Below are 57133 nucleotides of genomic sequence, written 5' to 3'. Positions count from 1 at the left end.
CGCCAACGGTGATGAACCAATTGAAGGACGCGGGGCTGGATATCATTGCAGTGGGCAAAATCAATGACATTTATTCCGGCGAAGGGGTTACCCGCGCCATGTCCACCACATCTAATGCAGACGGAATGGCGAAGACGAAGGCGGCCTTGGCAGAGGACTTCCGCGGATTGCTTTTTACAAATTTGGTTGACTTCGATTCCTTGTACGGGCACCGCCGCGATCCGCAAGGGTACGGTCAGGCGCTGGAGCAATTCGATGCCTGGCTGCCTGAGCTGATGGAGTCGATGCGCAGCGATGATTTGCTGCTATTGACCGCTGATCACGGCAATGACCCGTATCATAGCGGAACGGATCATACGCGTGAATATGTCCCGCTGCTGGCCTGGAGCCCTTCGATGAAGAGCGGGCGTTCTCTTGGCATTCGTGATACCTTTGCCGATGCGGGGGCGACGGTCGCTCATAATTTCGGGCTGCAGGCGGAATATGGCACGAGCTTTTTGAATGAGCTTGACAATTAAGTAAGGATGCCGAGATTGGGGAGGAAGCCGAATGATACGACAGGAACTGAGTTTGACGGACCGAATTAACCAGGCGAAGCAATTTATTGAAGAGGAAATCCCGTTCATGCCCCAAATCGGGCTTATTCTCGGATCGGGCCTTGGCGTGCTTGCGGAATCGGTGCAGAATGTTACGGTGATACATTACGAGGAAATTCCGCATTTTCCGGTCTCCACTGTGGAGGGACATGCGGGAGAACTGATAGTCGGCGAGCTGCAGGGGAAAAAGGTATTGCTGATGAAGGGCCGCTTCCATCTGTATGAGGGCTACTCGGCACAGCAGGTTGCGTTTCCGATCCAGGTGATGAAAGCGCTCGGGATTCATACCGTGCTGATTACGAACGCCGCCGGAGGCGTGAATGAACAGTTCGAGGCCGGAGACTTGATGCTGATTACCGATCACCTCAATTTGATGTACCGGAATCCGCTTATTGGTCCTAACGATTCCGAGGTTGGCGTGCGCTTTCCTGATTTGTCCGAAGCGTACAGCAGCAGGCTGCGGTCGGTGGCAATCGAATCGGCAGAGGAGCAGGGGGTTTCGCTCCGTCAGGGCGTGTACGCGGGACTGCTTGGCCCGTCCTACGAGACGCCGGCCGAGATTCGCATGCTGCGCAAGCTGGGGGCGGACAGCGTCGGGATGTCTACTGTTCCGGAGGTCATTGCGGCAAGGCATAGCGGTCTGGAGGTGCTGGGCATCTCCTGCATCACCAACATGGCGGCAGGCATACTCCCTCAGCCGCTGTCCCATGATGAAGTAATGGAAACGGCTCGTCGTGTACGCAAGCAATTCGCCGGGCTCATTCATGGCATCCTGGCCAAACTGTAGGAGGCATGGAGAAGACGATGACAATGAATCTGCAATCCGAACTGCTTGGCGCAGTAAAACAGGCTGCGGAATACATCCAATCCCGTATAACCGCTGCGGGCGCAGCGCTTCCGGAGTGGGGGCTGATTCTTGGATCCGGCCTGGGGGAGCTGGCTGATCAGGTTGAAGAGGGAGTCCAGATTGCCTATGGGGACATACCGGGCTTTCCGGTGTCCACCGTGGAAGGACATGCGGGACAGCTGGTCATCGGCCGGCTGGAGGGACGTCCGGTGGCCGTCATGCAGGGCCGGTTTCATTATTACGAGGGCTACAGCATGCGCCAGGTTGTGCTTCCGGTGTACGTGCTGCGCCGGCTGGGTGTACGTGTACTTGTGATTACGAACGCCGCCGGAGGCATGAACCGTTCCTTCCAGCCGGGGGATCTGATGCTTATCGAGGATCATTTGAATATGACGGGCGACAATCCCCTTATCGGACGCAACGACGCCGATCTGGGCGTTCGTTTCCCCGATATGTCCACCGCCTATGATCCGGAATACCGCTCGCTTGCCCGAACGCTGGCGGGCCGGATTCAGGGGGAAGACGGAGAAGCGCTTCGGCTTGTGGCGGGAGTTTACTGCGGGATCAGCGGTCCGGCGTACATGACTCCAGCGGAGCTGACGATGCTGGCTGAGCTGGGCGGCGATGCAGTAGGCATGTCCACTGTTCCAGAGGTGATTGCCGCCCGTCATGCGGGACTGCGTGTGCTGGGCATCTCCTGCATAACCGATATGGCAATCGGCGAGGAGCTTGAGCCGCTCACTCACGAGCAGGTGGTTGCTGTGGCCAACCGAACGAAGCCGAAGTTTACGCAGCTTATCCGGTTGTTTGTGCAAGAAGCGGCCGTGTAGCGGCGCAGGGCTTCCAAGACGCGGGGCCTGCGCGGAGAAACTGGTTTTACATTTCAAAACCGTCTTTGCTGCTTTTGTCCATGCAACCAGCGGCTGCAGCCTGCCAATAGATGCTATCGGCGGAGTGCGGCCGCTTTTGCCGTCAATGGCTCCCGCGGATTTTCCCATATTCAATAGCATCACTCCGTTTGCCGCATTCCCGATCCCATAACCGCCAAGCCTCCTTCTTTCGACAAGGTTTTGCACCATTTGCTAAGGAAGGAAATGCCAATGTATAATGAGTTTATACAACAATTGGGAGAGGGATGTGGCAGTGATGAAGAAATATGTCGCGGGTGTTTTGACTGGAGTGCTGTTAACCTGCTCAGTAACGGCTTTTGCGGATGATGCCCGGCAAATTATCGGCAAAGCGGTGGATGGTACCTTATCGTTAGTCATTGACGGCAAGGCATCGCCGAAGGATGTTATCGTCATTGAAGGCGACAGCTATTTTCCGGTCCGGGCGGCAGGGGAAATATTCGGCTATGAGGTAGGCTATGACGATGCGGCGAAGCAGGTGAAATTAACGAAGCCGAACAAAGGCGCAACGGGTACCGGTGGAACGAATGCGGACAAGCCTTTGGCTGTGAAATCCAGCGATCTGGCCTTGAATTCGACCAAGGTGTACCTGGTTGTCCAGGAGAACGGAGACCAGTATTTGCCGGTTATGGTATTTGAGAAATATGTCAGCAATGACGGGCAATACCTGACGGTAAATCTTGGACCGGGCAAAATCATCAGCTTTGCGAACAATCAGCCGTACGAAGCGGGCATTGCAGGCTATGTTTCGGACCAGATTTACGTAAAATTGTCTGCTCTGGGTCTAAAGGCTTCTGTAAGGGGCAACAATATTATATTGGATCGATTGCAATAAGTGCGGGGGCCAGTACGCGGCCTGTAGTTATAATGGGGAGTGAACGGACATGCGGACCGTGGATCTTATTCAAAAAAAACGGGATGGCGGGGAGCTGACCGCTGAGGAAATCAGCTTTCTGATTCAGGGCTACGCGGAAGGCCGCATCCCGGATTATCAAATCGCTGCATGGTCGATGGCTGTGTTTTTTCAAGGAATGACAGCCCGCGAGACCGCTGAGCTGACGCTGGCGATGGCCCGATCGGGCGACCAGATGGATCTCGGATCGATTCGGGGAGTGAAAGTGGATAAGCACAGCACCGGCGGCGTGGGAGATACGACGACACTGATCCTTGCCCCTCTTGTAGCCGCCGCCGGGGTTCCTGTGGCCAAAATGTCGGGTCGCGGGCTCGGCCATACCGGGGGCACGATCGATAAGCTGGAGTCGATTACCGGCTTTCAGGTGGAGCAGAATCGGGAAGACTTTATTGATTTGGTGAACAAGCATGGCGTGGCTGTGATCAGCCAGTCCGGCAACATTACGCCTGCGGACAAGCAGCTGTATGCCCTGCGGGATGTGACGGCGACTGTGAATTCAATCCCGCTCATTGCCAGCTCTGTCATGAGCAAGAAGATTGCTTCCGGTGCGGATGCCATTGTACTGGATGTGAAAATCGGCAGCGGCGCCTTCATGAAAACAATCGAGGATGCGATTCGGCTTGCGCAAGCCATGGTCGATATCGGAACGGAGGTTGGCCGGGAAACCGTAGCTGTTATTACCGGAATGGAGCAGCCGCTTGGCCGGGCCATCGGCAATGCGCTGGAGATCCGAGAGGCCATGGATACCTTGCGCGGACAGGGTCCTGCCGATTTGACCGAGCTGTGCCTGCTGCTGGGAGCTCATATGCTTGTGCTCGGACAGGCGGCTTTAACTGTCGAGGAGGGCTATGAGGAGCTGCAGCGTCTCATTGAAAACGGCTATGCCTTGAAAAAATTCAAGGAATTTGTTGCCGCCCAGGGCGGAACGCCGTCGTTCATTGATCAGCCGGGCCTGCTGCCGTCCGCAGGCCACAGCTTCACCGTGACCGCTCCGGCAAGCGGATTCGTCCACCGGCTGGAGGCGGAAGAAATCGGTATCTGTGCCATGATGCTCGGTGCCGGGCGAGAAACGAAGCAGTCAGCCATTGATCTCGGTGCCGGAATTGTCCTGCTCGCCAAAATCGGAGACGTGGTCGAAGCCGGACAGCCGATCGCCGAGCTGCATACGAGCCTGACCGACAGCAGTGTGCTGGAACGAATCCGCGAACGTCTGCTTGCCGCGGTGACGATTGCTCCGGAGCCTGCCTCTGCTCCGCCGCTAATCTATGCCATTGTAACGAAGGATGGCGTGAAAAGGGTCTGATTTTGGCCCAGGCGCAGGAGAAGTAAAAACAAGCTTCGAAGCTAGCCTATAACCGAAAGCCCCTGAATGTTCAGAGCTTATCTCTGAACATTCAGGGGCTTTTTGACTGGAGGAATAAATTCCCATCATTACGTCCAAACTAGAAAGCATCTGCATGCACGCCGAAGACCACTATCAGGAGGGGTAAGCATCGTGTTCAAAAAAGCATGGATCGTGTTCATTTGTTTGGGAATGCTGAGTAGTTGGCCGCTGACGGTTATGGCAGCCAAAGAGGAAAGCAAAGCGCAGGCGCCGGATCTCGCGCCAAACGCCAAGTCAGCAATTTTGATTGATGCTGATACCGGTACAGTCATTTATGAGAAAAGCAGCAATGAGAAGCTGCCGCCCGCCAGTATTACAAAGGTGATGACGATGCTGCTCATTATGGAGGCTCTGGATGACGGCAAGCTTAAAATGGGCGATAAGGTCAGTACAAGCGAACATGCCGCCTCTATGGGAGGATCGCAAATTTTTCTGGAGCCGGGCGAGGAAATGACGGTCGAAGAAATGCTGAAGGGCATTGCCATGGCCTCTGGAAATGACGCTTCCGTAGCGATGGCGGAGAAGATTGCCGGGACAGAGCAGGGCTTCGTGGACATGATGAATGAAAAAGCGAAGCAGCTCGGGCTGAAGAACACACATTTCGCGAACGTCAACGGCCTGCCTGCGGACAATCATTACACCTCGGCGGCCGATATTGCCGCCATGAGCCGCGAGCTGCTAAAGCACGAGGAGGTTACAAAGTTTACGGGCCAGTATCAGGATTACTTGCGCAAAGAGTCCGCGAAGCCGTTCTGGCTTGTAAACACGAATAAGCTGGTCCGTTTCTACAGCGGGGCGGACGGGCTCAAAACAGGCTATACCAGCGAAGCTAAATATTGCCTGTCAGCAACCGCTAAGCGCGACAATTTCCGGATTATCGCGGTGGTCATGGGAGAGCCGGATACAAAAACCCGCAATAACGAAGTCACACATATGTTTGATTACGCCTTCTCCCAGTATACGAATTACCCGATTGTGAAGTCCGGCGATGCGATTGGCACGCTGGAGGTCGAAAAGGGTGAGCAGGCGCTGGTTCCGCTTGTTGCGTCACGGCATTACAGCGTTCTCCTGCGTAAAGGCGAGCCGACGGATCAGATCCGTCATGAGCTGCAGCTGGATCCGAAGCTCAAAGCGCCGATTGAGGCCGGACAGCAGGTCGGAAAGCTGGTTGTGTTTAAGGGAGAGCAGACCATTGCCGAGTTTGCTATCGAATCGCCGGTGAAGGTGGAAAAGGCAGGCTGGTGGACCCTGTTCAAGCGGACCGGCAAAAAGCTGATGCTGCTCGATTAAACAACGCGCAGGTCTGCCGGATTCCGACACGTTTGTCGGACAGCCACTTCTTTTAGCGGAACGCTTCTAGTTTTGTCAGCTGGCAGGAACTGGCTCCTGGATTGTAGAAATGATTGAACATGCGAATCACATTCTGATTCTGCACTGAATCGGCTTGGCTTCGCCAAAGCCCGGCCCAAAGGAGTGAGCATGTTCATGAGTTTGCAGATCGAGATGGAGCATCACCGTAAAACCCTGATTGTCCGCTTAAAGGGAGAGCTTGACCATCATACGGCCGATACCGTCAAAGCACAGCTGGAGCGGGAGATTCTAAAAGGGAATGTGACTCACATTGTACTTAGCATGAAGGAGCTGACCTTCATGGACAGCTCCGGGATTGGCGTTGTGCTGGGCCGTTACAAGCAAATCACAAGCCGGGGCGGCAAAATGGTTGTCTGTGATGTCAGTCCCGCAGTGTACCGTTTGTTTGAAATGTCCGGGCTCTTTAAGATACTTCACTTCCAGGACAATGAGCATGAGGCCTTGTCCAGTCTGGAGGTCGTATCATAATGTATACCAACCATATGAGCCTGCAATTTGCCAGCAAGTCGGAAAATGAGTCGTTTGCTCGTGTTGCCGTCGCTGCTTTTATCTCTCAGCTGGACCCGACGCTGGATGAGCTGACCGATCTGAAAACGGTTGTCTCCGAAGCGGTGACCAATGCGATTATTCACGGGTATAACAACCGCGAGGACGGGATTATCCGGATCGAGGCCCGGATCGAGGGGGATGTCATTCTCTTGTCCATTGAGGACTTCGGGAGCGGGATTGAAGATGTGGAGGAAGCCCGCCAGCCGCTGTTCACATCCAAGCCTGAGCTGGAGCGGTCGGGAATGGGCTTTACCATTATGGAAAACTTCATGGATGAGCTGGAAATCGTAACCGCACCCGGACAAGGCACAACAGTGAGAATGGTGAAGCGAATCGAATCTAAAAAAGCGCTAGTGAACTAGGGGTTGGAGCTATGGACGTGGACTTGAAGCATGCCTCTCACAACTATCTTGACGACCAGGAAGTGAAACGTTTAATCGCGATGAGCCAAGCCGGAGACACAGTGGCCAGAGAAACCTTGGTACACTGCAATATCCGTCTCGTATGGTCTGTCGTGCAGCGTTTTTTGGGTAGAGGCTATGAGCCGGAGGATTTATTCCAAATTGGCTGCATTGGGCTGCTCAAATCGGTGGATAAATTTGATTTATCCTATGATGTAAAGTTTTCCACGTATGCGGTGCCGATGATCATCGGCGAGATTCAGCGTTTTTTACGTGATGACGGTACGGTCAAGGTCAGTCGTTCACTCAAGGAGCTAGCGAATAAAGTCAGGAAGACGAAGGACGAGCTGTCCAAGCGCATCGGCCGTTTGCCGACCATTAAGGAAGTGGCGGAGGAGCTGGGTCTGACCCCGGAGGAGGTCGTCTTTGCTCAGGAAGCAAACAAGCCTCCCACCTCGATACACGAAACGGTTTTCGAGAATGAAGGAGACCCGATTACACTGATGGATCAGATCGCGGATGAATCGCAGGACCGCTGGTTTGATAAGCTCGCCTTAAACGAGGCGATTAGCGCTCTATCCGAGCGGGAACGGCTGATTGTTTATCTGCGGTATTATCGGGACCAGACACAGTCGGAGGTGGCCGGTCGGCTGGGGATTTCCCAGGTGCAGGTGTCCCGGCTGGAAAAGAAAATTTTGCAATCGATCAAGGACCAGATCGCTCAATGAGCATCTGGTCTTTTTTTGCGTACGCCCAGCTAGTGAAGGAAGTGGAACGATGGCCTTCGGCGCAAGCAGGGCACGCCCGCTCCACCTCGCCGTCCGCGCATATTTATGGCTGATCTGGTAATTCTATAGCCATCAGCTGCAGGGCGGTGAGAAGCATGGATTCCAGGAACAGGAAGAGAGATCCGGAGCGCAAGCAGGACCGGAACAGCTTGTTTGACCGTCTGGTCATTGAAGACTACAAATCCACGCCGATTTCTTCTTCACTGGAAGAGAACAGGCGGCTGTTAATGGCTATTTATAAGGATTGCTCTGATATGGTGCTGCGGGAATTTCACATTGAAGATGGTCCGGCGGCAATCATGTTTTACATTGACGGTATTGCCAAAACGGACGCTGTGGATATGGCGATGAAAGCGCTAATGATTCTAGAGGGCGGAGAGCATTTTATTGAACAGCTCCAAAAAAATACGCTGCCCGTCACACAAATGGCGACACTGGACAATTTCGGCGATTTGTTTATGAATGTGCTGTCGGGAGATACGGGGCTTCTTGTAGAGGGCAACCGGGTGGCGGCATCACTTGGTCTAAGGGGAGCGGAGCACCGCGGAGTTTCGGAGCCGGAAACCGAATCGGTCATCCGCGGGCCGCGTGAAGGCTTCACGGAGCATTTGCGGACCAACACGGCGCTCATCCGTCAAAAAATTAAATCTCCGCGTTTGAAAATGAAGCCGCTCATTGTCGGCCGGGAGACGAATACGAGTTTAGTTGTTACGTATATACAGGGGCTGGCTGATCCGAAGCTCATTGACGAGGTCGTTGCCCGCATTGAACAAATTAAAATCGACGGTGTCCTGGAGAGCGGTTATATAGAAGAACTCATCCAGGACAACGGTTATTCGCCATTTCCGCAGCTGCAGATTACGGAGCGTCCCGACACGGTTGCCGCTTCCCTGCTGGAAGGCCGGGTCGCCATCCTGGTAGACGGAACCCCGTTTGTCATGCTGGCTCCAATTGTGTTCTGGCAGTGGCTTCAGGCCAGTGAGGATTATTACGAACGATTTTATCTCGGTACGTTTCTGAGATTTCTGCGTCTGCTCTGCCTGTTTCTGGCCCTGCTTACACCGGCGATTTATATCGCTTTATCCACCTATCATCAGGAAATGATTCCGACGAACCTGCTCCTGAGCATTGCCGCTTCCCGGGAGCCGATACCCTTTCCGGCCGTGGTAGAAGCGATGATTATGGAGCTTGCGTTTGAGGCGCTTCGCGAGGCAGGCATTCGGCTGCCGAAGACAGTCGGGCAAGCGGTCAGTATATTGGGCGCGCTGGTAGTAGGGCAGGCGGCGGTTCAAGCCGGCATCGTATCGGCGGCCATGGTCATTGTCGTCTCCATTACAGGGATAGCGTCCTTTACCCTGCCGCGCTACAACGCCGCCATTTCGGTCCGTCTGCTGCGCTTTCCGCTGATGCTGGCCGCCTCCTTGGTCGGGCTGCTCGGCATTGTCATCGGGGTCATGCTCATTATCGGCCATATGGCCCGGCTTCGTTCATTCGGTGTTTCGTACTTGTCTCCTGTCGCTCCGCTGTCCGTGACAGACTTCAAGGATGTTGCTATTCGCGCTCCCTGGTGGCAAATGAAAACCAGGCCGGCTTTTATGGACGCTGCTGATGCCGATAGGCTGGGACAGCAAACAGAGAAATTGGGTCAGAATGGAGATGCTGCCGAGAATGGAACCCGGAATAATTCCAATTCGGATTAAACAAGCTGTCTTGGTGCTGCTGATCGGCCTGCTGCTTACCGGCTGCTGGGACCGCCGGGAAATCAATGACGTGGCCTTTGTGCTCGGTACGGCCATTGACAAGGAGGAAGACGGGTACCGGGTCAGTATTTTGATCCCCTTGCCGGGGAACATGGGCGGCACTTCGGGCGGGGGAGGCGGGAGCGGAGGGAAAAACCCCTACACCGTGAAGTCCGAGGTGGCCAAAACACCGCGTGAAGCAATCATGAAGCTGCAGCTGGGACTGTCACGCAATCTTTTTTTTGCTCACCGCCGTGTCATGCTGCTGAGTGAAGAGGTGGTGAAGGAAGGCATTGAGCCGCTGATGGATAGCGTGACCCGCATTCCGGAGAACCGGCTGACGACGTTGATGGCGGTCACCAAAGGAAAGGCGCACGATTTTTTAAGTGCGGATATTAAGCTGGAACGGTTTGCGACGGAGCAGATCAGGGAGCTGCTCATTTCGGAGTCGACCCTGAAAGCATCTGTTAAGGACGTGGTTTCGGAAATCAATCAGGTAGGGAAGGATATTTTATTCCCGTATCTGGAAATCATCAAGCTAAAGACGGAGAAGGACAAATCCGAAGAGATTCGGGCTACAGGCTTCGCTATAACCAAGAACGGGGTTCAAGTTGGCTTACTGCAGAACGAGCAGGCGCTTAGTGTGCGACTGCTGAGGAGCCCTTTCAAGAGCTATACGGAAACGTGCGCCACGGAGCAGGGGGTTTTCTCAATCGACATCAGTCATGCGACATCGCAAATCAAGCCCGTCATGGAAGGGGACCGCATCCGGTTTGAAGTGAAGGTACATGCGGAAGGAAACATTTATGAGGATATAAGTAATGGGAATACATTTGACAGCATCACCGAGGTGGAGGATGCTCTGGCGCAAAAGATGACCGCGAATCTGGAGCAAACCCTGGACCTGCTAAAATCGAAAAAAAGCGATGTCATCGGCCTGGGCCAGACGTTAGCCATAACGTATCCACAGCAGTGGATGGGCGGGTGGAAGCAGCGGTGGGATGAACTCTATAGTAATTGCGCTATTCAGGTGGCTGTCGATGTGAACGTATACCGTGTCGGCATGACCCGGGAAAATTTGACCGCAGGAGAAAAAGGCGTATGAGAACCAGCTTTATCATCGTTTTTTTTGTCATTTTGTTCAGTACGGTCGGTGTGTATTGGCGGACCCTGAAAATCCCCAGCAGCAAGGTGCTGTTTATTGTTCTGGCGCTCGCTAACGTCACCCTTTACATGATGTATGCCTATAAGCAAGCATTGACCTTTCCCACCGACTGGGTTGTCAATCAACTGGTTCCCTTAATGAACGGGATACTGAAGGGGTAGATGAGGATGCAGCATAAAAACATCTATATCGGGAACTACCATATCATGATCCTGGTCTGTTCTCTGCTCTCGATTTCGAATATGCTTAGCATTCCGATGGCCTTAACCGAGATCTCCCGTCAGGATGCGTGGCTGGCCTTTTTTTTGCCGGTGCCTTACGGCTTTTTGATTACTTTTGCGCTGTATACGCTGATGCGGCGGATGCCGGGGGAAAATATTTTCGAAATCGCGAAGCAGGCTTGCGGCAAATGGCTGGGGGGATTCCTGAATCTGCTCCTGATTGTGTATCTCTTCTACGACCTGGTTGTAAACCTGCGGATGTATGCGGATTACTTTAACTCCTCCATCCTGCTGCGCACGCCCGTCGAATTTATTTTGCTGCTGACGGTGGGACTGCTCATTTTTTTCGGCAACGGGTCCATTGAGGAGCTGGCCAGAACGGGTGCGCTGTTTTTCCCTGTTTTTTTTATTTTGTTTTTGTTTATCCCCTGGATGCTGTCCAATGAGATCGAGCTGAGCAACATCAAGCCGGTTTTTTCTCATGGGGCCATGCTGCCCCTGAAGGGCGGCGTGCTCGGAGCGGGCGCGTTCGGGGACATCATTGCTTTCGGCGCTTTCCTGAATAATGTGAAGCAGCCAAAGGGGCTATATGTCTCAATGAAATGCGGAATTGTCGTGTCCAGCTTCATCTTGACCATTTGGACGCTGCTTGTTGTGGCTACGATTGGAGAAAATACAGCCTCCAAAATTATTTACCTCGGCTGGATACTGGTGCAGCAAATTCATATTACGGACTTTCTGGACCGTGTCGATTTGTTCATTATGTCCTTGTGGCTGCCGAATTTGTTTTTAAAATATACGATTTTGTATCTCTCGATTCTGGTGGGCCTCGGTTCGTTTACGAAGGATAAAAGCTACAAAATGTTTAACGTGCTGACCGGTGGACTGGTGACGATCGTTACGCTGCTTTCGTTTAAAAATGTCAGTCAGGTCATCATGTTCATTGATTTCGGGCTGGTCCCGATCACCTTTACGATTCAGATTATTTATTTGGGCGTTCTGTTTGTTGTTCTGTTTTTTCGCAAAAATAAACCTAGCGCAGCGGGCCGTCAGGAAGGCCTGAAGGGCGGCAAGCTGACGTGGCTTGCGCTGCTGGGCTGTGCTGCGGCAATAGCGATTCCAAGCTTTATCGGGCAGTCGCGCGGGTATTATGGCAGCATCTGCGCGTGCTTGTACGGATTGTGCTTTGTATTGCTGCTTTTCTTTTCGTTCCGGGAATTTAAAAAATCAATCCATCCATACTAAACATAACCAACTTCACGGAAGGGAGTGAGAGGGATGACGTCCCGTTTTCCCCCTGTCCTGTATTTGCGGCTTCGCCGCCGGGTGCTGCTGGAGCAGGGCAAGCCGGTGCTGCTTGGCCGGATAGCCCAGCTGATTGTCGATCCGGAGCTGGAGCCGGCCTTGTCGTCGCTGTTTATTTATGAGCCCAAGGAACAGGACGGTCCGATGATTCTCATTGATATGATGCGAATCGTGGAGCAGGTGAAGCGCCGCTTTCCGGAGCTGCAAATTGAGCATTATGGTGAGCCGCATACCCTGATTGAAATTAAAACCACGCCAGCCAAGCCCAATATGCCGCTTATGGTATTGGTCTGGCTGCTGCTGTTTGTCGGCAGCGGTCTGGCAATTATGAATTTCCATGCGGATGTGAGCATGAGAGAGGTTCATGTCCGGCTTCATGAGCTTGTAACCGGTCAGGAGCCCAAGCATTTGCTCTGGCTGCAAATTCCTTACTCCATTGGGCTTGGGGGAGGCATGGTGATTTTCTTTAACCAGCTGTTTCAGAAGAAAATCAGCGAAGAACCGAGCCCGCTGGAGGTGGAGATGTTCATGTACCAGGAAAATTTGAACCACTATGTGGTCACCTGCGAGTACGAGAAGTCTAATCCGTCCGCCCAGGAAGGCGAGAAGCCGTCATGATGACGGCTTTGCTGCAAAACGCGGTCTTGGCGTTCATCGGCATCGCGGGAGGCGTTGCTGTCGGCGGCGGTCTGGTTGCTTTTCTCGTGGTGCTGGATATCATCCCGAGACTGGCCCAAATGACGAAGGGCTTCAAGCAGGTTTCCTGGTTTGAAAGTGCTATTATTGTCGGCACCTTGTACTGGACAGCAGCTGATTTCCTGGATTGGAAGTGGCGTCTGCCGGTGCTGGTGACATGCTTTTTCGGATTGCTCACCGGAATGTTTACCGGTATGCTCGCCGGAGCGCTGACCGAGGTGCTCAATGTGCTGCCGATTATGGCCAAAAGGCTGCATTTGGGCGGCTGGATTGGCTGGCTGCTGATGGCGATGGCGCTCGGTAAGGTTGTCGGGTCGTTGTTTGAATGGTATGTGTTTGGCGAGCTGTAATGAAACTAGACCTTGAGAGGTGAACGGCATGAGTACAACAGACGGTTTTCATCATAATCATCCGCCTGACGGTGAAATGCCGCCGGATGGCGTTTTGGCCGGACAGGCCGGACAGGCCGGGGAGAAGGAGAAGGCTGACAGCGCGACCGATCAGACGCTGAGCCCGGAGGAGAAGCGCTACAAGGAGCAGCAGGCGATCCCGAAGACGCTTCCCGAGCTGAAGCGGGTGCTGGAAGAGCAAATCGGTCTTGGCACCAGCTTCGATATCGTAAAGCACGAGATGGTGTTCGCAGGAAAGCCGAGCGCATTTGTCTATGTTAACGGTATGGTGAAGGACGACATCCTGACTGACATTATTATGAGGCTCAGTTATTTGGCTGACGGGGCGCTGAGGCATCAACCGGTGCAAACGATGATAGAACAATATATTCCCCATATTCAGGTATCCAAGGCTTCGTCTATGAATGACGTAATATCCCGGGTGCTTGTCGGCAATGCCGCGCTATTCGTAGAGAACGAGGATACGGCAATCACGCTGGATGTTCGCACGTATCCGATTCGTTCGATCACCGAGCCGGATACGGAGCGGGTCGTACGCGGCGCCAAGGACGGGTTCGTGGAGACACTGCTGACCAATATTATGCTCATACGCCGCAGACTGAAGGACCCCCGGATGAAATTCGAGCTGGTCGAGGTCGGTAAGCGGAGCAAAACAAATGTATGCATCGCCTATGTGAACGACATCGCCGATATGGATCTGGTGGAGTCGGTAAGAGACAAGGTCAAGGGCGTAACGATAGACGGAATCCCCCTTGCTGACAAGCAGCTGGAAGAAATTATTTTGGGGAAAAATTGGAATCCGTACCCGCTCGTGCGCTACTCGGAGCGACCGGATGTCGTAGCTGCGCATATGCTGGAGGGTCACGTGGTTTTGATGGTCGATACATCGCCGACGGCCATTATTTTGCCGGCGACCTTTTTCCATCACTGCCAGCATGCGGAGGAGTATCGTCATACTCCATTTATCGGTACCTACCTGCGCTGGGTGAGGTATATCGGGATTTGGGCGTCGCTTTTTCTGCTGCCGCTCTGGTTTCTCATGGTGATGAATCCGGAGTTAAAGCCCGCCGGACTGGAGTTTCTCGGCCCGCAGGAGGAAGGGAAGCTTCCGCTCCTGCTGCAATTTGTCATTGTGGAAATCGGCGTGGACATGATGCGGATGGCTGCTGTTCATACGCCGCAGCCGATAGCGGTGGCGATGGGGCTGGTCGCGGCGATTCTGATTGGGGATATTGCAGTTAAAACGGGCTTGTTCGTCAATGAGGTCATTCTGTATATGGCCGTAGCCTCGATCGGAATGTTTGCGACGCCGAGCTATGAGCTGGGTCTGGCCAACCGCATCGTACGGCTGGCGCTGCTTGTCCTTGCCGCCGCATTCAAGGTGCCGGGCCTTATCATCGGCGCTACGCTGTGGGTAATCATGCTTGCTCTGCAGCGCTCTTACAACTCTCCGTTTTTGTGGCCATTCATTCCATTCCACTTGAAAGGCTTGATATCGCTTATTATCCGCAAGCCGGTCCAATGGGACATTGAACGGCCGAGCATTACCAAAGCCTACGACAGCACCCGCCAGCCGCGAAAAAGCAATTGAACATGCGAATGTGGTCGGCCGACCGCCGGCATGCAGCGAAACACCGCGCGCTGGGAGCTGCGCGCGGTGCGGGAAAGGGCGATGTCCCGGCTGCGCCTGCTCTTCATGTCTCCTGGAGCAGGGTGTCGTGTCCGTACCCGGCCGAATAACGGCTAATTGTTCGGTTTCGGACGTTTAACGGCTATCGCTTTTGGTGCATAGCTGTAAAAAAGTGCAAAAAAAGTCGCCAGAAATCCATTGGCTTTTCGGCGAGGCTATGATAAGTTATTGTTATTGTATGGCGAGAACAATTACAGCCATAGGTCGAGAAAGTGAAATTTTCGTGATGAAGAGGAGACAAACCGATGTATTTGCATGGGACAAGCAAAATTAACGATAAAGGCCATTTGACAATCGGCGGCTGCGATTCCACTCAGCTGGTGGAGCAGTTCGGCACGCCGCTTTATGTTTTTGATGAAGCGTTGATTCGCCAGCGCTGCAAAGAATATGTGGACGCATTCAAGGCGTCCGGCTTGAAGTTCCAGGTAGCCTACGCTTCCAAGGCGTTCTGCGTGCAGGCGATGTGCCGCGTTGCCGAGCAGGAAGGCATGTCGCTGGACATTGTTTCCGACGGCGAGCTGTATACTGCATTGCAGGCCGGATTCCCGGTGGATCGCATTCACTTCCACGGCAACAATAAAACCGTAGAAGAAATCGAAATGGCAATTGATGCCAAAATCGGCTGCTTCGTTGTGGATAACTTCGTTGAGCTGGATATGCTGAACCACATTGCTGGAGAAAAAGGCCAACAGGTCAAAATTTTGCTCCGCATTACGCCTGGGGTTGAAGCTCATACGCACGAGTACATTTCCACAGGCCAAACCGATTCCAAATTCGGCTTTGACCTGGGCAACGGCTCGGCTTACAAAGCGGTTGAAGAGGCTTCCAAGCGTCCGAACCTGCAGCTGCTGGGCGTTCACTCCCACATCGGGTCGCAAATTTTCGAGGTTGAAGGCTTCCGCATGGCGGCTGACAAAGTATCCAAATTCGCAGCCAAAGTGCGCGACGAGCTGAATGTGACCTTCCAGGTCATCAATCTGGGCGGCGGCTTCGGCATCCGCTATGTAGATGGAGATACTCCGCTTCCGGTTGCACAGTATGTACAAGCGATCACAGACGCCATCAAGGATAACTTCGACAACTACAGCTACCCGACGCCTGAGATCTGGGTTGAGCCGGGCCGCAGCATCGTAGGGGATGCCGGTACGACCTTGTACACGGTCGGTACATCCAAAGAAATTCCTGGCGTGCGTAAATACGTCGCTGTAGACGGCGGCATGACAGATAACCCTCGTCCGGCCTTGTATGAATCCAAGTATGAAGCAATCCTCGCTAACCGTGCGAATGAGGCAAATGAGGAAGTCGTATCGGTTGCGGGCAAATGCTGCGAGAGCGGCGACATGCTTATCTGGGATTTGAATCTGCCGAAGGTACAAAGCGGCGATGTGCTGGCGGTTTCTTGCACAGGCGCTTACAACTACGCGATGGCAAGCAACTACAACCGTCTGCGTAAGCCAGCTGTGGTGTTCGTTAAGGACGGCCAGGCAGATCTCGTGGTAAAACGTGAATCGTACCAAGATGTTGCCGGCAATGACGTCATTCCGGAGCGTTTGACGAAGCAAGCTGTATCCAACTAATCCGTTTTCCGGATAAAAGCATATTCGAAGGAGTGATTATCGTGGCAAAACAAGCAAAAATTACATTGGCTAACGGTGGAGAGGTTGTTATCGATCTGTTTGATCAAGATGCTCCTAACACAGTGGCAAACTTTGAAAAGCTGGCTAACAGCGGTTTCTATAATGGACTCGTATTCCATCGCGTCATTCCGGGCTTCGTAGCGCAAGGCGGCTGCCCGAACGGTACTGGCATGGGCGGTCCAGGCTACCAAATCAACTGCGAAATCAACCCGAACAAGCATGAGCGCGGGTCGCTGGCCATGGCGCATGCCGGCCGCAACACTGGCGGCAGCCAGTTCTACATCGCTTACCAGCCGCAGCCGCATCTGGACGGCGTTCATACCGTTTTTGGCAAAGTGTCCAAAGGTATGGAGCATGTGGATGCCTTCCAAGGCCGTGACCGTATGGAGAAGGTTGAAGTCGTGGAGGTTTAATTACCCAACACGGTTTTATAACAAAAAGAGCAGTCTGCATTTCATGCGGGCTGCTTTTTTGTGTTCCCTAAAGCCTAGTCTTTAAGAAACAATTGAAATATTTTCCGGTCTTGACTATGCTGGTAGGTATTAGCTTGTATAGGGGGCGGGGGACATTAGCATTTATATAACAGGAGATATACACGGGAGTATAAACGTTTATCGACTGGGCGTGCGGAAATTCCCTGCCCAGAAGCAGCTGGACCGGTCCTTTTGACATCGATCGTATCATGTCGGAATTTTTGGTGTAAGCAACCTTGACGTGAAAGGTTTAAAATGACGGTTTTTGTTGATTCATGCGGTGAAGCTGTCTTGCTTTATTTTTTTATTGGTGTTATTATGCATGTAACCAGAACTAGAAACTTCATATTTGTTTTGCGTAACTTCGGGGCCGGGTGTAATTCCCGACCGGCGGTGTTTTTCTCCCGGATAGGGGAGGAATGAGTCCGTGAACCGAACAGCATGAGCTTTCGTAATGAAGGCGCATGCCGTGAGGCCGACCTGGTGCGAATCCGGGACCGACAGTATAGTCTGGATGGGAGAAGGGACGCGGGTCGCGAACGGACTGCCTTTGCAAGAAAATGGGAGCTCCCGGACAGGCGAAGCTTGTTTGGTGTGTTTTTATTTGAATTACAAGGCGGAAGGACCGTCTATTTATGGACGGCTGAAGAGCAGCCTCAACCGGTTGTTAGCTTCAGCCATCTTGTGAATACAGCGACTTATTTTGCGCATATCCCACGCCCCTTTGCGATGCAAAGCGGGCTTTTTTAGGTTTGGGAAGAAGCTGTCTGAAGAAGCCATAGGAAGATACCTGATATCAGTCGTGCGGGATCTGCAGGATAACTGTAGGAGGAGGGGAAGGGCTATTCATCCGGAAGTTTTGAACGATGAATTTTATATGCGGCTGGCGCTGCAAATGGCGGAAGCGTGCACCGGCCAAACCGGGATTAATCCGGTAGTAGGCTGCGTGCTTGTCAAGAACGGCAAAATTATCGGCATGGGCGCGCATTTGCAGCGCGGGTCCCATCATGCGGAAATTAACGCCCTGCAAATGGCGGGGCAAGAGGCGCAGGGCAGCACAGCTTATGTCACTCTGGAGCCATGCAGCCATCATGGGCGTACGCCGCCGTGCAGTGACCGTTTGATTGTGGAGAAGGTCGCCCGGGTGGTTGTGGCTTGCACCGATCCTAATCCGCAGGTAGCCGGAAAGGGAATTGCCCGTTTACGCAGCAACGGAATTGAAGTGAAGGTTGGGGTGCTGGAGCAGGAGGCGCTGCGCCTCAACGAACGGTTCTTCAAATTTATTCAAAATAACATGCCGTTTGTAACACTCAAAACGGCCTGCACGCTTGATGGCAAGATTGCGTCCCGGACAGGGGACAGCAAATGGATTACCGGTGAAGCCTCCCGCGCCTACGTACATACGCTGCGCCATCAGCATCAAGCGATTATGGTCGGAGTCGATACGATATTGGCGGATGACCCGCAATTGACTACGAGAACACCGGCTGAGGGCCAGCATCCGCTGCGCGTCATTGTCGATTCCAGGCTGCGCCTGCCGCTGGACTCCAGGGTCGTTCAGGATACGACGGCCAAGACGCTGCTTCTTACGACGAAGCAGGCGTCCATTGAGCAGATTATGAGGCTCAACGCGCATGGTGTGGAAGTGCTGAAGTGCGGGGATGGGCCTCAGGTTGATCTGAAGCTGGCCATGAAGCTGCTGGGCGAGAGGGAAATCGGATCGATACTCCTGGAGGGCGGGGGACGTCTGAACGGGGCGATGCTCGAGGCACGGCTCATTGACAAAATCCTGTTGTTTTATGCCCCGAAAATTATCGGCGGGCTGCAGGCTCCCTCCAACTTCACTTTGGGCGGGGCGGAGCTGATGGCTGACGCTTTGGAGCTTGACCGCGTTGACGTAGCCCGGTTCGGCGATGATGTGTGCATTAGCGGTTATCCCCGTTACCCTGAGCCGGAGGCTGAAGCAAGCGAAAGCGAAGAGGAGTGAGGGCGCATGTTTACCGGACTAATTGAAGAAATCGGTACGCTGCGGCGGGTGCACCGTCGAGGCCAGTCGTTGATTCTGACGCTGGAGGCACGCAAAATACTTGAGGATGTTCAACTGGGGGACAGTATTGCAGTCAATGGGGTTTGCCTGACGGTCATTGAATTTGACCGCCAGCAATTCTCCGTGGATGTCATGCCGGAGACATTCCGGCAAACGACACTGCGGGAGCTGTCCCCCGGGAGCCGGGTAAACCTGGAGCGGGCCATGACGATGGGCCGGCGCTTCGGCGGTCATCATGTGCAGGGCCACGTGGATACCGTTGGACGCATTCTGAACCGAAGCCGCGAAGAGAATGCGGTTGTGTTCCGGATTGAACCGGAGGACCGCCAGGTGATGAAATATGTTGTCCCCCGCGGCTCGATAACGCTTGACGGAATCAGCCTGACCGTGGTGGAGGCGGGAACGCAGCATTTTACCGTTTCGGTGATTCCCCATACGCTGGTGGAGACGGTGCTTCTGCAACGTGAAGCGGGGGATTCGGTCAATATAGAATGTGATGTACTCGGTAAATATGTCGAGCGGCTGCTTGCTTTCGGCGCAGGAGGCCCGCTCGTCGAGCATATGGAGCAGGAAAAGGGCGCAGGCCGTCCGAACGGAGGACTGAGCGCCCAGTTTCTGGCGGATAATGGTTTTATGTGACGGTGTGCAGTGAAAAGGAGGAGAACCATATGGAAGCATCTATTCGATTCGACAGCATCGAGGCGGCTCTGGAGGATTTGAAGCAGGGCAAGGTCATCATCGTGGTAGACGATGAGGATCGGGAGAATGAAGGCGACTTTATCGTTCTGGCGGATCAGGCTACCCCGGAGGCCATTAACTTCATGATTAAGGAAGGCCGCGGTCTCGTCTGCGTGCCGATTACGGAGGAGCGGGCACATGAGCTGGATTTGCCGCCCATGGTCGCCCATAACACGGATTATCACGGAACAGCGTTTACCGTCTCCGTAGACTACAACGCCACAACTACAGGCATATCCGCCCATGAGCGCTCCCAAACCGTGTACGCCCTGATTCATGGGGAGACGAAGCCTGAGGATTTCCGGCGTCCGGGGCATATTTTTCCGCTGATTGCCAAAAAAGGCGGCGTTCTTCGCAGGGCGGGCCATACGGAAGCGGCCGTAGATCTTGCGAGAATGTGCGGCTCGTACCCGGCTGCTGTCATCTGCGAGGTGATCAAGGAAGACGGGACGATGGCACGCGTGCCGGACCTTGCCGAAATCGCCGGTAAGCATAGCCTGAAGCTGATTACGATTCAAGAGCTAATCCGTTACCGGAATGAGAAAGAAATGCTGGTGAAGCGGGAGGTTGAAGCTTCGCTTCCGACCGACTTCGGGACGTTCCAGGTCATTGCATATAGCAATGAGGTCGATCAGAAGGAGCACGTGGCGCTTGTAAAAGGAACCATCGACCCGGACACGCCGGCACTCGTGCGGATGCACTCGGAATGCCTGACCGGGGACGTGTTTCATTCCGAACGCTGCGACTGCGGACAGCAGCTGGCTGCTGCACTTCAGCAGATTAATGAGGCAGGCAGCGGCGTGCTCGTTTATTTGCGTCAGGAAGGCCGGGGCATCGGCCTGATTAACAAGCTCAAAGCGTACGTGCTGCAGGACCAGGGGCTGGACACGGTTGACGCCAACCTGAAGCTTGGCTTTGCTCCCGATTTGCGCGATTATGGCATCGGGGCCCAAATTTTGAGGGATGTGGGTGTACGCCAAATCCGGCTGCTTACCAACAACCCGCGCAAAATCGTTGCTCTGGACGGCTACGGGCTGAAGGTGACCGAGCGGGTGCCGCTGCAAATGGAGCTTAAAGACGGCAATTCGAATTATTTACGCGCCAAGAAGCTGAAGCTCGGCCATATGCTGAACCTGGAGTAAGGCGCTTTTTCAACTAAATTTTAATAAAAAGAAGGAAGGTAGCTATCCTATGTCGAACATCACTATATTTGAAGGCCATTTAATTTCGAACAATCTCAGATACGGCATCGTTGTTGGTCGGTTTAATGAATTTATTTCCACGAAGCTGCTCGGAGGCGCATTGGACGCCTTGAAGCGCCATGGTGTGCAGGAAGAAGAGATTGCGGTTGCTTGGGTTCCGGGTGCATTTGAAATTCCGTTCATCGCTCAAAAAATGGCGGAGAGCGGCAAATATGATGCGGTGATCACACTTGGAGCGGTTATCCGCGGATCGACCCCGCATTTTGACTATGTGTGCAACGAAGCGGCCAAAGGTGTTGCGGCGATTGGACTGAAAACCGGCGTGCCGACGATCTTTGGCGTATTGACCGTAGATTCCATCGAGCAGGCCGTAGAGCGTGCCGGCACGAAAGCGGGGAACAAAGGCTGGGAAGCTGCCGTAACCGCTATTGAAATGGTGAACCTGAGCAAACAGCTGTAGCCAAATAAATTAAGAACAGGAGGGCGCCAGGCTTGACCAAGGTATTATATAAACTGGATACGTTTGAGGGCCCCCTGGATTTGCTGCTTCATTTAATTGAGAAGAACGAAGTGGATATTTACGATATTCCGGTCAGCACCATAACGGATCAATATATGGAGTATTTGGGGACGATGCAGGAGCTGGAGCTGGAGATTACGAGCGAATTTCTGGTTATGGCGGCGACATTGCTGTCCATCAAGAGCAAGATGCTCTTGCCCAAGCCGCCGATTATTGAGCTGGATATGGGCGACTACGAGGATGAGGACCTCGACCCGAGGGCCGAGCTGGTTCAGAAGCTGATCGAATACCGCAAATTTAAAAGCATTGCCGAAGAGCTGCGGGAGAAAGAAGTGGAGCGCAGCCTCATTTACACCCGCGAACCGGAGGATTTGTCAGCGTTCATCCCTGAACTGGAGGACAACCCGGTACGCGGGCTTCGGCTTGCCGATTTGGTGATAGCTTTTCAAAAAGCGATGAAGCGCGCCCAGAGCCGCAATTCAGTCGCGCGTATTCAACGCGACGAAATCTCAGTCAGGGACCGGATGCGACAGCTGGTGGATCTGCTGGATGAGAAGGGCGGCACACTGCTTTTTCTGAAGCTGTTCGATGAGAACACGACCCGTGACGACATTGTCGTTACGTTTATGGCCTTGCTGGAGCTGATGAAGGTGAAAGAAATCAGCTGCTATCAGCATGAGTTGTTTGGGGATATTGTCATTACGGCTAGAGAGGATCGGGAACACCATGGAATACCGGGAACTGAAATCCGTCATTGAGGGCTTACTGTTTGTTGCCGGTGACGAAGGGCTGGACGCCCGGCAAATGGCCGAGGTCGTTCAGCAGGAACCGCTGCTGGTAACAGAGCTTGTCCGCGACTTACAGCAGGAGTATGCAAATTCAGCACGCGGCCTTCAAATTGTCGAGATCGCCGGTACTTATCAGCTTGCCACACTGCCGGAGCATGCACCGTTTTTTGAACGGCTTGCATTTTCTCCCGGCAGGTCCTCTTTGTCGCAGGCTGCGTTGGAGACCCTGGCTATTATTGCCTACAAGCAGCCGATTACCAGAATTGATATTGAAGAAATCCGGGGCGTCAAGTCGGAGCGGGCGCTTCAGACGCTTACCGCCAAGGATTTAATCGAGGAAAAAGGACGGGCGGAAGCGGTCGGCCGTCCTATTTTGTACGGCACGACCAAGGCGTTCCTGGATTATTTCGGCTTATCGGGTCTGGAGAGTCTGCCGGCGGCGCAAGGCTTTGAATCTCTGGACGATTTGGAAGAAGAAACACGTCTGCTATTCGAGAAGCTGGATGCCAAACAGCTGTCGATTGAAGATGTATAGCAAAAAACAAACAAGTTTGGGCATACTAAACTCCATTGACAGGCGCACAGCCGGCTTTGGAGTTTTTTGCTGCTTTGCGGGAAGAAAGGCTGCCTCCATGGTCAGGCGTTACTCGGGTTTTCGGCCTGATACCGGGTCTGAACCCGTTTCGAAGCAGCGGGCGGGCTGCCGGATAGAATACATAGCCATCGAAGTGCCCTCGGAGCAGGCAGCGCTTGGCGGCCAAATCGGTCCTGCTGCCGATGAGAGGAACCGGCTGCGGGGCATCGCCGGATAGTGTACCAGCAAGCCGGCGTCAACCGCTTGCCTGATTAGCTTCGGCGCAGACGGGGGGAGGGAGTATGATGTATGTTTGGTGGGTCATTGCAGGCGGAGTAGCACTACTGCTGTGGATTGTGCTGGAGAGCAATGTGGAGTCCCGCATATATTATCGGCGCCGGCAAACCAATGACCATGTGGTGGTTCAGGTGAAGGCATTGATGGGACTCATCCGATACAAAACAGAAATTCCCGTCATTCGTTTTGAGGGCTGGTCACAAGGGATTTTAGTGGAACGCAAAAAGGCGAACCAGGCATTCGCGCTCAGCCAAGGCTCCGAAAGGCATGAGCAGGTGACCTTGGAAAAAATAAAGGACTACTACGACAAGGCACAGCTTTTTCTGAAGCAATTTGTGGGCTTTTCGGAGTGGTTTACACGCACACTGAAGCATATTCACTGCACATCGTGCTCCTGGTCGACCCGGATTGGCCTTGGGGACACAGTGGGCACAGCCATAAGCACAGGAGCGGTATGGGCAATGAAAAGCTCTCTGCTGGGCTTTTTGTCCCGGTACATCCGGCTTTCAACGATTCCCAAGCTGGATGTTCAGCCGGACTATAACCGTCTGCATTTTTCCACGGAAGGCGATGTTGCCTTGACTATGCGCTTCGGGTACTTGGTGCTTGCTTCGTTTTTGTTTTGGCTTCGTTTTCGTAAAAGACACCGTCATCCGGCAGCGGATCTCAACGCGCGGTAACCGGCAGGATGGCCGGCCTGGTCCGGCCGCCGTGTATAGGCTGGATTTTAATCGGGAAACGAAGGCGATCCCTCATTTTAGGATAAAAAATAAGATGGAGAGCGTAGAAATCGGACTAGAGGCTGTGGCCAATCCAGCGGGTGATTTTTTACAAGGAATAACAGCAGTACGATTGAAAAATACCTCGAACCAGCGTGCGCAGCAGGTAGGCGCCGGCTGGTTTTTCTATGTTTTTCTTATGAAAAACAGATCCGGCTTGGACCCGAATAAGCAGAGAAAAATTTACATTCGAAGGAATGCCATGGCAAGCGATCCTTATAACGGAACATTATACGAAAGTCAATGAAATTTCCCTGAGAGAAATCTTAGGAAATTTTAATCAAAACAGGCAAAGCCTTGTCAGGCTTAAGGTTCCCCGGTTTCTAGCAAATCATGGTATATTGTCCTGTGATATAGTGGATTTAGGTGATTAACACCTAGATTTTGATGAGCTAGAAGGAGGAACTCATGTACATCACGAGAAAACACCGCTTCGTTAAAACAATCGCAGGAACGGTCCTGAGCGCATCATTGCTGGTACCCGCAACATTAGGATGGACAGCTTCCACAGCCCAAGCTGCAACGGAAGCACCGTCCTACTCGGTACAAGACGATTACGATCGGGGCCCTGTTGCCTATACAGCAGAAGAAGAGGCTGAATTGGCTGCGTTAGCTGCGGAAGAAAGCGGTTCCGTTGATTTTGATGTTGCTGAAGCCACTTCGGTTTCCACAATGTCCAAAGCCAGCAATATCATTAGCTACGGCAAAAGATTTTTGGGGGTTCGTTATCAATTTGGAGCAAAGACAGGCAGCACTTCTTCGTTTGATTGCTCGTCTTTTACACAATATGTGTACAAGCAGTATGGCATTAACCTGCCGCGTTCATCCAAGGCCCAGTCCAAAGTGGGCAAATACGTGTCCCGAAGCAATCTGAAACCGGGAGATCTGGTGTTCTTCTACTCCCCGATTCATCATGTAGGCATTTATATCGGCAACGGCAAAATGCTGAACACTTACGGGAGCCCGGGAGTTACGATTTCGAACATCAATTCTTCGTTCTGGAGCAAGCACTATACGACAGCGCGCCGCGTGCTGTAGCAGACTCAGAAACAATAAAATAAAATCACGATGAACAAAATCAAGTCCCGGGAAACCGGGGCTTTTGTGCATGGAAGCGGGGCTTGAAACGGTAGAGGCTGAGACCGGCCGGGCGCTTTAAGCCTGCCTGGTTCGGAGCATCGGAAGAAATGAAGGGTCCCTCCATCTGCTTGCCGTTATCGCATAGTTTCGAGTCGCGAGGCTGATTCTATAAGCACGACACATTTGGAGGGCAGCCCGGTGAAGAAGGCAAGCATACTGGTTATTGAAGATGAGGATCAAATTGCAAAAATATTGCAGCTGGAGCTCACACACGAAGGGTATGAAGCTCAGGTGGCCAGCACCGGCCGTGAGGGCTTGGACCTGTTCTTGTCCGGCCGCTGGGATTTGGTGCTTCTGGATATTATGCTGCCGGAGCTCAACGGACTGGAGGTACTGAGAAGAATCAGACAGGCCAACCGCTTCATCCCGGTGATTCTTCTTACAGCGCGTGATGCTACCCCGGACAAGGTGAGCGGCCTCGATTCCGGGGCCAATGACTATATTACGAAGCCGTTTGAGATCGAAGAGGTGCTTGCCCGGATTCGCGTCTGCCTGCGGGCCAAGCAGCGCAATAGCGGGATTCCGGTACAGGAAGAACCGGGGCCTACGGTGCTGAACGTTGCGGATTTGCGTGTAGATTTGCTGTCGCGCCAGGTTTTGCGCGGCGGCAAGCTCATTGATTTGACGCCCAAGGAATTCGATTTGCTGGTTCATCTCATGGAGCATCGCAATGAAGTGCTGAGCCGGGAAACGATCATCAATCAAGTATGGGGATTCGATTTTGTAGGAGATACGAACGTTGTGGATGTGTACATCCGGTATTTGCGCAAAAAAATAGACTACCCGTTCAAGGTTCCGCTGATTCATACGTACCGGGGGGTCGGCTACAGCATTAAAGAAAGCACCTGAAATGGGGTTGTGAACGGGTGGGGTACAGATTTGGATTCGGGCTGCTTCCCAAGCTCCGCATTAAATGGAGACTGGTGCTTTGGTCGGCTCTTATGCTCATCGTGCTGTATACAATCTGCACCTTCATTCAGTATATGGTGATCCATCAATGGATCATGAAGCAGGAAGAGACCGGAATGCGCAAGGATGTTGTAGAGCTGCTGCAATACTTTCAAGATAAAAACGAGGAGCTGGATGAGGCCGGAATTCGGCGCAGCCATAATTTTTTGGCCCAATTTATTCAGAAATCACAGCTTATCCGAATTTTGGATTCTCAGGGTAACCCGATTCTTACCGTATCCAACGATTTGCCGGAGAACTGTATTCACCCGGAGGTAAGCAGCGGAATGCAGCTTTACAGCACCTGGTATGAGGACGAGCATATTATGGTTGCCCGGAGTCCGTTAATAACATCCCATTATCAGGGGACGCTCGAAATCGTTCATAGTCTTGAAGCGTTCGATGAGCTGAATGGAATTATTGTCTTGATGATGACGGCCGGGGGAATGGTAGCTATCGTGCTCAGCCTGGCGGGGGGCTTCGTAATTACAAATCAGCTGCTGAAGCCGCTTCAGGCGCTGGCGGAAACGATTAAGAACGTCAAACAAAAAGGGCTGCATGAGCGGGTCGCAGTTGCGGGCGAGCGGGATGAACTCTCGCATCTGGCGAATTTATTTAATGACATGATGACACAGCTTGAGGCTTCTTTTGTAAGCCAAAAGCAGTTTGTGGAGAACGCATCCCATGAGCTGAGGACCCCGCTATCCATCATTCAGGGCCACTTATCTTTGCTTCATCGCTGGGGCAAGCGGGACCCGGCTATATTGGAGCAGTCATTAACGGCTTCTCTTCATGAAATTCACCGGCTTAAAACGATTGTGGATGAGCTGCTGCAGCTGACTCGCGCGGAATCCGAGCATGATCCGCAGAATATGAAGCCGGAGCTGCTGCGCCCGATTGTGGAGCAGACGGTCGAACAATTCGCATTTTTGCATCATAAGTTTGAATTTAAGCTGGATTTGGATGCTTTGACCGATGTCGAGGTTTGCATTGCTGCCAATCATTTGAAGCAGATATTGCTGATTTTACTGGACAATGCGGTGAAATATTCTGCTCAGGACAAGGTTGTTTTTGTAAACGGGCGGGTGCTGGAGGATGAAAATAAGGTTCAAGTGGAGGTCAAGGATACCGGCATCGGCATTCCTGAAGAAGATCTTCCTTATGTATTTGACCGCTTCTATCGGGTTGATAAAGCAAGAAGCCGGGAGCGCGGCGGCAGCGGGCTGGGATTATCCATAGCGAAGCAGCTGGTTCAGCGCTACGAGGGCAGCATTTATATGATGAGCGCAGAAAACAAGGGGACCACGGTAGCCTTCGTATTCCGTATGGCCCGGGAGGAGGCAAAGCGGGCCGGGCAGGAATAAAAACGCGGTCTGCAAAACGCACATACTCCCTCCCGGCTTAGGACAATCTAAATAGTGAACTACATTGGCGTTTCAGTACGCTTCTAAGGGAGGAACAGCTTATGACCGAGCATCCGATTCAAGGGCTAATGAAAACATCCATGGAAAATATTAAAGCCATGGTTGATGTAAACACCATTGTGGGAGACGCGGTTGAAACCCCGGATGGCAGTGTGATTATGCCGATTTCCAAGGTTTCCTTCGGCTTTGCCGCGGGCGGCAGTGATTTTTCAACAGATCAGGAAGCGGATTCCCATCGTTCACACCATTTGGACACGGGCCTTAATGCCAAGGTGGCGTTACCCTTCGGTGGCGGCAGCGGGGGCGGGGTTTCCATTACGCCAATTGCCTTTTTGGTCGTAGGCAAGCAAGGGGTCAAAGTGGTGCCGCTGGACAATCAAACGCATCTCCTTGAACGTATCATCGACTCTGCGCCATACATGGCGGACAGAATTCAAGCCATGTTCCGGAGTAAAAGCGGCGGAGAATTAGCGGGGACGAAAACGGCGACCACCACCATTCATGCCGATGAAGCAACAATTACGATGTAATGGCCATCGTAGCAAAAATGGCTGCCCTCCGGCAGCCATTTTTTTGCTGTCTTGCAATTCTGTTTCATTTGATGATTTTTTGCAGGGTCATTTCGGACAAGGGCTCATACGCGCTCCATTTTAGCATATACATAGTGACATGAGCCATCACGGACAAGGATGGGGGACCATATGAACAAGTGCGTATCACCGTTTGTATTCATCATGCTAGCTGTGCTTCTTGCCTTTACGTCGGTGCTTTCTCCTGCTGCCGGCGCTGCAGCCCCGGGCAGTGAGCCGAATTCCGCGCCTGCGGCAGCGGAGAAGCCTTCGGCCAAGGCGAAGCAGAAGGAGCCGCCTGAGGCTGGACCCGGAACGCCGCCCCGGATTAGCGCTCAGTCTGCGGCACTAATCGATGTGGAATCGGGCCGGATTCTGTACGCGAAGAACAGTAAGCAGCCGATGCGGATTGCCAGTCTGACCAAGATTATGACAGCTATCGTCGCCATTGAGCAGGGCAAGCTGTCTGATATGGTCAAGGTCAGCCGGAATGCCGCCGGAAAGGAAGGCTCCTCGATTTATTTGAAGGTGGATGAGGAGATGAGCCTCCAGAATCTGCTGTTCGGGCTCATGCTTCGTTCCGGCAATGACGCGGCGACGGCGATTGCAGAGCATGTGGGTGGCTCTGTTGAAGGCTTTGCAGTGCTTATGAATCAGAAGGCACAGTTCATAGGAATGAAAAACAGTGAATTTCAAAATCCGCACGGTCTCGACCAGGACGGCCACTTGTCTACGGCGGAGGATATGGCGCTTCTGACAGCGTATGCCCTGAAAAATCCGGTCTTTCTGGATATTGTGAAAACAAAGGAAAAGCGCGTTCCGAATCCGGGCGGTCAGTGGGACCACGTATGGAAAAACAAAAATAAAATGCTGTCCCTGTACGACGGAGCCAATGGGGTAAAAACAGGCTACACCAAAACGGCGGGCAGATGCCTGGTTTCCTCGGCCGCCCGTGACGGTAGAGAGCTGGCTGTCGTTACACTTGGCGATCCTGACGATTGGCTTGATCACAGCCAACTGCTTGATTATGGCTTCCAAACCTTCCAGCGCACCGAGATGATTCAAAAAGGGGATTCCGTTCTTGTTGACCGGACTGCATATGCGCAGCTCCTGGAGCCGGCTGATACTCATGCTTCTCCGGGCCAACCGCCGAAGCTGGCTGCCGTGCGCGGATTTGCTTATCCGCTGTTGCCCGGGGAACAGGAGAAGATTACCCGCCGAATTCTGCTTACCCCGCCCGGCAGTCCCGCCTACAGGCTTGAGGAGCGCGGCCTGCTTGAGCTGGAGCTGGACGGAGTGCAAATCGGCACGGTACCGCTGGCAGAGCCGGGAAGCTGGCGAATGCAATGGAAGCCGCGCAGCGTATTCAGCTTTCAAGCCTCGCAGAGCGCACAGACGTGGCGCGAACGGTATGCCGGAGTCGTGGAGCAGGTGCTGCGGGTGCTCTTTACAGTAATCTACAATCCGCTCGGCCGGGACCAAACCTAGACCCGGCAAAAGGAGGCTGGAGCATGGTTAACTGGATTTGGCTGTTTTTTATCGTATCCGGCTTTGTGGTCGCCGCTTGGAAGGGCGAGGTTGATACGGTGACGGAAGCCGCGTTTGAGGGCGCCAAGACAGGGGTTACGGTTTGCTTCGGTTTGATTAGCGTGCTCGTATTCTGGCTCGGCATTATGCGGATTGCCGAAGATGCCGGTCTGCTGAGCAAGCTCGCAAGGCTTTTGTACCCGGCGGTCCGCTATTTGTTCCCGAGTGTGCCCCGCAATCACCCTGCTATGGGATACATTATGTCCAACATGAGCGCCAACATGCTGGGGCTCGGCAATGCCGCGACGCCGCTGGGCATCAAAGCAATGGAGGAGCTGCAGAAGCTGAATCCGAATAAGGATACGGCGAGTCCTGCCATGTGCACCCTTCTGGCTATTAATACAGCAAGCATCACGATTATTCCGACAACGCTGATCGCGATTCGGATGAATTTTAATTCTAGTAATCCGGTTGAAATTGTAGGCACGACGCTTATGGCGACAGCAATTTCAACGACAGCCGCCATTTTGATCGACCGCTGGTACCGTTTGCGCAGCAAGCGGATTCCGATTCCGCCCGGGGCCTCCAGCACCGTCAAGAAAGGATGAGGCGATTTGTATTCATTGATTAATATCATTTCCGCCTGGGCGGTTCCGCTGTTTATCGTGTTCATTCCGCTGTATGCGGCTTACCGCAAAGTGCCTGTATACGAGTCGTTTGTGGAAGGGGCCAAAGGGGGCTTCGAGACCGCCATCAAAATTATTCCGAGCCTGGTCGGCATGATGGTAGCCATCAGTGTATTCCGGGCTTCGGGCGCGCTCGATATGTTCATCGGCTGGCTGAAGCCGCTCTGCGAATATGCGGGCATCCCCAGTGAAGTGCTGCCCCTGGCTCTGCTGCGCCCGATTACCGGGGCGGGCTCATTGGCCTTCACGACGGATTTAATGAAGCAGTTCGGGCCCGATTCCTTAATCGGCCGCATGGCATCGACCATTCAGGGCAGCACGGATACGACGCTGTATGTCATCACGGTCTATTTCGGCGCTATCGGCATCCGGAAAGCAAGTTATGCGCTGAAAGTCGGGCTGCTCTCCGACCTGGTCGGATTCATTGCCGCTATCGCGGTCTGCTACCTTGTCTTCGTGTGAGCGGTTGTGCCGGAAGAACGTTTCCCGTTAGCCCGGCATACGCTGTACAAAATCGCAAGGAAGCGGACCCGAGGTGAGCGGCATGCCCGTACAAGGCGTCATTCTTCATCAATCCGTCTGCCCTTCCATTAACGGGAAAGGGTTTGATTTTTTTGTTACCCAAACCGGGATTGTCATTCCCGGAGCCGAGCAGACAGACCCCGGATATGTGCATATTTGTATAGAAGGCGATTTCGATGCCCCGACGGACGCGCTGTCCCCCGCGCTGCACGAGCAGCTGTTTCTCGCCCATAAGCTCATTCAGCGGCTTGCCGCCGCATTGGAATTTTCCCCTTCGCAGGTTATCCCTCATTCTTCGACATGCCCCGGCCGTTTTTTTCCATGGTCTATGCTTGTGATTTCCGATCAGGATCGGTATCATTAGCATGAGGTGAAAATTGCATATGGAACGATTACAAAAGGTGCTTGCCCAGGCTGGTGTAGCCTCCCGGCGCAAGTGCGAGGAAATTATTACTGCAGGAAGGGTGCAAGTCAACGGGGAGACGGTCAAGGAGCTTGGCGTCAAGGTTGACCCGAAGACGGACGTCATTCTTGTAGATGGACAAGCGATCAACCGGGAAAAGCATGTGTACGTGCTGTTCAATAAGCCGAAAGGCGTCATTTCCAGCGTGACCGATCCCGGCGGACGCCAAGTGGTAACCGATTATATGAAAGGGATTCCCGAGCGTGTGTATCCGGTCGGCCGGCTCGATTATGAGACCGAAGGGCTGCTGCTGCTGACCAATGACGGAGAATTCGCCAATCTGCTGACGCATCCGAAGCATCACGTCCCGCGGACGTACCATGCAACCGTTAAAGGGGTGCCGCATGGCAGTATCCTGGAGAAGCTTCAGAGCGGAGTCAAGCTTGAAGACGGAATGACGGCTCCGGCTGAAGCGGATTATCATGATGTGAGTCCGGACAACAGCAGCGCTGTCATTTCCATAACGATTTATGAGGGCCGCAACCGGCAGGTACGCCGGATGTTTGAAGCGGTGCATTATCCGGTTGAACGGCTGAAGCGGGTCCGGTTCGGACAGTTGACGCTCGGCGGCTTGCCTCGGGGCAAGCACCGTTTTCTGACGCCGGATGAGGTTGCCGAGCTTCGCGATCTTGCTTTGCGGTCACATAATATTCAAAAAAACGGCAAGTAACGGCCGTTTTTTTCGCCTATAATGAAGATGGCGACAAGCGGTCTGAACAGGCGCTAGGTCCGGTTTTTAACAGTAAACGGTTTGAAGGTGATGAAGCATGGGCAAAAATAGAAGATGGATTCAAATCGCAATTCTTCTGGTCGTCGTGGTCATTGGCGGGTACACGATTACACAAAGTCTATGGGCAGAAAACGATAAGCCCCGTGAGGGCGGGAAAGCGCCCGCATTTTCCCTTCAAGGCACGGATGGTCAAATTCATGAGTTAAGCGATTACAAGGGAAAAGCGCTGCTTATTAATTTCTGGGGGACTTGGTGTGAGCCGTGTGTGCGGGAAATGCCCGCAATCGAGCGCCAGTACGGCAAATGGAAGGACAAGGGCTTTGAAGTGGTCGGCATCAATTTGAATGAGTCCAGTGTTAACGTTCAAAATTTCGTGAAGCAAAACGGCCTCAGCTTCCCGATTTTGTATGATCCCGGGTATGCCATCCGCAACAAATATGCTGTTACCTCGTATCCCACCAGCTTCTTCGTCACACCGGAAGGCAAGATTATGAAGATTGCCGTCGGTGAAATGCAGGAGTCGTTCATTGAGGATACGCTGACGAAGCTTATCGGGAAGTGAAAGGCAGGAAGGCAACGATGTTAATACAGAATACCAAATGTGAGTGCGGCCATCAAAACTATGTAGGCACTGTGCTATGTGAATCCTGTGGCAAGCCGCTTCTCGACGATAACGGGACCGAAGTGCTGGAGATGCGTTATGACGGTGTCGCCAGGCGAAGTCAGCGGGCCAATCCGAGCTGGATCGACAAGGTTTGGAATTTCTTCTCCTCGGTCAAAATCGCCGTATACCTGATTATCATCACCCTTATCGGCGCGTCGCTCGGGACCATCTACCCGCAGGAAGGTACATTTTTGAACATTGATCCCTCAACGTATTATCGGAATACATACGGAACACTAGGCGAGATTTACTACAGAACCGGCTTGTCCGATACCTATAATTCGTGGTGGTTCATGCTGCTGCTGGTCATGATTGGCACTTCGCTGGTTATTTGCAGCCTGGACCGGGTTCTGCCGCTTTACCGGGCTTTGAGCAAGCAGCAAATCCGCAAGCACTTGAACTTCATTGTCCGCCAGAAGGTCAGCTATCAGGCTGACTTCCCGGGCACGACGGAGGAGCAGCAGGCGCAGTGGGTGCGGGAGCTGGGGCAGCTCTTCCGGAAAAAAGGCTACCGCGTGCATCAGGATGGAACGGCGATGCTGGTGGAGAAAAACCGCTTCAGCCGCTGGGGGCCGTATGTGAACCATATCGGGCTCATCATTTTTTTGCTCGCTGTTCTGAGCCGCAGCATTCCCGGCTGGTCAATGGACCAGTACAGGAGCTTTCTTGAAGGCGAGACTACCCGGATTGAAGACACAAATTACTATTTGAAGAACGAGAAGTTCACGGTCGATTTCTACACCAAAGAAGAAATGGATACGCAGTTTGGCGAGAAAGGGACTATAGTTCCAAAAATTTATGAAACGCAGGCCGTGCTTTATGAGTGTGTAGCCAACTGTGACATGCCGGGGCAAGAGCCTGAGCTGCAGGAAGTCCACCGTCACAGCATTCAGGTCAACAAGCCTTTGGAGTATAAAGCGTTGAAGGTGTATCAGTACGATTATGCGGAGACGCCGCAGCTCGTGACCGTGAAGCCTTACGTGAAGAATAAAACAACCGGCGAAGCCTATGGACAGCTGACGCTGAAAATGAAGCATCCGGACGATCATTATCAGGCTGGGCCGTACACCCTTGACCTGGCTGCGTATTTCCCGGATTTCGGGTTGAACGATCAGGGCAAGCCGATTACAAAGACGAACGAACCGAATGCGCCGGCGTTCATTTTCCGGATTACCGGAGCCGATCTTCCGAAGGAAGGCGTCAACTTTATTTACTTCCCTCGCCCTGCAGACAAAGAGCAGTACAGTCAGGACGAGATTAATGCGTCGCTTGGCACGAATCTCGATATTAGCGTGAATTCAATGCAAACCGACGTCGAAATTGCAAGCTATACGAGCTATTTGAACATCCGTACGGAGAAGGCGCTGCCCTACATCTGGACAGGCTCGATTATTTTTATGATTGGCGTCATCATGGGCTTGTACTGGCAGCATCGGCGCATTTGGCTGCGCTTTGACGGGACAAGGCTAACTGTCGGCGCGCATACGAACAAGAACTGGTACGGCTTAAAGCATGAGGTGGCCTGGGCGCTTGGCAAAGCCGGCCAAACCGTAAATGCGAAGCAGCTGGAAAAAGGAGGGGACACGTAAGTGAGCTTGGCGGAGTTGAGCAGCGACAGCTTATTGGCTGCGTTTTTTCTATACACCTTTTCATTTATTTTTTTCGTGGTGGCTATTACCGGAAAACGGTTTAACACGGCTGATCCGCAGAGGCATGCCAAACGGTGGGGGAACATCGGCTTCGGCATGGCGGTGCTTGGCCTTATCGGACAGTTGACATTTTTCTTCACCCGCTGGGTGGCGGCCGGACATATCCCAACCAGCAATATGTTTGAATTTATGACGTTCCTCGGCATGATGATCATGATCGCGTTCATCATTGTGTATCTGATTTACAAGGTTCCCGTGCTGGGCGCTTTCTCCATGCCGGTCGGCGTTATCATTATCGCTTATGCATCCGTCTTTCCGCAGGACATTACGCCGCTCATTCCGGCCCTGCAAAGCTACTGGCTCAAAATACACGTTACGACGGCGGCGACGGGCGAGGCATTTTTTGCCGTCGGGTTTGCGGCTGGAATGATGCATTTGATGCGGACGGTTAAATTCGGCTCCAGGGAGGTAAAAGACCGGCGCAAGCAGCGCGGGGTGGAATTTACCATTTTATTCGTGTTTTTTATTGTCGCCTTCGTTATTTCGGCTTTTGGCTTTAAAGGCATAGGCTACGAGGCGCATTTCACACAAGAGAAGATCGTAACAGGTACAGACAGCGTTCCGTTTGTACAAACGGAAACGGTGGACTACTTCATGCCGCCGATTGTAAAGCCGTACAACAGCCAGGTCGTCACCATGGATTCTTTCCTTGGTATCAGCCAGCCTTTGTTTGAAGCTCCGTCCTGGATGAACGGGGTCAATGCGGGCCGCAAATTGAATACGGTTTTATGGTCGTTGTTAACCGGTTTACTCTTATACTGGCTGCTTCGCCTTGTGCTGCGTCAGCCGATCGGCGCGGCTATCCAGCCGGCGATGGAAGGACTTGATCCGGAGGATCTGGATGAAATCAGCTATCGGGCGATTGCGATCGGTTATCCGATTTTCTCGCTCGGCGCGTTAATCTTTGCTATGATATGGGCACAGGAAGCATGGGGGAGATTTTGGGGCTGGGACCCGAAAGAGGTCTGGGCTTTAATCACTTGGCTCTTCTATACGGCGTATTTGCATCTGCGCCTGTCCCGCGGATGGCAGGGCGAGCGTTCGTCCTGGCTGTCGGTCATCGGTTTTATCATTGTGATGTTTACACTAGTCGGGGTAAATCTGATTATTGCGGGCTTGCACTCCTACGCTGGAGTGTAACGGGGGAAACCTACTCATATTGGATCAAAGGAGCGGATAGCTTTGTCAGACTTGAAAGCCAATATTCTCGTCGTGGATGACGAGGAACGGATTCGCCGCCTGCTGCGGATGTATTTGGAGAAGGAAGGCTACATCATTGAGGAAGCGGAAGACGGAGAAATCGCACTTCAAAAAGCGTCTGTCAGCGACTTTGATTTAATATTGCTTGATATCATGCTGCCGGGTATGGACGGTATCGAAGTGTGCGCGAAGCTCCGGCAGGTCAAAGCCACGCCGGTTATTATGCTGACGGCCAAAGGGGAAGAGGCCAACCGGGTGCAGGGCTTCGAGGTCGGGGCTGATGATTATGTAGTGAAGCCGTTCAGTCCGCGCGAGGTGATTTACCGGGTGAAGGCCATTTTGCGCCGTTCCTCGGTAACGGCTTACTTGACCAAGGATCAAGGCATCAGCAACAATATTGTGTTCCCTCATCTGGTCATCGAGCATGATGCGCACCGTGTAACCGCGGGCGGCCACGAAATTGCGCTGACGCCGAAGGAGTATGAGCTTCTTCACTATTTGGCAGTTTCACCGGATAAAGTGTTCTCCCGTGAGGATTTGCTTAAGGATGTTTGGAATTATGAATTTTTCGGGGATTTGCGGACAGTGGACACACACGTAAAACGGCTCCGGGAGAAGCTGAACAAGGTGTCTCCGGAAGCAGCGGCGATGATTACGACGGTTTGGGGCGTCGGCTACAAGCTTGAGGTGCCGAAATAAATGAAGCATTTAAATAATGTTGTCCTGAAACTATGGATTACCATTATTGGCCTGGTAGCGCTTGTGCTGATTATTAACAGCCTGCTGCTGGGCCGTTTCATTGATAACAATGTCGCCAATTCCAAGGATCAGGTCGAGGCGCTGCAGAAGCTGGCCCAGAACATCTCGAAGCAATTGTCAATGCATTTTAATGATGACCGCTATTTTCAGGCGATGAACGATCTGCTTGGAGCCCAGCAGGCGGCGATGATTCTGGTGGACAGCGAGCTTCAGGAATCTGCGGTGTCCTCACCGGCATCCGGGGGCCTGGCACGCTTGAAAGCCTCCGAAATCTTCACGGTCGCACAGCTGGATAAAGTATTTGATGGGGGAACGGTGGAGCGGGCGTTCCGGGTCAGCGGCGAGTCCCAGCCTTATCAGGCGGTTGCCGTTCCGCAAGAGGCGGCGGGCAAGGTTAAGGCCGCAGGCGCCGTCGTTATTTATCAGAAGCAGGCGCCTTTGGAGAACACGCAGGCCTATTTCAAGCGATTGTTTATTTATGCGATTGTTATCGGCTTCCTGCTGACGACCTTTTTTGCCTTTTTCTTATCCAGCCGTATCACGCAGCCGCTCCTGCAGATGAAGAAGGCGGCCGACCAGATTGCTTCCGGCAATTACAGTACGCGAGTCCCCGTGCTGTCGCTGGATGAAATCGGCCAGCTCGCAAACACCTTCAACCATATGACAGAGCGGTTAGATGAGACGGTGCATGCGCTTAATCATGAAAAAGAAAACCTATCGAGCATTCTCAGCAGCATGGCCGATGCGGTAATTACCTTTGACGCGCAGGGCCGTATTATACTGACCAATCCGCTCGGCAATAAAATTGTACAGGAATGGAGCGCCATCCAATGGGCGGACGATGAGCACCCGGTTTCAGGCTTTGAATCCGAGCCGCTGCTGCCGGAGCCGCTGCGGCCGCTGTATGAGGCGATTCTGGAGGAGAACCCCAATAAGCTTCATTCCAAGCTTCATGTTCATAATGGGGTCTGGTCGGTCGTCATGGCCCCTCTGTATTCCGATAATGCGGTTCGCGGCGCGGTTGCGGTACTGCGGGATGTAACCGAAGAGCACCGTCTGGAAAAGCTGCGCAAGGACTTTGTCGCCAATGTATCCCACGAGCTTCGAACGCCGCTATCCATGCTGCAGGGCTACAGCGAAGCGCTTTTGGATGATATCGCAGCTTCTCCAGAGGAACGGCAGGAGCTGGCACAGGTCATTCACGATGAATCGCTGCGAATGGGCCGGCTTGTAAAGGATTTGCTCGATCTGGCGCGTATGGAAGCCGGGCATTTGGAGCTTCATTTCCGCGAGGTTGATGTGAGCGGCCTCGTGCGCCGGGTGTACCGCAAATTTTCGGCGCTGTGCAAGGAGCGGGAAATTCAGCTTCATCTGGAGATGCAGCCGGAGCCGCTTGAGTTGCAGCGGGCCGATGAGGACCGTCTGGAGCAGGTGCTGACGAACCTGCTCGACAATGCAATCCGGCATACGCCCGGCGGCGCAAGCATTACGATTCGGGCCCAGCAGGTGCAGCATAAGCAGCGCCCGGCGATTCTCTTGGAGATCGAAGACCAGGGGCAAGGCATTCCGGCCGAGGATTTGCCTTATATTTTTGAACGCTTCTACAAGGCTGATAAGGCCCGTACACGCGGGACCGGGGGGACAGGGCTCGGTCTTGCCATTGTCAAAAACATCGTCGATTCCCATCAAGGCACTGCGATGGTAGGCAGCGCGCTGGGGAAGGGGACAACCTTCTCGATCATCTTACCTGATACCGGACCAACACACGAATAAAATGGAAAACCGGCTGTGCGCGGCAAAATGCTGCGTGCAGCCGGTCTTTTTTATATGAGCTTCCACATCGTTTCGATATCGGGCACAATCCTTCCAAAGTAAAAAAAGAGAAGCGCCCGTAAAATGGCGCTTCTCCTTATTAAAGGCCCTGGTTGTCTAGAACAAGATTTCTTTTACGCTGATAAGCTCTGGCAGCTTCACCATTTCATCCAGCACGTTTTTGGAAACCGGTTTATCCACGGTAAGAACCATGATAGCGGAGCCGCCGATTACTTTACGGCCAACCTGCATGGTAGCGATGTTTACATCGTTATTGCCAAGCAGCGTTCCGACTTTACCGATAATCCCCGGACGGTCGTTATGGGATACGAGCAGCAGATTGCCTTCTGGAGCGAGGTCAACCGGATATTGCTCGATTTGTACAACACGTTCGCCAAGACCGGTCAGCAGAGTACCGGCTACAATTTTTTCTTCGTTCTTGGTGCGAAGGGTCAATGTAACCAGGTTTGTAAATCCGCCCGAAACGGTAGACTTTTGGGTGACGATGTTGATTTCGCGTTGTTTTGCCAGGTGCATGGAGTTGATGATGTTGACTTGGTCATCCCCCATGTGATGAGCCAGAATGCCTTTGACCACATAACGGGTCAGCGGAACAGTGTCAACCTCGCTCAAATCTCCTGAATAGCTAACCACAATTTCTTTTACGCCGCCTTGGGCCAGCTGTGCGCCGAAGCGTCCGAGCTTCTCGCCCAGGGTGAAGTAAGGGGTCAGCTTGTTCAGTACATCCTTCGGTACAGGAGGCATGTTTACCGCGTTTTTGAACGGCTCGGCACGCAGGACGTGCAGCACTTCCTCCGATACGTCGATAGCTACGTTCTCCTGAGCTTCAAAAGTCGATGCGCCCAGATGCGGGGTAACGATAATTTTGGGATGCTTCAGGAACGGATGATCGGCACGAGGCGGCTCTTCTTCAAATACGTCAAAGGCTGCACCGGCAACGATTCCTTGATCAATAGCTTCCACCAAAGCCAACTCATCGATGATGCCGCCGCGTGCGCAGTTGATGATGCGCATTCCTTTTTTCATCACTTCGAATTGAGCCCGTCCAATCATGTGGCGGGTTTCCGGTGTCAACGGGGTATGAACCGTCATGAAATCCGCGTTGCGTACGATTTCGTCAACCGTAGCCAGCTTCACGCCAAGCTTCTCTGCGCGTTCTTCAGTGAGGAACGGATCGTAGCTGAGAATTTCCATGCCGAACGCTTTGGCGCGCTGTGCAACCTCGCTGCCGATACGGCCCATGCCGAGCACCCCGAATACTTTGTTGCGAAGCTCGACACCGAGGAACGATTTGCGGTCCCAATCGCCGTTCACGGTTTTCATATACGCTTGCGGAATATGGCGGGCCAGCGCCATCATCATCGCAAAGGTGTGTTCGCAGGTTGTAATCGTATTGCCGTCAGGAGCGTTAATAACGACGATCCCCCGTTGAGTCGCTGCCGGAAGATCAATATTGTCTACGCCTACACCAGCGCGGCCAACGACCTTCAGATTTTTTCCGGCTTCCATGATGCGCTTGGTAACTTTGGTTTGGCTGCGTACGAGGAGGGCGTCATATTCACCGATAATCGCAACCAGCTCATCTTCACTGAGGCCGGTTTTTTTGTCGACGGCTACATCGGCTGCATCATACAACTGCTGAATCCCCATATCGCTGATTGGATCAGATACTAACACTTTAAACATTTGTTTTCCTCCTTCAATAGATGCAAATGAAAAACTCCCATCCCTATACGCCAAGTGCGTATAAAAGGGACGAGAGTTGACTTCGTGGTACCACCCTAATTTACCGCAGCGCTAGAGCTGACGGCCTTATGCGGTCTGTTCGACCTGGACTTGTAACGGTTCCAACCGACTGGTCTTACTGGAAGGAGGCCTTCGTTCGGAGCCAGCAGCTCGGGAGTGGATAGTGTATCTTAAGCCACCGGTTCTCACCAGCCACCGGCTCTCTGAAGACATGGGATGACACGCTTCTCCGTCAATGCTTACAATATGAATTTTTTTCAATGTACCATGTGAGATAATCCCATGTCAATAAACAAACGATTAATTTTTCTCCTGGCCGCGTTTCATGCTGTCTTCGTATATTGTTTTGGCAAAGCTGACGTCTTCCCAGCCCTCGATGACGTTCTTTTTATTTTCAAGGTCCTTGTATATCTGGAAAAAATGGGAGATTTCCTTTAATAGATGCTGCGGCAAATCGTCCAGGCCGTTCACCCGGCTGAACCAAGGGTCATGCTTCGGTACGCCGAGCAGCTTCTCATTTTGGCCTTTGTCATCGCTCATAATTAACACGCCGACAATCTTCGAAGCGATAACACAGCCGGGGAAGGTCGGAAAGCGTGTCCAGACGAGAACGTCCAGGGGATCGCCATCCAGCCCGCGTGTATTCTTGACATGCCCGTATTCGACGGGATAGCACACCGGGGAGTACACCACCTGATCTAAGCGGAAAAAGCCCTGCCGGGCATCGAACTTGTACTGGTTACGGCTTCCTGTTGGAATCTCAATAAACGCATCGACAACAAGCTGTGACATGATGGCGAGCCTCCTTTACCTGTAAGTATAAGGCTGCAACCCAAAGTTTATGTATTCCTGGCATTGTTTCCGGCAAATTCAGCGAGAATATGGACAGCCTTGAAAATTGTCACAGGATTCGTTATTCTTTTCTTCAATGAAGACTGAGCTATAAGTGAAAGGGGAGGCGAGCCACATGACAGACAAAACTATTGCCCCGGCGGCGTTTGCCGAGCTATGGAAGAACGGGCAGATTGAAGCGGATGCAGTTATTGATGTAAGAGAGCTGCACGAATGGGACTATTACCATCTGGCTGGCACGCGGCATGTTCCTATGAATACGATTCCGGGGGTATGGACCACGCTTCCCGAGGAAAAGCAGCTTTATATTATTTGCGCTCATGGGGTTCGCAGCGATAGGGTATGCGGCTGGCTGCGGCAGCAGGGCGTGGATCGTGCGGTCAATGTGGACGGCGGCATGGCTGCGGTAGCCGCATATGTGGATGGCTTCGAGTACGATTGATACTGCAGGACGCAGGATATGAACAGCATCCCATGCAAAAAGCCGATCCGCTACGGATCGGCTTTCTATCTAAAGCATCGGAAGACGCGACTTATTTCGAAAAAACAGGAAGCTGAGGCAGAGTTTCACCGGCGTACAGGTCTTTGACTGCTGCGTAATCTCCCGGCCTGACGGCTCCGGTTTCCACAAGCATGGCTGCCAGGCCTGCGGCTTCTGCAATATTCTGCTTTTTATCCTGGCCGCTCTGAATCACGTTGTCCATGCGGGCGGTCAAATCCTGCGGATAAAAGGCGGTGTAGTGCCTGGTTGAGGACAGCCAATTGGCGGAAAAGCTATTTTTCACATTAATATTCATTTGGCTCCAGTCTGCGACAGTCAAGTTCATAAATCCGGCCAGCTCCGTGCCGTCCAGAGCCGGATCGGCAGTTTCATTCCACTTGACAATGGATTCATAAAATTGAGCCTGTCCTTTGAGACCGAAGTTTTTGGCTTCGACAATATAGGAATCGGCGTTCATTTGGGTGATAAGCGTGCCGGCCTGGAGGCTGTTCGCCTGGGATTGGTACTTTTTCAGCGTTTCGGAGAACAGCTTCAGGCTTTTTAAATAATTTTGCTGGGATTCGGCCAGCAAGGGCGAAGTCTCGGGAATGGAACGGTTCATAATCAAGCTGTAATTGTCCTCGCTAAGCTTCGCCAAGTCCTTCAGCAAAGCGGACGGGTCGGTTTTGGAACCGCCTCGTTCAATGGCGGCCGTTTGCTCGAACCATTTTTTTTGGAATTCACTGTATCGCAAAAAGATGGTATCGTAAAAGGAGGCCAATACTTGTTGATCGTATGCTCCGGGCGTTTTTGCCGATGCTTCGTATTTTTTCGTGACCTCTGACCATTTTGCCTCTGTTCGATCCGTGCCGACCCGCAAGCCGAGGAAGAAGGCGCCGGCCACACAGACGAGCAAGAACATAGTGGTGAGAGTAAATACATAGTCTTGTAGTGACAACCGCTTGTCCATGAGGTTGCTTCAGCTCCTTTGTGCGCTAGTATTCAAGTATTTTCGGTAAGTTTTGCTATAAGTATAGGCCAATCAACTGGAAAAGGGAATATGGAATGAAAAAATTTGACTTTCGAAAAATCAAGATCCGCCCAGTTCAAGTTGAACAGCTTTCCGATCGGGCGCTTCTCCTCAATGTTTACCTTACGCAGCTGATTACTGTTATTATCGGCATCCTGGTCCTTGTTTTTCAGGGGAGAAATCCGTTTCATCTGCTGCAGTTTCCGGAGTCGTTCCACTTTTTGTTATGGGGGGCGGGCTTTGCGGCGGTTGCGATGGCGGTTGACCTTATTGCGTCCCGGTTTGCGCCGGAAGAGGCGGTTGATGACGGGGGAATTAATGAAAGGCTGTTCGGCAACCGTCCGCTATGGCATATTGCGGTTTTGTCCCTCATTGTGTCGATTTGTGAGGAGCTTCTGTTCCGCGGCGCGATTCAGCACGCATGGGGGGCGTATTGGACGAGTATCCTGTTTGCCGCTCTGCATCTGCGGTATTTAAAGCACTGGCTTATGACAGGGCTTGTTTTTTCCATCAGCTACGGGTTAGGATGGATTTATATGCAGACGGGTACGATATGGACACCGATTTTTGCTCACTTTCTCATCGATTTTGTCATGGGCTGCATTTTGAAATACCGGAGGGATTAGTCTATGAGGGGAAAGGCCAACAAGAGAATGCATCCAAAGGAGACATTTTCCGCCGAATTCTCCAGTGAACAAGAATACGGCTTTCCGCCGCGCCGTTCCTTACATCCGCCCGAAGGAGAAAAGTGGGCACGCTATTTTCAATATATGATCCTGTCCGCGTTTGTTCTGCTAACGATTGGTGTCATCCTTTATTTCCACATCCTTCCCGGCAGGGAGTAAAAAAAACGGCCTCTGTTCCCGCGTGTGAGCAGGAGGCCGTTCTCTTGTTTAAAGCATGGCAATGATTAAAAGCTGCTGTGAGGTGAGGGATTGAGCTTGCTTGTCGCAACCTGCGGTGCTGTTGGCCGTCTCAGCCAGCCGCGGTTACTGCGGCGTTTCAATTGATCTCGGGTCCACAAAGCTGTAGCCTTTTTCCTCCAACAGGGTTAGTAAATGATCGAGCGCCTCTACAGTCCACGGCAGCTCATGCATCAGGATGTTGCTTCCGGAATGCAGCTGGTCCATGACGCGCTGGGTAAGCCCTTCCGGGTTTTGATATTTTTTGACCCAGTCCTCCGAGCCGTTCGACCAGTTCATTTGCAGCAGTTTATGGGAAGCCGCGACGGACCGGACAGTGTCCGACCCACCCGCCCCGTTTGGCGGCCTGAAAAAGACCGGAGCGCTGCCGGTAAGCTCCTTGACGATGGCCTGCACGTCGCCGATTTGCCTTTCGACTTTTTCAAGCGGCTCCGTTTTCAGCTCAATATGGTCCCAGGAATGGTTGCCTATGATTTGACCACGGTCATGAATAAGCTTGAGCAGATCCGGATTCTGCTTCACCCGGTAGCCGTTGACGAAGAAAATAGCCTTCGCTTTATGCTTGTCAAGTGTATCGATCAGCTTGTCGATTTGCTGCTTCTCTTTGGGGCCGTCATCAAAGGTAAGCAGCACGACCTTTTTATTTCCGGCCGGATCAAGAGGCACAATATCATAATTGGCGTTCATCTTATAGCTTATGGGAATAGGCTGCCCGGTCTTTCCTGCTGCAGTATTGCCGTTACTGTCCGGCGAAGCGGAAGCGGCAGGCGTCGAAGCGGGAGCCGCCGCTTCGCCCGCCGGGCTTGGCGCTGCATCAGGCACAGTCGTCGCTTGCGAGGCGGGAGGCTGTACAGACGGCTGGCTGCAGCCGGCAGCAACAAGAAGCAGAAACACAGCTGTGAGAATAAAGCGGTTCATTTCGTTCTCTCCCCTGTTCTGTTTATCAATTGGGTTCATTGTAAAATAATTTTTCCGTGTCAGAGATGTTTCTTGAAGCACAGTGCTTGGCAGGAGTGCCTGATTTTCTTAGGTATGTATCCGGGCTTTGCAGCTGAAACTATACAGGACTTTCGAATACAAAGGAGGCCAGAGCAATGAGGTGGAGCACATTTTTGCTTGGTGGGGCTGTCGGGGCGGCAGCAGCGGTAGCGGTCCTGCGCATACCGAAGAAGCTGATGTTATCTTCTTTAGCCATGTCCAAGGAAGGCTGGACCGATAAATGGTCCGAGAATGACAAGCGCCCGAGGCGCCAGGCCGAAAAAAAAACCGCGCCGTTTCAGGTGAAAACGGAAGCGAAGCCTTCTGAGAGTCTTGCGGATGTGGAGCAGTTTATACAAGGAGATCCTGAGCTGAAGCGGCAGGTTGACGAAATCCTGGCCCAAAGCAGGGGCGCGGATTCTCAGACAAATTATCACGCCTAAACGCAACGCCTAAACGCAGCAAATTCAAAAAGCCTTGAAGCTGACGGCTTCAGGCTTTTTGACGATTCGGGCGGCTGCGCCGGGAACCGTTCTGCAAATACATAAGGATACACGTATAAAACCGTTTTTTCTAGTGCATTTTTTATGAAAAAATGCTAACATAGACATTAAAAAAGCGCGGTCTATTTCAATAAAAAGACAGTGCTTAACAATCTATGAAAGCGGGTCACGTTTTACGGTCCGCGATCATATTCTGATATAACAAGGGTTGCAAGGGAGGTCCTGTCCATGAAGATTGAACGCCTAAGCCAGGATAAGATACGGATTTTCCTTACATTCGATGATTTGAGCGAACGCGGCATCCAGAAAGAAGACATGTGGCGCGAAGTGCCAAAGGTTCATGAGCTGTTCAGTGAAATGATGGAACAGGCCTATTCTGAACTCGGATTTGATGTTACTGGCCCTCTGGCGGTGGAAGTGTTTTCCATGCCGGCTCAAGGTATGGTGGTCATCGTAACAAAAGGAATGCAGCGAGGCGATTCACGCGATATGGAAGAAGATTCTGATGAAGAAGTTTACGAAATGGAAGTGACGCTCGAAACGAGCGATACGATTTCGTACATGTTCCGCGATTTCGAGCACGTCGTGCAGGCGGCCAAAGCGCTGCATGCCTTGGACGTGATTTGCGGGGCGATGTATTCTTATAAGGATCGCTGGTTTTTGCAAATGGAGCCTGCTGAGCTGGAGGAGCAGCGCGTGGCTACGGTCATTGCCGTTTTATCAGAGTACGGGGAAGCCGCTTCTGTTACCGAAGCTGTTTTGCAGGAGTACGGCAAAACGATTTTCACAGCCGAGGCGATAAAGCAGCTGGTCCAATATTTTGGATAATAAATTTTATAGATGGAAATGAGGAAAGCATCTTGGTAAACGTTGTTTTACAAGATGCTTCTTTTTTCATGAACGGAGGAACCTATGGCAGCAAGTGACCCGATGAATTCGCTTCGGCCCTCGCTCGATTTGGAGCAGCTACTGACGACTTACCAGAAGCAGCTGCGGGACGAAGCGTTTTACTACCTGGAGAAAAGAGGAATTACCCCGTCCACTGCGGAGCATTTCAGGCTTGGATATGAGCCGGGACGGATCGGATTTGTAGCCTCAGCCGGAGGAGCTCCCGCAGGGATGTTCGAGAACCGCATCATTATTCCGGTCATACGCGGGGAGCAAGTGGTGGACCTCATTGGCCGTGCGGTTGATCACCGTGAGCCCAAATATAAATTTTTGTTGAATGTGGACGATGTGTTTTTCAATGGAGACGCGCTGGAAGAAACCGAGGACATTATTTTGTGCACCGGGCCCTTTGACGTGATGAGCCTGCATCAAGTGGATATCCCGGCGGTTTGTGTCCCCGGACATCTCGGATTCAAAGAACAGCATGCGGAGCTTCTGAAGGGCAGACGCGTGTTTCTTTGCCTGGGCAACGATGAGAGCGGACGGCGTGAAAGTGTAAGAATAAGCGATCTGCTGCAGGAACAAGCTAATGAAATCTACACGGTGCACCTGCCGGAATCGGTCAAGGACATCAATGATTTATTTGTCAAGCTGGCGAATCCCTTCGAGGCGTTTATGCAGCTTCTGCATCAAACGGTTGAGCATGCGATGATCACGCCGATAGCGCCGGATGTCCGGAATGTGACGGTATTCGTAGAGGAATATATGAAGCGCCATCGCGGGCAGACCAGCGGAATTCCAACGGGGATCGCCGCTTTGGATCAAGCGTTGCTGGGCGGTCTGCAGCCGGGATTTATTTTGCTTGCGGGTGAGCTGTCCTGCGGTAAAACGATGCTGCTTAAACAGCTTGCCGATTATATGGCGGGCCATGGGACACCGGTTATTTTCGCGTCATGGGATCTGACCCGCTTCGAGCTGTGGTGCAGAGGCATCGCCCGGATTTTAGGCGTCGCCCCGCAGCTGATATTAAATGGACGTATCGATCCCCAGGCTGTCGGTGAAGCTAACAAGCAGTACGCACAAATCAGCCAAATGCTGTGGACGCTGGAATGTGCGCCGGATATGAAGCTGGACCGGGTTGCCGCCTCCATCGAGAAAATCGCTGCTTCCGCGGGAAAGGCGCCGGTCATTATTATTGACGATTTGGCCAGAATTTCCCCGTTTGCCGATGCCGCCAAAACTCGTACAGCAGAATCGGCATTTATCCTGAAGCAGTGGGCGATGGAATGGAACTGCCCGGTGATTGCCGCCCTGCCTTTGGAGCACGGGCAAACGACGCTGCCGCTGCCCCTTGAGGCTGCCGCTGATATGATTATGCAGCTAGGCGCTGCGCCGCTCCATACAGGAGCGCATGAGCCCGGAAGCATCTTGCATTTGCAATTGGCCAAAAACCGTAATGGATCGTTACACACGATCGGCCTGCGGCTGGATGAGCATAAGGTGTTGTTTACAGAATACGAGCCCTGAGGTGATATGCATTGGCAACCGTCGAAAACATGAACGTGCTGCACTCGACGCAAATCATTATCCGCGAGGCCTTATCCAAGCTCGGTTATCCTGATGAAATGTACGAGCTGCTGAAGGAACCGCTGCGGCTGCTTACAGTACGCATCCCCGTCCGGATGGACGATGGACATATGCAAATCTTTACCGGCTATCGCGCCCAGCATAATGATGCGGTCGGACCGACCAAGGGAGGAGTCCGTTTTCATCCGGACGTCAATGAAGATGAGGTAAAAGCACTATCCATCTGGATGAGCCTGAAATGCGGCATCGTTGATTTGCCGTATGGCGGGGGAAAGGGCGGCATTATTTGCGATCCCCGCAAAATGTCGTTCAGGGAGCTGGAGCGGCTCAGCCGCGGCTATGTCCGGGCCATTAGCCAGGTGGTCGGCCCATCCAAGGATATTCCTGCTCCCGATGTCATGACCAACTCCCAAATCATGGCTTGGATGATGGATGAGTACAGCCGCATCCGGGAATTCGACGCGCCAGGGTTTATTACAGGGAAGCCAATTGTGCTCGGCGGCTCTCATGGCCGTGAAACGGCAACAGCCAAAGGCGTTACAATGATGATTTATAAGGCGCTGCAGAAAAAAGATATCGCTATTCATAACGCACGGGTCATTATCCAGGGCTTCGGAAATGCGGGCAGCTTCTTGGCTAAATTTATGCATGATGCCGGCGCCAGGGTTGTCGGGATTTCGGATGCGAACGGAGCGCTTTATAACCCGGACGGGCTGGATATTCCAGAGCTGCTTGAGCGGCGGGATTCGTTCGGAACGGTAACGAATTTATTCAGCAATACGATTACGAACCGCGAAATGCTGGAGCAGGAATGCGACATTCTCGTCCCGGCAGCGATTGAGAACCAGATTACACGGGAGAACGCGCACCGCATTAAAGCCGGGATCATTGTGGAGGCAGCCAATGGACCGACTACGCTGGAAGCGACCAAAATACTTACCGATAACGGTATTCTGCTCGTTCCTGATGTTTTGGCAAGCGCGGGCGGCGTTATTGTTTCCTATTTCGAATGGGTTCAGAACAATCAGGGCTATTACTGGACGGAAGAAGAAGTGGAAGCAAAGCTGCGCAAAAAAATGGAGGATTCGTTCGAGAACGTATATCAGCTCCATTTGACCCGTAAAGTAGATATGAGGCTTGCGGCGTATATGAGCGGCGTGCGCAAAATGGCGGAGGCTTCCCGTTACCGGGGCTGGATTTAAAATGCAGATCGCGTTGTAAGAGATGACAGGGGAGGAGGCGAGGAGAATGGATTGGCTGGCGTTACTAACAGCGGCCGTAACACCAGGTATTGCCCTGCTCGCCTATTTTTACTTAAAGGACCGGTATGAGCCCGAACCGATATACATGGTGCTGCGTGTATTTCTGTTCGGGGTATTGCTTGTTTTTCCAACAATTGTACTGCAGCGAACGCTTGTGCTGGCCACTTCGGAAAATCCGTTCTGGTACGCCTTTGTTATTTCAGCGGGGCTGGAAGAGTTTATGAAATGGTTTGTGATGTATTTCATCGTTTACAAGCTGGCCGCCTTTGACGAGCCTTATGACGGCATTGTTTACGCGGTTGCAGTCTCGCTTGGTTTTGCAACACTGGAGAATACCATTTATATTTTTCTGAACGACTCCAGCTTCTCCACTATTCTGTACCGGGCGTTCCTGCCGGTGTCGGGCCATGCTTTATTCGGCGTGACGATGGGATATTATTTGGGGAAAGCGAAATTCAACCCTCCAGCTCACCGGAGATTGATTTTACTGGCCTTGTTCCTTCCGATTTTATGGCACGGCTTGTATGATTACATCCTGCTGCGCTTCCAAACCCATTGGATTTGGCTAATTTTGCCGTTAATGGCGTTTATGTGGGGCAAAAGCCTGTATAAAGTGAATCAGGCCAATAGAGAATCGCCGCTTCACACGCTTCGGCGTGAAGAGGAGGTTAAAATGGGCTCAAGCGGTCAATAATGGATACCAAAGACGTACTGGACTGAAAGGAAGATTGGCAAATGAGCGGACAGCGGATGAAGGTGACCATTCGCTGCAGGCATTGCGGCGAACGTTTCATTTTGCGCGGCAAGCAGGATCGGGGCAAGGTGGAAACGGGCTTCAAGCAGTGCTTGTGCGGCAATACATACGATTTGGATATTCAAAATGAGCCGGTATAAGAAGAAATCCCCGCGTAAAGCGTGCGGATTTCTTTTTTTCTGGCTTGGCGCCCTTCCCTTCCATGGATACATGTGCATAAAGCGCCAAACCGTCGACCAAACTATGCTCAGGTTATGGAAAGCAAGGAAAGGGGACGGTAGACGATGTACAGAAGATTAAGCATGGTGTTGTTTCCGATAATGACGATTGCCTTGATCGGAACAGTGCTGTGGGGATATCAGGTCAATCAAGAAAAAAATACAGTGTTGTTAAAGGCGGAGAATCAATATCAGCGGGCGTTCCATGATTTATCGTATCATGTGGAGCAGCTGAACGGGGAGCTGGGTAAGGCGCTGGTTGCAAGCCCCGCCTCACAGGACTTCCAGCGCCGCAGTCTGATTAACGCCTGGCGGCTTACGAGCGAGGCCCGCAGTGAGATTAGCCAGCTTCCGCTGACGCTGCTGCCGTTCAATAAGACGGAAGAGTTTTTGTCGAATTTGTCCCAGTTTACTTACCGCGCCTCTGTCCGGGATTTATCCCAAACGCCGCTGGCGCCGGAGGAGATCGAGACGATGAACTCGTTATTCGAGCGATCCAAGGAAATTGCCAGCGAGCTGCGCGGTGTTCAAGACAAAGTAATCACGAACAACCTGCGCTGGATGGACGTCGAATCGGCGATGGCCACCGAGAAAAGCACGGCGGACAATGTCATTATTGACGGCTTTACCACGGTAGATAAAAAAGTCGGCGAATACTCCGAGCTGAACTGGGGACCGTCGATGGCCAGCGTATTTCAGAAGCGTTCTCTGCAAATGCTCAGCGGCAATGACGTGACAGCGGAAGAAGTCAAGGAGAAAGCCGCGAAATTCGCAGGTATCAGCGATCCGGGCACGATACAGGTAGCTGAGAATGCGCCGGGCACGGAGTACAGCTCCTTCAGCGCCACGGTTACAGATCCGTCAACCGGACGAGAGAAATCGATGGATTTCTCGAAAAAGGGCGGCCAGCTGCTCTGGTACATGGCTCCCCGGGATGTAACGGGAAATACGCTTACGGTCGATCAGGCCAAGGACAACGGGCATCAGTTTTTGGCTGATCGCGGTTATCCGGAGATGACGGCTATCAGCTATGACGAGTACAACAATGTGGCAAACATTGTGTATGCGACGAAACAGGATGACGTGCTGCTTATGACCGATAAAATTACATTGCAGATCGCGCTGGACAATGGCGAGGTCATTCAGGTGCAGGCGGTTGATTTTGTACACGAGCACAAGCCGAGAAACATCGAGAAGCCCGTGATGAGCGCCGAGCAGGCGAGGGAGAAGCTGAATAAAAACTTCCAAATCCGCTCACAGCAGCTGGCGCTTATTAAAAATGACCTGGACGAAGAGGTTCTGTGCTATCAGTATACGGGATCGATGAGCGACGGAAATTACCGCGTTTACGTCAATGCGAACAATGGCTTTGAGGAAAAAGTGGAAAGGTTATAGGCGATTTCGACGGAAAACAACATGAACTTTGTCGAAATCGTGCAAATTTTAGTTTCCTAAACGCCGGATCATGGTATAATTTGCAGTATGCAGATTCGGTTAGGAGGAACTACATTTTGCTTCCCAAAATAAACGACGTGCTGTTTATGCAGATCAACTCCATTGACGAGGAGGAAGCACGTAAAGAATACAAATCCCGAATTGCCGAGATTGACGACAATTATATCGCCATGGAAGTGCCGATGCAGGAAAAAAACGGCCGCATCCGCCGGGTCTATATCGGGGATGAAATCAGCGCTTTTTTTCTGACGGAGGGCGGCGTCAAAAATTATTTTCAAACCGTTGTTCTCGGCTTCAAGGAAGATGTCGTGCGGCTGGTCATTATTAAAAAGCCGGACCCGTCGGCAATCAGCAAAATTCAGCGGAGAAGCTTTCTGCGCGTGCCCGCCGAAGTGGAAGTGGCGGTCAAGCTGTCGGATACGATACGCTTTTTGGCCAAAACCGAGGATATTGGCGGGGGAGGCGTATCCTTCTTCGTAGAGAACGGCAACCCGATTCAGGTTAAAGATATCTTGACCTGTTGGATTGTGCTCCCCATGAAGAACGGCACCATTGAGCATGCGCAGTTCAAGGGGGAACTGGTTCGCATGAAGCCGCTGGAGACAGGCCGTATTCTGGCGATGCTCCAGTTTACTGAAATCGCGGATGCCGAGCGGCAAAAGGTGATTCGCTACTGCTTTGAAAGACAGCTCGATTTCCGGAAAAGATAATGAATAAGTGCCGTTTCCTGGAAGCATACTATGCGAAAACAAGGAGCGGCTTTTTCTTATGTCACAATGGTTCGGACGAAGACAGGCGGGCGGTCAGCGGAAGGAGCAAATCACGGCAGCGCAGTATGAGCAGCTGTTTCTGTATTTCTCCTCCCGATGGGAGCGCTGGCTGATTAGAGCGGCTGTCGTACTGGTCTCGCTGCTGGTTTTCTTTCAGCTTCTGCTCCAGTGGGAGCCGCTTCGGCATGCCCTGGTTAAGGTGGAGCGTCTGGAGGGCGAGCCTTATGAATGGAACGGCACAGCGCGCGACAAATGAGGCCGGGACGCGTTTTTTTGCACGGCTCACTGGGTTGTGGTATAATTTATGTTATATCGCAGGCTTAGCCTGCTTTTTTCATGGAGGAGTGTAGGACGGGTGAAGCGGATGAATATTGCCATTGACGGCCCTGCTGGCGCTGGAAAAAGTACGGTGGCGAGGCTGGTGGCAAAACGGCTTGGGTATGTGTATGTGGACACCGGCGCGATGTACCGGGCAGTGACCTGGAAGGTGCTGCAGCAGGGTCTGCAGGTGGAACAAACGCAGCTGGTTATTCGTACAGCGGAGCAAATGACTATCGAGCTGCAGCCGGGAGAGCTCGCACAGCAGGTTCTGGCGGACGGGCAAGATGTCAGTGAGGAAATTCGCCACCCCGAGGTGAGCAACCGGGTATCGTATGTCGCTCAAATACCGGAGGTGCGCAAGCTTCTGGTTGACAAGCAGCAGCAGATGGCCCGGCAAAAAGGCGTCGTCATGGACGGACGCGATATCGGCACGCACGTGCTGCCCGATGCGGAGGTCAAGGTCTTTTTGACAGCCAGTGTGCAGGAGCGTGCTTCGAGACGCTACCAGGAGCTGCAAAGCAAAAATCAAACGGTTTCACTATCCCAGCTGGAGCACGATATTGCCTTGCGCGACAAGATGGATGAGGAGCGCGAGACTTCCCCGCTGCGGCAGGCTGAAGACGCGGTGGTTGTGGATAGCACGAAGCTTTCCATTGAGCAGGTTGTGGACAAAATTGTCTCGCTCACAGCTGTATATGCCGGCAAGGAGTACGAATAATATGCTGTATTCGATTTTCAAAAACTGTTTTGCCGTGATCTTTAAATTGCTGTTCCGTTTTGAAGCGGTTAACGCCCATTATGTTCCGGCTGAGGGGCCGGTTGTGCTTTGCTCCAACCACCGCAGCAATTTCGATCCTCCAATGGTCGGCTGCCTTCTGAAGCGGCAAATTCGTTTTATGGCGAAGGAAGAGCTGTTTCGCGTCCCTGTCGTCGGCTGGCTGATTACGAAGTGGGGAGCTTATCCGGTCAAACGCGGCGGGGTGAGCAAGGAATCGATCCGGCTATCGATGCAGCTGCTGAAGGAAGGCAACATACTCGGGATTTTCCCGGAAGGATCGCGCAGCAACAGCGGCGGTATGGGGAAAAAGGGCGCTTCAAGCCTTGCGATAAAGACGGGAGCAACCGTTATTCCAGCTGCCATCGTCGGCGATTACAAATTTTTTCGCAAAATGAAGGTAATTTACGGACCGCCTGTAGACTTGAGCGAATTTGCGGAAATCTCTGGCCCTGAAGCGCTGGAGCAAGCCACCGAAAAAATCATGAAGCAAATCCGCGCGCTCGCCAAACAGCATCAAATTTAACCGGGTTGTCAAAGATTGTGGCTTGCAAAATTGATTATAGCGTATGGAAATGGTATCTTGGAATTATACTAGTAATAACTTGGATAAGGTTTTATTAAAATTATCAATATATGGGTTGTAAGTCGAGGAGGTTATTCGTCAATGTCAGAAGAGATTAAAGTTCAAGAAGAAATTCAAGATTTGAGCAATGTGGTTGTCCTTAAAAAAGGGGATACAGTCAAAGGTAAAATTGTAAAGCTGGAAGATAACCAGGCTATCGTCGATATTGGTTACAAATATGACGGCGTGATTCCGCTGAAGGAGCTTTCCTCCGTTCAAATCGACAACGCCGCTGATGCCGTCGAGGTTGGTCAAGAAGTGGAGCTGAAGATTGTCAGCATCAATGACAACAAAGAGACGCTCGTATTGTCCAAGCGTGCAATCGACAGCGAATCCGCATGGACACAGCTGCAAGAGAAGCTGGATAGCAAGGCTGTTCTTGAAGCTAAAGTATCCGATGTTGTCAAAGGCGGGCTCGTCGTAGATGTAGGTCTTCGCGGCTTCGTTCCGGCGTCCATGGTTGAGCGTCATTTCGTAGAAGATTTCAGCGATTACAAAGGCCGCACCTTGCGTCTTCGTGTAAAAGAGCTGGATCGCGAGAAAAACAAAGTCATCCTGTCTCAAAAGGATGTGCTTGATGAAGAATACGAGCAAGGCAAAAAACAAATTTTGGCCGGCCTGCATGTTGGTCAGGTGCTTGACGGTACCGTACAGCGTTTGACTCAATTCGGGGCATTCATTGATATCGGCGGTATCGACGGTCTTGTCCATATCTCCGAAATGGCATGGCACCACGTTGAAAAAGCGTCCGATGTGGTAAAAGAAGGCGACCAAGTGAAGGTTCAAGTGCTGAAGCTGGACCCAGACAGCGAGCGTATCAGCCTGAGCTTGAAGGCGACTCAGCCGGGTCCTTGGCAGCAGGTTTCAGGCAAGTTCAACATTGGCGATGTTGTTACGGGTACTGTGAAGCGTCTTGCAGGCTTCGGAGCCTTCGTTGAAATCGCTCCTGGCGTTGAAGGATTGGTTCATATTTCCCAAATCGCTCACCGTCATATCGGTACACCGCATGAGGTGCTTAAAGAAGGTCAAGAGGTTAATGTCAAAATTCTTGATATCAACATAGAGCAAGAGCGCGTAAGCCTCAGCATCAAAGAAACAGAAGAAGCGCCTGAAGCAGCTCCGAAGCCGGAGCGCCAGCCTCGCGCAAAAGAGCCGGTGGTTGATATTCCGGCGAGCCAGAGCTTGAGCTTGACACTGGGCGAACGCTTCGGTGATAAGCTGAGCAAATTTAAGTAAAACTCGTAAACGGTGAACTCGCCAGAGTTCACCGTTAGTTTTTGGAAAGATAAAGCGAAGCGGTAACGCCGATACTATACCCGTATGGATTTACATTCGGACGCAAAGCGGAGGATGAAGCCATGAATCCCGGGATATTATCGTATTTGCTGCTGGCCATCGTCATTATTTTACTTGCAAGCGGATGGAAGAACACACTGCTAGCGAATTGGCCGATGAAGGGATGGTTTGTTTTCTTGTGCGGATGGGCCATTCTGGTTCAATGCCAATTTACGCTGCACAAGATCCCGGTCAACGGCGCGTTTCTTTGGCTGAGTGCGGCGGGCTTGTTATTTCTTGGTCTTGCCGTGCGGCAGTCGGCTTCGGCTCAGGTGCTTGGATATTCCGCTTTACTCAGTTCATTGTATTACTTAATGAAGCATCTGCTTCTGATTGATCCTGTATTTTTGGCACAGCTGCCCCATATGGATGCAGCACTAGTTCTCGGGCTGTGCTCCGCTGTGCTTGTACACGATGCGACTCGCCAAATGGGCTTGATTACAATAAGTGTCCTTGCAGGAGAAGTGCTGTTTTATTGCTGGCACGGCTGGCCGCAGCATGAAGTGCTTGGCGGGCTTGCGTTTCAAGACAGCTGGTGGCTCGCTTGTTTATCCGGACGGACGTTGTCTGCTGGGGCGGCGGCTTGCCTTGGAATGTCCTATCGCAAGGAGGAGCAAAATCAATAGCCAAACGTTGGTGATTTTGCTATGATGTTTAAGGTGTGAGGAGAGTGAAGGTTAATGGCCAAATCTGTGGTTGCCATCGTCGGCAGACCAAACGTGGGGAAATCGACGATTTTTAATCTACTCATCGGCAGCCGTCTGGCTATCGTTGAGGACAAGCCGGGGGTTACCCGGGATCGGATATACGGAACGGCGGAATGGATGGGACGCGCTTTTAGCGTCATCGATACCGGCGGGATCGACATGGATGATGAGGACCGTATTCTGAAATCCGTCCGGCTGCAGGCCGAGCTGGCTATGGAGGAAGCGGATGTCGTTGTATTCATGGTGGATGCCAAGGCAGGGATAACGCCGGCAGATGAAGAGGTCGGGCAAATGCTATACCGGGCCGGCAAGCCCGTTGTTCTGGCTGTAAACAAAGTGGATAACTTGAAACGGCAGGAGGACATCTACGAATTTTACAGCCTGGGCTTCGGTGATCCGGTTTCTTTGTCCGGCGCGCATGGACTCGGTATCGGTGACCTGCTGGAAGCTATTGCAGGCAAGCTGCCGGAAGCGACGGAAGAGGTTTATGATGACGATGTCATCAAGGTCGCCTTGATCGGCCGGCCGAATGTCGGCAAATCCTCGCTTGTGAATGCTATACTTGGCGAGGAGCGTGTTATTGTAAGCGATATTGCCGGAACGACCCGGGATGCGGTTGACACGCCTTTTGAGAAGGATGGGCAGAAATACGTCATTATTGATACTGCAGGCATGCGCAAGCGGGGCAAAGTGTACGAATCCACGGAGAAGTACAGCGTCATGAGAGCGATGCAGGCGATTGAAAGAGCCGACGTGGTGCTTGTTCTCATCAATGGCGAAGAAGGTATTATTGAGCAGGATAAGCATATCGCCGGTTATGCCCATGAAGCGGGGAAAGCGTCGATTTTCGTGGTCAATAAATGGGATGCTGTAGAAAAAGACGACAAAACGATGCAGGTGTTCGCCCAAAAAATCCGCGATCATTTCCTGTTTATGACCTATGCGCCGATTGTGTTTCTGTCAGCCAGGACGAAGCAGCGGCTGCATAAGCTGTTTCCGGTGGTGCAGGAGGTTAGTGAGCAGCATGCGCTTCGTGTACAAACGCATCTGCTTAATGACGTTGTCGCCGACGCGGTTACGATTAATCCCCCGCCGACAGACAAAGGGCGGCGTATGCGCCTGAACTACGCTACACAAGTGGCGGTGAAGCCGCCGACTATTATTTTCTTTGTTAATGATCCGGAGCTGATGCATTTCTCCTATGAGCGTTACTTGGAAAATAAAATCCGGGACGCGTTCGGCTTTGTCGGCACGCCGCTGCGGCTGCTGACACGCAAAAAGTCGGAGGATTAACCGTTTAGAGGGGGAGCAGGTGTGCACTTTATCGTGCCGGTTGTTTTATCATACTTGATAGGCTCTATCAGCTTCAGCTACTTGTATGGCAAGCTGTGGAAGGGAATCGATATCCGCCAGCACGGCAGCGGCAATGCAGGAGCGACGAATACACTGCGCGTTTTGGGCAAGGGGCCGGCAATTACGGTGCTTTTGCTCGATATCATCAAGGGTGTGCTGGCTGTATTCCTTGGCAAATGGCTAGGGATCGGGCTGGAGAATACACAGGTTCTCGTTGAGATCTGCTGTGGCCTGGCAGCCATTATCGGACATAATTGGCCGGTATATTTCGGATTTAAAGGCGGGAAGGGAATTGCAACTACAATCGGTGTTGTCGTTTCCTTAAGCTTTTTGCCAGCGTTGTTTGCCGGGATTATTG

Annotated in this window: 63 protein-coding genes, 1 riboswitch and 1 other annotated feature (2 of these 65 cut by a window edge); of the genes, 59 read left to right on the top strand and 4 right to left on the bottom strand. The window is 52.4% G+C overall.

Going from position 1 to position 57133, the window contains the following annotated elements:
- The 41 genes from deoB to WBG83_RS02620 form a co-directional block, all read left to right on the top strand.
- A protein-coding gene (gene deoB / locus WBG83_RS02820) for a phosphopentomutase (RefSeq protein ID WP_336742475.1) crosses the window boundary here: on the top strand, positions 1-518 show its 3' end. It extends 655 nt beyond the left edge of the window; only the last 518 of its 1173 coding nucleotides appear in the window; the start codon falls outside the window, past its left edge; its stop codon occupies positions 516-518.
- Between the two features lie 31 nt (positions 519-549).
- A complete protein-coding gene (locus WBG83_RS02815; RefSeq protein WP_336742473.1) occupies positions 550-1383 on the top strand; it encodes a purine-nucleoside phosphorylase in 834 nt (277 codons plus the stop codon).
- Positions 1384-1400: 17 nt separating this feature from the next.
- Complete coding sequence (locus WBG83_RS02810; RefSeq protein ID WP_336742472.1) at positions 1401-2273, top strand: purine-nucleoside phosphorylase; 873 nt, start codon at positions 1401-1403, stop codon at positions 2271-2273.
- 316 nt (positions 2274-2589) lie between these two features.
- Positions 2590-3186 carry a stalk domain-containing protein gene (locus WBG83_RS02805; RefSeq protein ID WP_336742471.1) on the top strand — a complete coding sequence of 199 codons (597 nt, stop codon included), beginning with the start codon at positions 2590-2592 and terminating at the stop codon, positions 3184-3186.
- 49 nt (positions 3187-3235) lie between these two features.
- A complete protein-coding gene (locus tag WBG83_RS02800) occupies positions 3236-4567 on the top strand; it encodes a pyrimidine-nucleoside phosphorylase (RefSeq protein WP_336742469.1) in 1332 nt (443 codons plus the stop codon).
- 231 nt (positions 4568-4798) lie between these two features.
- Positions 4799-5938: a D-alanyl-D-alanine carboxypeptidase family protein gene (locus WBG83_RS02795; RefSeq protein WP_442955781.1), complete on the top strand. Its 1140-nt coding sequence runs from the start codon at positions 4799-4801 to the stop codon at positions 5936-5938.
- Positions 5939-6133: 195 nt separating this feature from the next.
- The gene (gene spoIIAA, locus WBG83_RS02790) at positions 6134-6487 is read left to right on the top strand and encodes an anti-sigma F factor antagonist (protein ID WP_336742468.1); all 354 of its coding nucleotides are present in this window, start codon (positions 6134-6136) and stop codon (positions 6485-6487) included.
- Entirely contained in the window at positions 6487-6930 is a 444-nt protein-coding gene (gene spoIIAB / locus WBG83_RS02785; RefSeq protein WP_336742466.1) for an anti-sigma F factor, read from the top strand. The genes spoIIAA and spoIIAB overlap by 1 nt, the downstream gene beginning before the upstream one ends.
- Before the next feature lie 11 nt (positions 6931-6941).
- Complete coding sequence (sigF, locus tag WBG83_RS02780) at positions 6942-7697, top strand: RNA polymerase sporulation sigma factor SigF (RefSeq protein ID WP_336742464.1); 756 nt, start codon at positions 6942-6944, stop codon at positions 7695-7697.
- Between the two features lie 155 nt (positions 7698-7852).
- Positions 7853-9457, top strand: a complete 1605-nt coding sequence (locus WBG83_RS02775) for a spore germination protein (RefSeq protein ID WP_336742461.1) — start codon at positions 7853-7855, stop codon at positions 9455-9457.
- Positions 9426-10601, top strand: a complete 1176-nt coding sequence (locus WBG83_RS02770; RefSeq protein WP_336742460.1) for a Ger(x)C family spore germination protein — start codon at positions 9426-9428, stop codon at positions 10599-10601. Before WBG83_RS02775 ends, WBG83_RS02770 begins: the two co-directional genes overlap by 32 nt.
- Positions 10598-10822, top strand: coding sequence for a hypothetical protein (locus WBG83_RS02765; protein ID WP_336742458.1), 225 nt, complete (start codon positions 10598-10600; stop codon positions 10820-10822). The genes WBG83_RS02770 and WBG83_RS02765 overlap by 4 nt, the downstream gene beginning before the upstream one ends.
- Before the next feature lie 6 nt (positions 10823-10828).
- Complete coding sequence (locus tag WBG83_RS02760; RefSeq protein ID WP_336742456.1) at positions 10829-12127, top strand: GerAB/ArcD/ProY family transporter; 1299 nt, start codon at positions 10829-10831, stop codon at positions 12125-12127.
- 33 nt (positions 12128-12160) lie between these two features.
- The gene (locus tag WBG83_RS02755; protein WP_336742455.1) at positions 12161-12805 is read left to right on the top strand and encodes a stage V sporulation protein AA; all 645 of its coding nucleotides are present in this window, start codon (positions 12161-12163) and stop codon (positions 12803-12805) included.
- Positions 12802-13233: a stage V sporulation protein AB gene (locus tag WBG83_RS02750; RefSeq protein WP_336742453.1), complete on the top strand. Its 432-nt coding sequence runs from the start codon at positions 12802-12804 to the stop codon at positions 13231-13233. Before WBG83_RS02755 ends, WBG83_RS02750 begins: the two co-directional genes overlap by 4 nt.
- 28 nt (positions 13234-13261) lie before the next feature.
- Positions 13262-14884, top strand: a complete 1623-nt coding sequence (locus tag WBG83_RS02745; protein WP_336742452.1) for a spore germination protein — start codon at positions 13262-13264, stop codon at positions 14882-14884.
- Between the two features lie 344 nt (positions 14885-15228).
- Positions 15229-16560, top strand: coding sequence for a diaminopimelate decarboxylase (gene lysA, locus WBG83_RS02740; protein WP_336742450.1), 1332 nt, complete (start codon positions 15229-15231; stop codon positions 16558-16560).
- Positions 16561-16601: 41 nt separating this feature from the next.
- Positions 16602-17033: a peptidylprolyl isomerase gene (locus WBG83_RS02735; RefSeq protein ID WP_336742448.1), complete on the top strand. Its 432-nt coding sequence runs from the start codon at positions 16602-16604 to the stop codon at positions 17031-17033.
- Between the two features lie 416 nt (positions 17034-17449).
- Positions 17450-17623, top strand: a riboswitch (FMN riboswitch).
- A gap of 329 nt (positions 17624-17952) precedes the next feature.
- Positions 17953-19080 carry a bifunctional diaminohydroxyphosphoribosylaminopyrimidine deaminase/5-amino-6-(5-phosphoribosylamino)uracil reductase RibD gene (gene ribD / locus WBG83_RS02730; RefSeq protein WP_336742446.1) on the top strand — a complete coding sequence of 376 codons (1128 nt, stop codon included), beginning with the start codon at positions 17953-17955 and terminating at the stop codon, positions 19078-19080.
- A 6-nt stretch (positions 19081-19086) separates the two neighbouring features.
- Complete coding sequence (ribE, locus tag WBG83_RS02725) at positions 19087-19779, top strand: riboflavin synthase (RefSeq protein ID WP_336742444.1); 693 nt, start codon at positions 19087-19089, stop codon at positions 19777-19779.
- A 29-nt stretch (positions 19780-19808) separates the two neighbouring features.
- On the top strand, positions 19809-21020 hold the full coding sequence (locus WBG83_RS02720) for a bifunctional 3,4-dihydroxy-2-butanone-4-phosphate synthase/GTP cyclohydrolase II (protein WP_336742442.1): 1212 nt from the start codon (positions 19809-19811) through the stop codon (positions 21018-21020).
- 49 nt (positions 21021-21069) lie between these two features.
- On the top strand, positions 21070-21540 hold the full coding sequence (gene ribH / locus WBG83_RS02715) for a 6,7-dimethyl-8-ribityllumazine synthase (protein ID WP_336742440.1): 471 nt from the start codon (positions 21070-21072) through the stop codon (positions 21538-21540).
- A gap of 32 nt (positions 21541-21572) precedes the next feature.
- A complete protein-coding gene (locus WBG83_RS02710; protein ID WP_336742438.1) occupies positions 21573-22358 on the top strand; it encodes a segregation and condensation protein A in 786 nt (261 codons plus the stop codon).
- Positions 22327-22923: an SMC-Scp complex subunit ScpB gene (scpB, locus tag WBG83_RS02705; protein WP_336742436.1), complete on the top strand. Its 597-nt coding sequence runs from the start codon at positions 22327-22329 to the stop codon at positions 22921-22923. The genes WBG83_RS02710 and scpB overlap by 32 nt, the downstream gene beginning before the upstream one ends.
- 97 nt (positions 22924-23020) lie before the next feature.
- A complete protein-coding gene (locus tag WBG83_RS02700) occupies positions 23021-23200 on the top strand; it encodes a hypothetical protein (protein WP_336742434.1) in 180 nt (59 codons plus the stop codon).
- Between the two features lie 64 nt (positions 23201-23264).
- A complete protein-coding gene (locus WBG83_RS02695; protein WP_336742432.1) occupies positions 23265-23939 on the top strand; it encodes a DUF2953 domain-containing protein in 675 nt (224 codons plus the stop codon).
- Between the two features lie 94 nt (positions 23940-24033).
- Positions 24034-24285, top strand: coding sequence for a hypothetical protein (locus WBG83_RS02690; protein WP_336742430.1), 252 nt, complete (start codon positions 24034-24036; stop codon positions 24283-24285).
- Positions 24286-24638: 353 nt separating this feature from the next.
- Entirely contained in the window at positions 24639-25076 is a 438-nt protein-coding gene (locus tag WBG83_RS02685; RefSeq protein ID WP_336742626.1) for a C40 family peptidase, read from the top strand.
- Positions 25077-25316: 240 nt separating this feature from the next.
- Positions 25317-26027: a response regulator transcription factor gene (locus tag WBG83_RS02680; protein ID WP_336742428.1), complete on the top strand. Its 711-nt coding sequence runs from the start codon at positions 25317-25319 to the stop codon at positions 26025-26027.
- 17 nt (positions 26028-26044) lie between these two features.
- Positions 26045-27490 (top strand): HAMP domain-containing sensor histidine kinase, encoded by a 1446-nt coding sequence (locus WBG83_RS02675; RefSeq protein ID WP_336742426.1) that lies wholly within the window; start codon positions 26045-26047, stop codon positions 27488-27490.
- 101 nt (positions 27491-27591) lie between these two features.
- Entirely contained in the window at positions 27592-28080 is a 489-nt protein-coding gene (ytfJ, locus tag WBG83_RS02670; protein WP_336742425.1) for a GerW family sporulation protein, read from the top strand.
- A gap of 171 nt (positions 28081-28251) precedes the next feature.
- On the top strand, positions 28252-29607 hold the full coding sequence (locus WBG83_RS02665) for a D-alanyl-D-alanine carboxypeptidase family protein (RefSeq protein WP_336742423.1): 1356 nt from the start codon (positions 28252-28254) through the stop codon (positions 29605-29607).
- 23 nt (positions 29608-29630) lie between these two features.
- Positions 29631-30254: a nucleoside recognition domain-containing protein gene (locus tag WBG83_RS02660; RefSeq protein WP_336742421.1), complete on the top strand. Its 624-nt coding sequence runs from the start codon at positions 29631-29633 to the stop codon at positions 30252-30254.
- 6 nt (positions 30255-30260) lie between these two features.
- Positions 30261-30794 (top strand): spore maturation protein, encoded by a 534-nt coding sequence (locus WBG83_RS02655; RefSeq protein WP_336742419.1) that lies wholly within the window; start codon positions 30261-30263, stop codon positions 30792-30794.
- Positions 30795-30876: 82 nt separating this feature from the next.
- Complete coding sequence (locus tag WBG83_RS02650) at positions 30877-31218, top strand: hypothetical protein (protein ID WP_336742625.1); 342 nt, start codon at positions 30877-30879, stop codon at positions 31216-31218.
- Between the two features lie 19 nt (positions 31219-31237).
- Positions 31238-31987 (top strand): pseudouridine synthase, encoded by a 750-nt coding sequence (locus tag WBG83_RS02645; protein WP_336742417.1) that lies wholly within the window; start codon positions 31238-31240, stop codon positions 31985-31987.
- A 97-nt stretch (positions 31988-32084) separates the two neighbouring features.
- Positions 32085-32609, top strand: coding sequence for a thiol-disulfide oxidoreductase ResA (gene resA / locus WBG83_RS02640; protein WP_336742415.1), 525 nt, complete (start codon positions 32085-32087; stop codon positions 32607-32609).
- Between the two features lie 17 nt (positions 32610-32626).
- On the top strand, positions 32627-34300 hold the full coding sequence (gene resB / locus WBG83_RS02635) for a cytochrome c biogenesis protein ResB (RefSeq protein WP_336742413.1): 1674 nt from the start codon (positions 32627-32629) through the stop codon (positions 34298-34300).
- Positions 34301-35560: a cytochrome c biogenesis protein CcsA gene (gene ccsA / locus WBG83_RS02630; protein ID WP_336742411.1), complete on the top strand. Its 1260-nt coding sequence runs from the start codon at positions 34301-34303 to the stop codon at positions 35558-35560.
- Between the two features lie 42 nt (positions 35561-35602).
- Entirely contained in the window at positions 35603-36319 is a 717-nt protein-coding gene (locus WBG83_RS02625) for a response regulator transcription factor (RefSeq protein WP_336742409.1), read from the top strand.
- Positions 36320-38152, top strand: coding sequence for a HAMP domain-containing sensor histidine kinase (locus WBG83_RS02620; protein WP_336742407.1), 1833 nt, complete (start codon positions 36320-36322; stop codon positions 38150-38152). It begins immediately after the preceding gene.
- 156 nt (positions 38153-38308) lie between these two features.
- Here the strand turns inward: WBG83_RS02620 and serA are convergent, their stop codons facing one another.
- Positions 38309-39898 (bottom strand): phosphoglycerate dehydrogenase, encoded by a 1590-nt coding sequence (gene serA / locus WBG83_RS02615; RefSeq protein WP_336742405.1) that lies wholly within the window; start codon positions 39896-39898, stop codon positions 38309-38311.
- A gap of 62 nt (positions 39899-39960) precedes the next feature.
- Positions 39961-40203, bottom strand: a binding site (T-box leader).
- 55 nt (positions 40204-40258) lie between these two features.
- On the bottom strand, positions 40259-40750 hold the full coding sequence (locus WBG83_RS02610) for an inorganic diphosphatase (RefSeq protein WP_336742404.1): 492 nt from the start codon (positions 40748-40750) through the stop codon (positions 40259-40261).
- 175 nt (positions 40751-40925) lie between these two features.
- On the opposite strand from WBG83_RS02610, the gene WBG83_RS02605 reads away from it, so the two are divergent.
- The gene (locus WBG83_RS02605; protein ID WP_336742403.1) at positions 40926-41252 is read left to right on the top strand and encodes a rhodanese-like domain-containing protein; all 327 of its coding nucleotides are present in this window, start codon (positions 40926-40928) and stop codon (positions 41250-41252) included.
- A gap of 91 nt (positions 41253-41343) precedes the next feature.
- On the opposite strand, the gene WBG83_RS02600 is transcribed toward WBG83_RS02605, so the two are convergent.
- The gene (locus WBG83_RS02600) at positions 41344-42261 is read right to left on the bottom strand and encodes a hypothetical protein (protein WP_336742402.1); all 918 of its coding nucleotides are present in this window, start codon (positions 42259-42261) and stop codon (positions 41344-41346) included.
- A 95-nt stretch (positions 42262-42356) separates the two neighbouring features.
- On the opposite strand from WBG83_RS02600, the gene WBG83_RS02595 reads away from it, so the two are divergent.
- Together WBG83_RS02595 and WBG83_RS02590 are read left to right on the top strand one after the other, a co-directional pair.
- Complete coding sequence (locus WBG83_RS02595) at positions 42357-42947, top strand: CPBP family intramembrane glutamic endopeptidase (protein ID WP_336742401.1); 591 nt, start codon at positions 42357-42359, stop codon at positions 42945-42947.
- Between the two features lie 3 nt (positions 42948-42950).
- Positions 42951-43166 carry a hypothetical protein gene (locus WBG83_RS02590; RefSeq protein ID WP_336742400.1) on the top strand — a complete coding sequence of 72 codons (216 nt, stop codon included), beginning with the start codon at positions 42951-42953 and terminating at the stop codon, positions 43164-43166.
- A gap of 144 nt (positions 43167-43310) precedes the next feature.
- Here the strand turns inward: WBG83_RS02590 and WBG83_RS02585 are convergent, their stop codons facing one another.
- Positions 43311-44162: a polysaccharide deacetylase family protein gene (locus WBG83_RS02585; protein ID WP_336742399.1), complete on the bottom strand. Its 852-nt coding sequence runs from the start codon at positions 44160-44162 to the stop codon at positions 43311-43313.
- 176 nt (positions 44163-44338) lie between these two features.
- Here WBG83_RS02585 and WBG83_RS02580 point away from each other — a divergent pair, with 176 nt between their 5' ends.
- The 15 genes from WBG83_RS02580 to plsY form a co-directional block, all read left to right on the top strand.
- A complete protein-coding gene (locus WBG83_RS02580; protein ID WP_336742398.1) occupies positions 44339-44665 on the top strand; it encodes a hypothetical protein in 327 nt (108 codons plus the stop codon).
- A 288-nt stretch (positions 44666-44953) separates the two neighbouring features.
- Entirely contained in the window at positions 44954-45553 is a 600-nt protein-coding gene (locus WBG83_RS02575; protein ID WP_336742397.1) for a genetic competence negative regulator, read from the top strand.
- An 84-nt stretch (positions 45554-45637) separates the two neighbouring features.
- On the top strand, positions 45638-47140 hold the full coding sequence (locus WBG83_RS02570; RefSeq protein ID WP_336742396.1) for a DnaB-like helicase C-terminal domain-containing protein: 1503 nt from the start codon (positions 45638-45640) through the stop codon (positions 47138-47140).
- Positions 47141-47169: 29 nt separating this feature from the next.
- Entirely contained in the window at positions 47170-48402 is a 1233-nt protein-coding gene (locus WBG83_RS02565) for a Glu/Leu/Phe/Val family dehydrogenase (RefSeq protein WP_336742624.1), read from the top strand.
- A gap of 46 nt (positions 48403-48448) precedes the next feature.
- Complete coding sequence (gene prsW / locus WBG83_RS02560; protein WP_336742395.1) at positions 48449-49156, top strand: glutamic-type intramembrane protease PrsW; 708 nt, start codon at positions 48449-48451, stop codon at positions 49154-49156.
- A gap of 41 nt (positions 49157-49197) precedes the next feature.
- Entirely contained in the window at positions 49198-49356 is a 159-nt protein-coding gene (locus tag WBG83_RS02555) for a hypothetical protein (RefSeq protein WP_336742394.1), read from the top strand.
- 144 nt (positions 49357-49500) lie between these two features.
- On the top strand, positions 49501-50829 hold the full coding sequence (gene ypeB, locus WBG83_RS02550) for a germination protein YpeB (RefSeq protein WP_336742392.1): 1329 nt from the start codon (positions 49501-49503) through the stop codon (positions 50827-50829).
- A gap of 116 nt (positions 50830-50945) precedes the next feature.
- A complete protein-coding gene (locus tag WBG83_RS02545; RefSeq protein ID WP_336742390.1) occupies positions 50946-51599 on the top strand; it encodes a flagellar brake protein in 654 nt (217 codons plus the stop codon).
- A gap of 58 nt (positions 51600-51657) precedes the next feature.
- Complete coding sequence (locus WBG83_RS02540; RefSeq protein WP_336742388.1) at positions 51658-51915, top strand: hypothetical protein; 258 nt, start codon at positions 51658-51660, stop codon at positions 51913-51915.
- A gap of 108 nt (positions 51916-52023) precedes the next feature.
- Complete coding sequence (gene cmk, locus WBG83_RS02535; protein WP_336742621.1) at positions 52024-52698, top strand: (d)CMP kinase; 675 nt, start codon at positions 52024-52026, stop codon at positions 52696-52698.
- A gap of 1 nt (position 52699) precedes the next feature.
- On the top strand, positions 52700-53281 hold the full coding sequence (locus tag WBG83_RS02530; protein WP_336742386.1) for a lysophospholipid acyltransferase family protein: 582 nt from the start codon (positions 52700-52702) through the stop codon (positions 53279-53281).
- A 141-nt stretch (positions 53282-53422) separates the two neighbouring features.
- Positions 53423-54616, top strand: a complete 1194-nt coding sequence (gene rpsA / locus WBG83_RS02525; RefSeq protein ID WP_336742384.1) for a 30S ribosomal protein S1 — start codon at positions 53423-53425, stop codon at positions 54614-54616.
- A 122-nt stretch (positions 54617-54738) separates the two neighbouring features.
- Positions 54739-55341 (top strand): YphA family membrane protein, encoded by a 603-nt coding sequence (locus WBG83_RS02520; protein ID WP_336742383.1) that lies wholly within the window; start codon positions 54739-54741, stop codon positions 55339-55341.
- Positions 55342-55395: 54 nt separating this feature from the next.
- Positions 55396-56715: a ribosome biogenesis GTPase Der gene (der, locus tag WBG83_RS02515; protein WP_336742382.1), complete on the top strand. Its 1320-nt coding sequence runs from the start codon at positions 55396-55398 to the stop codon at positions 56713-56715.
- 21 nt (positions 56716-56736) lie between these two features.
- Positions 56737-57133: the 5' portion of a glycerol-3-phosphate 1-O-acyltransferase PlsY gene (gene plsY / locus WBG83_RS02510; RefSeq protein WP_336742381.1), read on the top strand. 215 nt of this gene lie beyond the right edge of the window; only the first 397 of its 612 coding nucleotides appear in the window; its start codon is at positions 56737-56739; its stop codon lies beyond the right edge, outside the window.

This window comes from Paenibacillus sp. y28 (assembly GCF_037137075.1).
Lineage (GTDB): Bacteria > Bacillota > Bacilli > Paenibacillales > NBRC-103111 > JBBBNV01.
This window is presented reverse-complemented; position numbering and strand designations above follow the sequence as displayed.

What these genes read in the sequence shown, in the direction of transcription:
- WBG83_RS02815 (WP_336742473.1), top strand. Translation starts at nt 550, where the DNA reads ATGATACGACAGGAACTGAGTTTGACGGACCGAATTAACCAGGCGAAG.
- WBG83_RS02810 (WP_336742472.1), top strand. Translation starts at nt 1,401, where the DNA reads ATGACAATGAATCTGCAATCCGAACTGCTTGGCGCAGTAAAACAGGCT.
- WBG83_RS02805 (WP_336742471.1), top strand. Translation starts at nt 2,590, where the DNA reads ATGAAGAAATATGTCGCGGGTGTTTTGACTGGAGTGCTGTTAACCTGC.
- WBG83_RS02800 (WP_336742469.1), top strand. Translation starts at nt 3,236, where the DNA reads ATGCGGACCGTGGATCTTATTCAAAAAAAACGGGATGGCGGGGAGCTG.
- WBG83_RS02795 (WP_442955781.1), top strand. Translation starts at nt 4,799, where the DNA reads ATGCTGAGTAGTTGGCCGCTGACGGTTATGGCAGCCAAAGAGGAAAGC.
- spoIIAA (WP_336742468.1), top strand. Translation starts at nt 6,134, where the DNA reads ATGAGTTTGCAGATCGAGATGGAGCATCACCGTAAAACCCTGATTGTC.
- spoIIAB (WP_336742466.1), top strand. Translation starts at nt 6,487, where the DNA reads ATGTATACCAACCATATGAGCCTGCAATTTGCCAGCAAGTCGGAAAAT.
- sigF (WP_336742464.1), top strand. Translation starts at nt 6,942, where the DNA reads ATGGACGTGGACTTGAAGCATGCCTCTCACAACTATCTTGACGACCAG.
- WBG83_RS02775 (WP_336742461.1), top strand. Translation starts at nt 7,853, where the DNA reads ATGGATTCCAGGAACAGGAAGAGAGATCCGGAGCGCAAGCAGGACCGG.
- WBG83_RS02770 (WP_336742460.1), top strand. Translation starts at nt 9,426, where the DNA reads ATGGAACCCGGAATAATTCCAATTCGGATTAAACAAGCTGTCTTGGTG.
- WBG83_RS02765 (WP_336742458.1), top strand. Translation starts at nt 10,598, where the DNA reads ATGAGAACCAGCTTTATCATCGTTTTTTTTGTCATTTTGTTCAGTACG.
- WBG83_RS02760 (WP_336742456.1), top strand. Translation starts at nt 10,829, where the DNA reads ATGCAGCATAAAAACATCTATATCGGGAACTACCATATCATGATCCTG.
- WBG83_RS02755 (WP_336742455.1), top strand. Translation starts at nt 12,161, where the DNA reads ATGACGTCCCGTTTTCCCCCTGTCCTGTATTTGCGGCTTCGCCGCCGG.
- WBG83_RS02750 (WP_336742453.1), top strand. Translation starts at nt 12,802, where the DNA reads ATGATGACGGCTTTGCTGCAAAACGCGGTCTTGGCGTTCATCGGCATC.
- WBG83_RS02745 (WP_336742452.1), top strand. Translation starts at nt 13,262, where the DNA reads ATGAGTACAACAGACGGTTTTCATCATAATCATCCGCCTGACGGTGAA.
- lysA (WP_336742450.1), top strand. Translation starts at nt 15,229, where the DNA reads ATGTATTTGCATGGGACAAGCAAAATTAACGATAAAGGCCATTTGACA.
- ribE (WP_336742444.1), top strand. Translation starts at nt 19,087, where the DNA reads ATGTTTACCGGACTAATTGAAGAAATCGGTACGCTGCGGCGGGTGCAC.
- WBG83_RS02720 (WP_336742442.1), top strand. Translation starts at nt 19,809, where the DNA reads ATGGAAGCATCTATTCGATTCGACAGCATCGAGGCGGCTCTGGAGGAT.
- ribH (WP_336742440.1), top strand. Translation starts at nt 21,070, where the DNA reads ATGTCGAACATCACTATATTTGAAGGCCATTTAATTTCGAACAATCTC.
- scpB (WP_336742436.1), top strand. Translation starts at nt 22,327, where the DNA reads ATGGAATACCGGGAACTGAAATCCGTCATTGAGGGCTTACTGTTTGTT.
- WBG83_RS02700 (WP_336742434.1), top strand. Translation starts at nt 23,021, where the DNA reads ATGGTCAGGCGTTACTCGGGTTTTCGGCCTGATACCGGGTCTGAACCC.
- WBG83_RS02695 (WP_336742432.1), top strand. Translation starts at nt 23,265, where the DNA reads ATGATGTATGTTTGGTGGGTCATTGCAGGCGGAGTAGCACTACTGCTG.
- WBG83_RS02690 (WP_336742430.1), top strand. Translation starts at nt 24,034, where the DNA reads ATGGAGAGCGTAGAAATCGGACTAGAGGCTGTGGCCAATCCAGCGGGT.
- ytfJ (WP_336742425.1), top strand. Translation starts at nt 27,592, where the DNA reads ATGACCGAGCATCCGATTCAAGGGCTAATGAAAACATCCATGGAAAAT.
- WBG83_RS02665 (WP_336742423.1), top strand. Translation starts at nt 28,252, where the DNA reads ATGAACAAGTGCGTATCACCGTTTGTATTCATCATGCTAGCTGTGCTT.
- WBG83_RS02660 (WP_336742421.1), top strand. Translation starts at nt 29,631, where the DNA reads ATGGTTAACTGGATTTGGCTGTTTTTTATCGTATCCGGCTTTGTGGTC.
- WBG83_RS02650 (WP_336742625.1), top strand. Translation starts at nt 30,877, where the DNA reads ATGCCCGTACAAGGCGTCATTCTTCATCAATCCGTCTGCCCTTCCATT.
- WBG83_RS02645 (WP_336742417.1), top strand. Translation starts at nt 31,238, where the DNA reads ATGGAACGATTACAAAAGGTGCTTGCCCAGGCTGGTGTAGCCTCCCGG.
- resA (WP_336742415.1), top strand. Translation starts at nt 32,085, where the DNA reads ATGGGCAAAAATAGAAGATGGATTCAAATCGCAATTCTTCTGGTCGTC.
- resB (WP_336742413.1), top strand. Translation starts at nt 32,627, where the DNA reads ATGTTAATACAGAATACCAAATGTGAGTGCGGCCATCAAAACTATGTA.
- WBG83_RS02620 (WP_336742407.1), top strand. Translation starts at nt 36,320, where the DNA reads ATGAAGCATTTAAATAATGTTGTCCTGAAACTATGGATTACCATTATT.
- serA (WP_336742405.1), bottom strand. Translation starts at nt 39,898, where the DNA reads ATGTTTAAAGTGTTAGTATCTGATCCAATCAGCGATATGGGGATTCAG.
- WBG83_RS02610 (WP_336742404.1), bottom strand. Translation starts at nt 40,750, where the DNA reads ATGTCACAGCTTGTTGTCGATGCGTTTATTGAGATTCCAACAGGAAGC.
- WBG83_RS02605 (WP_336742403.1), top strand. Translation starts at nt 40,926, where the DNA reads ATGACAGACAAAACTATTGCCCCGGCGGCGTTTGCCGAGCTATGGAAG.
- WBG83_RS02600 (WP_336742402.1), bottom strand. Translation starts at nt 42,261, where the DNA reads ATGGACAAGCGGTTGTCACTACAAGACTATGTATTTACTCTCACCACT.
- WBG83_RS02595 (WP_336742401.1), top strand. Translation starts at nt 42,357, where the DNA reads ATGAAAAAATTTGACTTTCGAAAAATCAAGATCCGCCCAGTTCAAGTT.
- WBG83_RS02590 (WP_336742400.1), top strand. Translation starts at nt 42,951, where the DNA reads ATGAGGGGAAAGGCCAACAAGAGAATGCATCCAAAGGAGACATTTTCC.
- WBG83_RS02585 (WP_336742399.1), bottom strand. Translation starts at nt 44,162, where the DNA reads ATGAACCGCTTTATTCTCACAGCTGTGTTTCTGCTTCTTGTTGCTGCC.
- WBG83_RS02580 (WP_336742398.1), top strand. Translation starts at nt 44,339, where the DNA reads ATGAGGTGGAGCACATTTTTGCTTGGTGGGGCTGTCGGGGCGGCAGCA.
- WBG83_RS02575 (WP_336742397.1), top strand. Translation starts at nt 44,954, where the DNA reads ATGAAGATTGAACGCCTAAGCCAGGATAAGATACGGATTTTCCTTACA.
- WBG83_RS02570 (WP_336742396.1), top strand. Translation starts at nt 45,638, where the DNA reads ATGGCAGCAAGTGACCCGATGAATTCGCTTCGGCCCTCGCTCGATTTG.
- WBG83_RS02565 (WP_336742624.1), top strand. Translation starts at nt 47,170, where the DNA reads ATGAACGTGCTGCACTCGACGCAAATCATTATCCGCGAGGCCTTATCC.
- prsW (WP_336742395.1), top strand. Translation starts at nt 48,449, where the DNA reads ATGGATTGGCTGGCGTTACTAACAGCGGCCGTAACACCAGGTATTGCC.
- WBG83_RS02555 (WP_336742394.1), top strand. Translation starts at nt 49,198, where the DNA reads ATGAGCGGACAGCGGATGAAGGTGACCATTCGCTGCAGGCATTGCGGC.
- ypeB (WP_336742392.1), top strand. Translation starts at nt 49,501, where the DNA reads ATGTACAGAAGATTAAGCATGGTGTTGTTTCCGATAATGACGATTGCC.
- WBG83_RS02540 (WP_336742388.1), top strand. Translation starts at nt 51,658, where the DNA reads ATGTCACAATGGTTCGGACGAAGACAGGCGGGCGGTCAGCGGAAGGAG.
- cmk (WP_336742621.1), top strand. Translation starts at nt 52,024, where the DNA reads ATGAATATTGCCATTGACGGCCCTGCTGGCGCTGGAAAAAGTACGGTG.
- WBG83_RS02530 (WP_336742386.1), top strand. Translation starts at nt 52,700, where the DNA reads ATGCTGTATTCGATTTTCAAAAACTGTTTTGCCGTGATCTTTAAATTG.
- rpsA (WP_336742384.1), top strand. Translation starts at nt 53,423, where the DNA reads ATGTCAGAAGAGATTAAAGTTCAAGAAGAAATTCAAGATTTGAGCAAT.
- WBG83_RS02520 (WP_336742383.1), top strand. Translation starts at nt 54,739, where the DNA reads ATGAATCCCGGGATATTATCGTATTTGCTGCTGGCCATCGTCATTATT.
- der (WP_336742382.1), top strand. Translation starts at nt 55,396, where the DNA reads ATGGCCAAATCTGTGGTTGCCATCGTCGGCAGACCAAACGTGGGGAAA.